Raw genomic sequence first — 56998 nt, forward strand, 5'->3', positions numbered from 1 at the left:
AGAGAAAAGGTTTAAGAGAAAAGGTTTAAGAGAAAAGGTTTAAGAGAAAAGGTTTAAGAGAAAAGGTTTGCGTCCCCTTTTTCGTGCAAAGCTCTCAATAAATATGAATGGCCTAATTTTAGATGATAACCAGGCCTGGTATGAAGCGAAAGTCTTTTAAGTTATAGGTAAAAAGTGGCAATTTGCGAGTCAAGCAAGTTGCGGCGATGAGTGCATCGGGTATATCAAGGGTATGACTTTTTGCATAACTTGTAATTAAGGCGGTAGCTTGTTCGCTAGTGACTTGGTCAATATGAATAATCTGAAACTTTTCAATAAACGCTTGAAGCTGTTGCAGTTCCTTTTTATCAAGTGCGCCATAAAGCAGTTCCATTGCCGTTATGCTGCTAATGGCGAAACCTGTATTAAATTGCTTTAACTTATCCAGTGTTTGAGGGTTATTTTTTAAAATCTCGATGAGCACATTGGTGTCGAGGCAAATCATTTCCAAGCCTTTTCACGCAAGGATTCTTGACTAATATCACGGTCTTGCCAAAGGCCTGCAAATTCAGAAAAATCAGGCGCATCTTTGGGCTGCTTTGCCTTAGCTAAATCTTTGGCAACGACATCACGAATATAGCCAGAAATCGATGTGTTCGCTTGTTTGGCTTGTTGTTTGAGTTCTTCAAAAAAAGCCTCTTCAAAGTAAATTTGGGTTCGATGCATCACTCACCTCTTTATATTGATATACATTATAAATATACATCATGACTTATCCTGTGGCAAGTAAGGGCTTATGCAAACTAGCGATAACCAGGCCGGGTGGTTGACTCAGTGATTTATCTCTTTTTAAAAATTAAATCCCAAACCCCATGCCCTAATCTATGGCCGCGTTGTTCGAATTTGGTTAGGGGACGGTAGTCGGGGCGTGGGGTGAATTGGCCTTCTCCGGCGGCGTTGGTGTAGTCGGGTGCGGCGCTCATGACTTCCATCATGTGTTCGGCGTAATCTTCCCAATCAGTCGCCATATGAAATTCGCCGCCAGCTACTAAATGTTCTGCTAGTTTGGCGACAAAAGCTGGTTGTACAATACGTCGTTTTTTGTGGCGTGCTTTGTGCCACGGGTCGGGAAAAAATAGATACACGCCGCTTAAGCTATTCTGCGGAATTTGTTTTTCTAATATCTCGACCGCATCGTGATTAAAAATCCGAATATTGGTCAGGTTCTTTTCTTCAATCAACTTACATAACGCACCGACCCCTGGACGATGCACTTCGATACCAATGTAGTTATTCTGTGGATTGTCTTGCGCCATTTGCGCCAAGCTGCTGCCCATGCCAAAACCGATTTCGACATAGGTTGGGGCTTTACGACCAAATATTTGTGCTAAATCCAATAATCCGGCATCGGCTTCAAGTCCGTATTGTGGCCAAATTCGGTCGATGGCGGCTTGTTGACCTTTCGACATGCGCCCTTGGCGTAATACAAAACTTTTGATGCGGTGGCGTAGGGTATTTTCGGTTGAGTCGGCTTGTTCGCTCATGGCGTAATCTCTCAGCGGGCGTTGAAAAGTCTGCTAGTATAACCGACTTCGTGGACGCTTTACAGGAGAGGGGTTTGAGCTTTGCAGCACGTTTATTAGCTTGGTTTGATGTGCATGGCCGTCACGATTTGCCTTGGCAGCATCCGCGTTCGCCTTATCAGGTTTGGGTGTCGGAAATTATGTTGCAGCAAACCCAGGTGCAGACGGTGATTCCATACTTCGAACGTTTTATGCAGCGCTTTCCTGATATTAAGGCGTTGGCGTTGGCAGAGCAGGATGAGGTTTTGGCGCATTGGGCTGGGCTGGGTTATTACGCACGTGGACGAAATTTGCACAAAGCGGCTCAGATTATTGACACCCAGCATGGCGGCGAGTTTCCTGATGAATTTGAGGCGATTATAGCGTTGCCGGGAATTGGACGTTCGACCGCTGGGGCGATTTTGTCGCAGGCATTTGAGCAACGTTATGCGATTTTGGATGGCAATGTAAAGCGTGTGTTAACGCGTTATGCGGCGATTGAAGGTTGGCCGGGCCATAAAAAGCTCGAAACTAAATTATGGCAATTAGCCGAAGACTTAACCCCGCCAACCCGTTTTGCCGATTACACTCAGGCGATTATGGATTTAGGCGCGACCTTATGCAAAAGAACCAGGCCCGGTTGTGATCAATGCCCGCTTAAACAGGATTGCCAAGCTTATCAAGCCGGGCGCGCCGCCGAGTTCCCTTATTCTAAGCCTAAAAACCCCAAACCCATTCGCCAGGCCTGGTTTTTATTATTGTTAAACACGGATGGAAAAATCGCTTTGATACAACGCCCAAACAGCGGTATTTGGGGCGGTTTGTATAGTTTGCCGGAGTTTGATTCTTTCGATGCGTTAAGCTTGGCTGGGGTGGATTTGAATAGTCTGGTAAAATGGTCGGGTATTCGGCACAGTTTTAGTCATTATCATTTAGATATGATGCCAGTGTGTGCGTTAAGTGCGCCGACTGTGGCCGAACCAAGCGAACCTTATAATTGGTTAACGATAGAAGAGGCTTTAAAAGTCGGGCTTCCGGCACCGATTAAAACCTTATTACAACGTGCATTAAATCAAACAGATGTAGAAACAAAACCTTTTGGAGGTATCTATGACAAGACAAGTACATTGCGCAAAATTTAACGAAGATATGGAAGGCTTGGACTTTTCGCCTTTTCCGGGTGAGCTGGGTAAACGTGTTTACGAGAGCGTTTCTAAAGAAGCTTGGAAACAATGGTTAAGCCAACAGACGATTTTGATAAATGAATACCGTTTATCCAGTTTAGATCCGAAAGCGCGGTCGTTTCTGCAAGAAGAGATGCAAAAGTTCTTATTTGGTGATGAGGATATTGACATGCCGGACGAATTTAAGCCGGTTTAAGCCTTTATATGCAGCAAAATTAGAATTTTTAGGCAATAGAGTTTGTTATAATGAATTCCAATTGTCTGTTTTTGTAGTTAATAAATGTCTAAATTGATCGATATCTTTGTTGGGCGTCAGCCAGTCTTTAATGGTCAACTGCAACTATTTGCTTATGAATTGCTTTTTCGCACCAATAGTGAAGACAATCATGCCGTAATTGTCGGCGGTGATAGCGCGTCCGCCCAGGTCATGCTGAATACCTTTGGTGACATAGGTATTAAAGACGTGGCAGGTGATCATAAAGTATTTATTAACTTCACCGAAGGCTTGCTGCTACGCGAATATCAACCCTTCTTCCCTAAAAGTCAGGTTATTATTGAGATCCTAGAGGATGTTAATGTAACGCCGACTCTGCTTAAAGCTATTCAAAAACTGCGTGATAAAGGCTATACCATCGCCTTAGATGACTATGTGTTTAACCCCAAACTTGAACCGCTGGAAGCCTTAGCCGATATTATAAAAGTTGATATTCTCGAAGTTGGTCCCAAACAAATGTTGGAGCACGTGCAGCGTTTGAAGGACAAGGGTGTGCGTTTACTCGCCGAAAGGGTCGAAACCCGCGAACAGTACGATTTTTGTAAAAAAATTGGCTTTGATTATTTCCAAGGTTACTTTTTTGCCAAGCCGGTGATTATTAAAGGTCAGCGTTTACCGACTAACAAAGCCAGTGTATTAGAGCTGTTATCGAACGTTTACGATCCCAATGTGGATATGGTAAAACTCAGTCATATCATTGCAAAAGATGTATCGTTAAGCCAAAAACTACTGCGATTTTTAGCCCAAGATGGCGTGGCTGGTAAGACAAAAATCACCTCGATTCACGATGCGGTATTACGTTTTGGTTTAGAGCGTTTAAAGAGTTGGGCGGGCATGTTGGTTTTGTCGGGTATGGACGATAAACCGGATGAGTTATTTCATACCTCTTTAACCCGCGCTAAGTTTTGTGAACTGGTGGCTGAACGTTTAAAAGACGCACCAAAAGAGCTGTATTTTACAGTTGGATTGTTTTCAACTTTAGACGCGGTAATGGATTTAGACTTGCCCAGCTTGTTGGGCAAGTTGAGTTTAGATGAGTTAATTGTAGCGGCATTGATGGGTGAAGAAAATCCACCAGGCCTGGTGCTAAAAGCCGCCAGAAGTTTAGAGCAAGGTTCGACCCGTTTTAAATTGCCGGGTGATTTGACGCCGACTGAATTATCGAACCTTTATTTGCAAGCAATGCAGTATACGCAAAGCGTGAACTTGTTGCCTTTATAAGCTTTAATAAGAAGGCTTTATTTGATTTCATGTACAAAAAAACCACCGTGAAGGTGGTTTTTTTGTTGTTAGCGTATGCGTTTATTAAACGTGGTATTTAGGGCTTAACTCAACCACGGCTTCAATAAAGGCACCGGCATGTTCCGGTTTCACTTCTGGGTGAATACCGTGACCTAGGTTAAAGATATGGCCTGAACCTTGGCCATACTTTTCTAAAATATACTCGACTTCTTGGCGAATACGTTCAGGTGATGCATATAACATGCTTGGGTCCATGTTGCCTTGAATCGCGACGCGATCACCAACACGACGACGAGCATCATCAATATCGGTTGTCCAATCCAAACCAAGTGCATCCGCACCGGTATCGGCCATAGCCTCTAGCCATTGGCCGCCACCTTTGGTGAATAGAATAACCGGCACTTTAACGCCGTTATGTTCACGTTTTAAGCCGTCAACAATCTTCGCCATGTAGTTTAGTGAGAATTCTTTATAGTCACGTGGCGTTAATACGCCGCCCCAAGTGTCAAAAATTTGCACAGCTTGCGCGCCGGCTTCAATTTGGGCGTTTAGGTATTCAATTACCGAGTCAGCCAATATATCCAAAATATGGTGCAAGGTTGCTGGCTGGTCGTACATCATAGCTTTAATGATGGAAAAGGTTTTGCTTGAGCTGCCTTCAACCATATAGGTGGCCAAGGTCCAAGGACTGCCAGAGAAACCAATTAAAGGCACGCGACCGTTTAGGGCTTTACGAATCGTACTGACCGCGTTCATGACATAACCCAAATCTGAGCCCATATCCGGTACATAAAGTTTTTTAGCATCCGCCATTGAGCGGATAGGTTTGTCAAAGACGGGGCCTTCGCCCGTCGCAAAACGTAATCCTAGCCCCATCGCATCCGGAATGGTTAAGATGTCTGAAAACAAAATCGCTGCATCAAGAGGAAAACGCTCTAACGGTTGCAAGGTGACCTCACAAGCGAACTCTGCATTACGGCACAAATCCATAAACGAACCAGCTTGTGCACGGGTCGCGCGATATTCTGGTAGGTAGCGACCCGCTTGGCGCATCATCCATACAGGCGTGCGGTCAACAGGCTGGCGCATTAAAGCGCGTAAGAAACGGTCGTTTTGTAATGCAGACATGAAAAGAACCTTTGTGAAAACAAAAACCGTATTCTACCGACAAAGCACGAGGCTGTCATCTTTGCTGTTGTGTTAGGTGAGGGTTTGCCAACCACCAGGCCTGGTGGTTGAGTTATTTATGCGATTAAGGTTGATATGGATTAAGTTTGTCGATCATGTTGGGATGGGAAATCACCACGTACATCGCGCCTTGGTAGGCAAAGCCATAACCACGCACTTCGATAGTTTGGCCTTTTAAGGCTTCTACGTCACGATAATTAAAGTTCGGCCAATCTTCACGTTTAACCCTAATACCGGTGGTGTCTAGGTTAATAATGATGTTGTTACGGCTTTGCGATACCTGTCGAACTTCACCACGGATAATACGAAACCCTAAATCGACATCCGAAAGCTGACTGCTCAGGGCGACCGGAAACTTGAGTTCGGGTTGATTCACACTTAAACGCCAAATACCACGGTTAGCCTGTCGGGCGCGTTGTTCGGCACGGAAATAGCATTCTTGGTATTTTAAATTGGGTGGATTGGTTTCCACCATGCCTAAGCCATTTTCTAGCAACAGTTCATTAACATTGCGGCCATCTTCTAAAAATAAATGCGCCACCACTCGACCAAAGCCATCCATTCGCTGTTGGTCAAACTCTATTCCAATTTTGCGGTCGTTATTGGCCAAGATACGATTTAGGAAAGTAAGTGATTCGCGTGATAATGGTCGCGGCGGGTCTGTTCGTTTGCTGAGATCACCCATTTCAGGGGCATAAACACCGGCCATAATATATTGGCGACTGCCAACGATGACGACATTTCCGGCTTGGGCAATGCGGGCCTTTTCCCAGTTGTCGATATTAGTTGGCCCACAATTTTGTGCATGTACCGAACTCAACCACAGGGTGCTTAAAAGAAATAGAAGGCTAAAAAGGCTGGAGTGTTTTTTCATGATGGGTTCATTCTAAAACAAGCGACGCCTAACCGCAATCGAATGCCGTGTTGGGCGCAAACAAAAAAGCCACATAAAAATGTGGCTTTAAAGACGCGTTTGACCGCGATAGGTAAAAACCTGATCTTACTTGCGAAGTGAACCGTATTTTTGACGGAACTTCTCAACACGACCTTCGGTGTCAACCAGTGTCTGCTTACCAGTATAAAACGGGTGAGAAGCACTTGATACTTCAACACGAACCAGCGGATAGTCTTTACCGTCTAGAGTGATTGTATCGCCAGAAGTTTTCATGGTTGAACGAGTCATAAATGTCTCACCAGTTGAGATGTCCTGGAAGACGACTTCGTTATATTCTGGATGAATGTCTGCTTTCATAATGACGGTCCAAATTAATAGGGGTTAAAATTTAAAGACGAGATTTTAACAGAGAAAAAGTTAAAATCAAGTCATGTTTCTGATTTATCTAATAAACTAGCGTTTCATCGACTCAAATAAAGCCGTGTTGGTTTTGCTCACTTTCATTTGATCAATCAGGGTTTCAATGGCTTCAACTTCGTTCATGCTGTGCAAGAAGCGACGTAGAATCCAAATGTTCTGAAGTTCTTCCGGTGTGGTTAGGAGTTCTTCTTTACGTGTGCCGGACTTGGTAATGTTAATCGCAGGGAAAGTACGTTTTTCAGCAATATGGCGCGACAAATGAAGCTCCATGTTACCCGTGCCTTTAAATTCTTCGAAAATAACTTCGTCCATTTTAGAACCAGTATCAACCAATGCCGTTGCAATAATGGTTAATGAACCACCTTCTTCAATGTTACGCGCCGCACCAAAGAAACGTTTTGGACGATGTAATGCATTTGCATCCACACCACCGGTTAAAATTTTGCCAGAGGCCGGAACCACAGTGTTATAAGCACGCGCTAAACGTGTAATTGAGTCCAGCAAAATCACCACGTCGGTTTTGTGTTCGACTAGGCGTTTGGCTTTTTCAATCACCATTTCAGCAACTTGTACGTGACGGGCGGCCGGTTCATCAAAGGTGGACGCAATCACTTCACCTTTAACGGTACGCTGCATTTCAGTTACTTCTTCCGGACGTTCATCAATCAATAACACGATTAAATAACACTCCGGATAATTTTCGGCAATCGATTGCGCCAAACCTTGCAGAATAACGGTTTTACCCGATTTAGGCGGCGCGACGATTAAGCCACGTTGGCCTTTACCAATTGGTGAGGCCATATCGATAATACGTGGGGTAATGTCTTCGGTACTACCGTTACCAATTTCCATACGCATACGGCTGTCGGCATGCAAAGGCGTGAGGTTTTCAAAGGCAATTTTTTTGCGCGCGACTTCCGGGTCTTCAAAGTTGACGCGATCCACTTTGAGCAGGGCAAAATAACGTTCGCCTTCTTTAGGTGGACGAATTTTGCCTTGAACCGTATCACCAGTGCGTAAGCCAAAACGGCGAATTTGGCTAGGTGAGACGTAAAGGTCATCTGGGCCAGCCAAATAAGAGCCATCTCCAGAACGCAGGAAGCCGAAGCCATCCGGCAGAATTTCAAGTACGCCTTCACCAAAAATATCTTCACCTTTTTGCGCGTGGCCTTTTAATATGGCGAAGATAATATCTTGTTTACGCTGACGAGCAAGATTGCTATCCAACCCCATTTCGCTAACGAGTTCGATAAGTGAAGCGGCTGATTGTTTTTTTAAGTCGTTTAGATTCATAGTGCTTTTTGGTGTTTAATTATTTAATGAATGGCCTGTTAAGGCGGGTTTGAAATTCTGATTGGGAACGTTGACTGGAGTGATACGCGCTGAAGTTGCGTTCAGCGCGCGAAACGAGTTTACAGATTGTTATCCAAGAAAGTGCAAAGCTGTGATTTAGACAGTGCACCTACTTGAGTAGAGTCTACTTCGCCGTTTTTGAACAACATAAGTGTTGGAATACCGCGCACACCAAATTGTGGTGGCGTTGATGGGTTTTCATCAATGTTCAATTTTACGATTTTAAGTTTACCATCGTAATCGCCAGCCACTTCATCAAGAATTGGCGCGATCATTTTGCAAGGACCACACCATTCGGCCCAAAAATCGACCAAAACAGGTAGTTCAGACTTTAAAACTTCGGCTTCGAAGTTGGCATCAGATGTCGCAATAATTTTGTTACTCATAGGTAACTCCTTATAATTTTATTTTTTTGGTACGAATAACCATTCTGAATGTGATCAGTGTGTGAGGGGATTCGTACGGAAAGTGTTCATTGAAACGAAGAGCAGTGGTTTTTCACTATTTTTTAGCTACTCTATTCACACTGTGATTCGGGGGCTATATTGTGCCCTGACAAAACATTTTGACAATTATTACACTAGGTATGTAGGATTTGCAAGTTAATTTTTCAATTTGGTCTAATTTTTAATGCATTTTCCCTTTTGGTCATTTTTATCGTAGCATAACGCACCGATAGGTTTTGCAGCACAAGAACACACAATCGAGGTGCTCAATCCTGTCAATCCACGCACATTATTAGGTTAAAGCAATCAACGCCCATGGATATTACATTTATATTAAACGACTTAAACGATGCGCAACGTGAAGCGGTAACTTTAGAAGAACGCCACGCGTTAATTTTGGCCGGTGCGGGCAGTGGTAAAACACGCGTATTGGTGCATCGCATCGCTTGGTTAACCGAAGTGATGAAATTGTCGCCGTTTAATATTCTAGCCGTCACCTTTACTAATAAAGCCGCACGTGAGATGCGGGGCCGAATGGAACAGTTAATTGGTCACCAAGCCCAGGGCGTGACCATGGGAACCTTCCACGGTATTGCTTATCGCTTATTACGCCAGCATTATGAAGCCGCCGGCTTACCGCAAAGTTTTCAAATTTTAGATTCGGATGATCAAAAGCGTTTAGTTAAACGTTTATTAAAGGCGATGGAGCTGGATGAAACTCAGTGGCCGGTCAAACAAGTGCAAGCTTATATTAATGGTGAAAAAGAAGAAGGGCGTCGTCCGCATCATATTGACCCGGGTCACAATCCGTTTGTAAAAAAAATGCTGCAAATTTACCAAGCTTACGAACAACAGTGTCAAAAAGCAGGCCTGGTGGATTTCGCCGAGCTGTTGTTGCGTGCGCATGAACTCTGGCTGAAACGCCCTGAGATTCTGAGTTTTTATCAAGCACGTTATAAACACATCTTGGTGGACGAGTTCCAAGATACCAATAGCTTGCAGTATGCCTGGTTGCGTGTGTTGGCGGGCGCCACGGGCAAGTTGTTTGTGGTGGGTGACGATGACCAGTCTATTTATGGTTGGCGTGGCGCAAAAATCGAAAACATTCGATTGTTTGAGCAGGAGTTTGCCGATGTTAAAACCGTGCGTTTGGAACAAAATTATCGTTCCACCGGGCGTATTCTGAAAGCCGCCAACCATATTATTGCGTTTAACACCGAACGTATGGGCAAAGAGCTTTGGAGCGCGGGCGAAGATGGCGACCCTATTCGTATCTATGAATCTTTTAACGAATATGACGAAGCCAACTATGTGATCAGCCAAGCCAAAGCGTGGGTTGAGCAGGGTGGCGAGCGTTCTGATGTCGCGATCTTGTATCGTTCCAACGCACAATCGCGCGTGTTTGAGCAGGCGTTGATTCAAGCCGAAATGCCTTATCGAATTTATGGCGGTTTGCGGTTTTATGATCGTGCTGAAGTCAAAGACGTATTGGCTTATTTGCGTTTATTGGTAAACCGCGATGACGATGCGTCGTTTGAACGGGTTTATAACCAACCCACGCGTGGCTTAGGCGAAAAAACCATGCAAACCGTGCGTGACTTAGCACGTGATTTGGGTTTGTCTTTATGGGATGCGGCCAAGGTTCAATTGGAATCCGGTTTAACTGCACGCGCGAAAGGAGCATTGAGTGGCTTTTTGGATTTAGTCGAGCAGTTGCAAATAGATACCCAAGGTAAAAGTTTACAAGATCAAGTAATGATGGTGATTTCACGTTCTGGGCTGCAAACGCATTTTGAAAAAGACCGCTCAGAACAAGGCCAAGCCCGGGTCGAAAACTTGGATGAACTGATTAATGCGGCCAGTGGCTTTGATAAAGCCCCGCCCGCCGAGAAAAACCCCAATCCCGATGATTTAGACGCGGCGATTAGCGATAATCCATTATTAAACTTTTTAGCTCAAGCAACCTTGGAAGCCGGAGATAATCAGGCCGAAGCTTGGGAGTCGGCGATACAGCTAATGACCTTACATTCGGCCAAGGGTTTGGAGTTTCCACTGGTCTTTATGGTCGGGCTGGAAGAAGGTTTGTTCCCGTCTAAACCCTCGTTTGACGATCCGCTTCGGCTTGAAGAAGAACGTCGCCTAGCTTATGTCGGCATTACGCGTGCTGAACAAAAGCTGGTAATGACTTATGCTTTGCGCCGACGTTTGCACGGTACAGAAATTTACGCCGGGCCATCGCGTTTTCTAAAAGAGTTGCCGGAGGATTGTTTGGATTGGGTGCGGATGACTGGCCAAGTACAAACCGCGCGTGATTGGGCGTCGTCGAGTAGCCAAAAAACTCAGCATAACGAAGCTGGTTTTGTGATGGGGCAGCGTGTGTTTCATCAAAAATTTGGTGAAGGCACCGTATTGGCGACCGAAGGCTCGGGTGATCATGCACGTATTCAGGTTAATTTTAAACACGCGGGCTCTAAGTGGTTGGTTAAGGCTTACGCCAACTTGGAGACGGTTTAAAACGGGTGCAATTGAACGCGAGATTAAAGTGCCACTTTGCGAGAGAAGGCTTCAAAACTGACTAGCACAAATGGATTGGTTTGATAACCTAGTTGCAGTGGTGCATGCACGCCGGGTGTAATCGATAAAAATAGCCAGTTATCATAAAATTGGTTACGCCAGCTAAACTGCAAATAAGTATCAAGTTGGCTGAAATTTTGTTCTGGTGTCCAGTCCCATAAACGCCCTAGGCGGTAACTGAGGCGGTTGTTGCTATCCCGGTTATGTCGCCATTCAAACACCTGTGCCACCTGCCATGCAGGCAATTCATCGTACTTAAACACATTCGAAGTGGCCCGCAAATAATGCTTGTCATCATACTGATACGCTAAGTTTAACGTGCCTTCTTTACCTGTTCCCTCAATATGACGCCAAAATAATTCCGGCTCAAAGGTTACAAACCAAGCAGGGTTAATCGCCCATTCAAATCTCAATTTAGCCGTGCTATAAGGGTTTAATTGCCCACCGCTCAGGCGTGTGCCAGTGCGGACTTTAAAACCGACCACATCCGACACTCGATAGATGGCACTCAAACCTAATAAGGTTTCTTGCTCGGCGTCTAACTGGCTTAGTTCGCTCGACTGGGCGCTCCGTTCATCCGGCCCAGCAAAGGACTCGATATATAGATTCCAACGTTTTTGGGTTTTGGGTAAGTGGGCGATCAATTTAAATGTCAGTTGGTTTTGTTGCGCTAGATGCAGTGAGCTTTGATGGCTGAGCGTGGTTTTGATCAGCGATTTGCCTTCGGGCACGTCGGATTCGGGCGTAAAAAACCGATCAATACTGTTGGCATAACGATCAACGTAATTGGTTAACCAGGCCATGCTGTCTTTAATGGTTGCCAACTCAAAATTCAATTCAAATTTTTCCCCATTATCGCGGGATGTTTCCATGCTAGGCGAGCCGGCTTGAGCCGTTGCCGAATAAGCTAGCGCCCAAAATAAAAAACTTAAGCTCAGCCAAAGCCATGTTCTGAAGTTTTTGTGGGTCGGCATGGTCGGTTCTCAGAAAAGATAACAGGGTATATTTTATCCTCTAAGATATTTTTCTGCGCGCTAATTGGGATTTGCAGTGGCTTTATGGTTTAATAAAAACAACGCATTAGGAGAGTTAGCATGGTTTCCTGGCTGATTTCAACCGACTTAGATGGCACTTTGTTAAATCATAAAACCTATGACTACACCGGGATTGTTGCGTTATTGGCGAAGTTAGAAATGCAGGCAGTGCCAGTGATTTTGAACTCCAGTAAAACCCTAGCCGAGCTCACAAAGTGGCGTCAAACCCTGCATTTAAAATGGCCAGTGATTGGTGAAAATGGCGGGGTTATTCAAGTAGATCAGTCGCCACCGATGTTAATCGGCCGACCAATTAACGAAATAAGGGCGTTTTTAAACCGCTGGCGAGACCATCATGGCCAGCTGTTTGAAGGTTTTGGTGATTGGTCAGTCGAGCAGGTGATCAAGCATACCGGGCTAAGCCGAGAAGATGCTTTGAATGCTCAACAGCGTTTGGTTTCCGAACCGATTTTATGGTTGGCTGAACCACCAGGCCTGGTGCTATTGGAACAGGCTTTAGCACAGCAGGGTTTGCAGCTTCAAAAAGGTGGCCGTTTTTATCATGTGATGGCACAACATTCCAAGGCCAGCACGCTCAAAATTCTACTCAAAAACAGTGATCGCTATTTGGGCGATCAGACCGATTGGCATCTACTCGCATTAGGTGATGGCGAAAATGACCGCGCGATGCTCGAAATGGCCGAGGTTGCGGTGGTAATGCCGGATGCTAGTGGCCAATATTTAAGCCTAGATTCAAATAATCAAATCTATCAAGCCCAACAATCCGCCCCGCAAGGTTGGTTGGATGCGGTCAATCGGTGGGTATTAAAGGAGGCGGAATGAGCGATTTTTTCCAAAACGGCACAATCACAACTCTACACAATTTAACGCGGCGAGATTTGTCGGAGCTTGAGTGGGATTTGGTGAACTTCTCCCGTGAACGCCCCTTGGGTTTGGTGCTGCCTTCTTTATATAGTGAGCTTGAAGGCGAAGCCTTAACCCATATTCTGGACGAGCTGGAACGTGTGCCTTATTTATCCGAAATTGTGGTCGGTTTAGATCAAGCCGATCAAGCCCAGTTTGAACATGCCAAACACTTCTTTGCACGTTTACCTCAGCCACATAACATTCTGTGGAACGATGGCCCCCGATTGCAAAAAGTCATGCAACCACTTAAAAAGTTAAGCTTGGCGCCCACCGAACCGGGTAAAGGCAAAAATGTGTGGGGTTGTTTTGGTTATATCTTGGCCTCCGGTAAAACATCGGTGGTGGGATTGCACGACTGTGATGTGCTGACTTATAACCGTGAAATGTTGGCGAGGTTACTTTATCCGGTCGCCCACCCCACTTTTAACTTTGTGTTTTCGAAGGGCTATTACGCGCGTTATTCAGACGGACATATGAATGGACGCGTTGCGCGATTGCTCGTAACGCCGTTATTACGCAGCTTAGAAACCGTATTGGGACAGGATGATTTAATTACCTATTTAGATTCATTTCGTTATCCGTTAGCCGGTGAGTTTGCGCTGGAAGTGAATGCATTAAAAGATGTGCGAATCCCGAGTGATTGGGGATTGGAAATCGGAATTTTGGCTGAAATTCGACGTAACTATTCTAACCGCCGCGTGTGCCAAGTTGAGATTGCGGATCGTTACGATCACAAACATCAAAAAGTTTCGTTTAATGATGTTAATGCCGGTTTATCGCGCATGAGCCAAGATATTGCCAAGTCTTTGTACCGTAAGTTAGCCATCAGCGGCCATCAGTTTTCGCCGCAAACCATGCGCACGATCCGAGCGGTTTATCACCGTACCGCGCTGGATCAATTGGAGTCTTATGCGTTTGATGCCCAAATGAATGGTTTGTCGTTAGATCGTCACGAAGAGGAACGGGTGGTTGAGCTGTTTGCGGATAACTTATTAGTCGCCGGAAACGCTTTTATGGAAATGCACGACGATAAACCCTTTGTGGCCAATTGGAATCGGGTGATTAGTGCTTTCCCAGATATCTTAGAAGAACTTAAACACGCGGTAGAGCAGGATAACGCTTAAGGAGTTGAAGGTATGAGTCAGATGATATTTGAGCGCATTAAGCATCGTTTAGAAAAACTCTACCCGCTGGAATCGGCGAAAGATGCGTATCAAGAATTAAACCGACTGATTCAAATCTGCGGCGTCGAACCGGAGCTTGAAGTTGAACGCTGGAACCAAGAAGATGTGGTGTTAATTAGTTACGCCGACAGTATTATTGACAGCGAACAAGGCCATCAACCTTTGCAAGTGTTGCGTGAGTTTCTGCAAGAGTATGTCAAAGATGCGGTGAATACGATTCACCTGTTGCCGTTTTTTCCATTTAGTTCTGATGATGGCTTTTCGGTGATCGATTTTGTCAAAGTCGAGCCGGACTTTGGTGACTGGCCGGATATTCAGGCCATCAGTGCGGATTACCAACTCATGGTGGATTTGGTGATTAATCATATCTCGCGTGAGAGTTTATGGTTTACCGATTACAAAGCCGATGTGCCACCGTTTAATCGGTTTTTTATTGAAGTGGATGGCCGCGAAGATGTGACGATGGTGGTGCGTCCACGAAACTCGCCGTTATTGGTGCCGGCTTATACCCACCGTGGACGCAAAATGGTTTGGGCGACCTTTAGTGCCGATCAGATTGACTTAAACTTCGAAAATCCCGCTGTTTTGGTGAAAATGATTGAAGTCTTGTTGTTTTACGTTAAACAAAAAACCCATATTCTGCGTTTAGACGCAATTGCATTTTTATGGAAAAAACTCGGTACTAACTGCATTCATTTGCCCGAAACCCATGAGGTAGTGAAACTGATTCGTGATGTATTTGAATTGGTAAATCCGAACGGCATGGTTTTAACCGAAACCAACGTTCCGCACAACGAAAACCTATCCTACTTTGGGCAGCAAGACGAAGCGCATTTGGTGTATCAATTTAGTTTAGCGCCTTTGGTGTTACATGCTTTATACCGTGGCGATGGTGCTTATTTAACCCAATGGGCGCAACAACTTAAACCACCGGCGCAAGGCTGTAACTTTTTGAACTTTACGGCGTCGCATGATGGGATTGGTTTACGTCCGGTCGAAGGTATTTTGCCGCAGCGGGAAATTGAAGATTTGATCACCGGTATGCACCGTCAAGGTGGTTATATTTCGATGCGTACTCGGCCAGATGGTTCAGAGTCACCCTATGAAATCAACATCGCTTTGTTTAGTGCATTTCGTGAAACCGCCAACAGCCAAGGCCCGGATCAGTGGCAGGTGGATCGGTTTATTAATTCGCAATTAATTATGTTGAGTTTGCAGGGCATCCCAGCCATTTATATCCACAGTTTATTGGCCACTGAAAACGATCAAACCGGGGTAGAGCGCACCGGTAGAACCCGCAGCATCAATCGCAAAAAATGGGATAAAACCTATTTAAAAGCCTTGTTGGATGGTCAAAACACCGCCAACTCGCAAGTTTTAAACCGCTTAATTCATGTGTTGAAACGCCGCAAAAAACACAAAGCCTTTCATCCAGATACGTCACAAAAAGTGTTGGATTTAGGTACGGGGTTTTTTGCGGTTTGGCGCGGGTTAGGTGAATTAGATTTTCCATTATTATCAATTTTCAATTTAACCAGTGAGGTTAAAGAACTCGATATTCAGCATGAAATTGGATTCGAGAGTGCTGAAGGTTGGGTGAATATTTTAGATCACGAACATTATGAACCTCAGAATCAGCTGTTGGTTTTGCAGCCATACCAAGTATTGTGGTTAATGCCGGATAACGTTGATAACGTTAGCCCGTTATGGGCAATGAGCACCAGTTAAACACCAGGCCTGGTGGTTAAGTTAATGTAAATAAAGCTTTAACGCACTGTAGAGGGTCGATTTGAGCCAATGTTCGGTGTGATTCATGGCATCTGCTTCATCGGTTAAACGATGGATTAGACTAAACAACGCTATAAATTCCGGCATTTGCTCGGCGCTGATATCAAGCTGACCGCAAAGGCCGAGAATCGGTACATCATAACGTTGCGCCATTTCCGCTAGTTTCATGGGCAGTTTGCCGTGGCGAGTTTGTGCGTCCATGCGGCCTTCACCCGTAATCACTAAATCTACGCCTTGTTCAAAGGTTTGATGTAGTCCAATGGTTTCAGCGAGCAAATCAAAGCCACTAAAGGTTTGCGCATTCAAAATCCCCATAAATCCGCCGGCCATACCGCCCGCCGCACCAGCACCAGGCCTGGTGGTTATATTGTGGCCGGTTCGTTGTTCAATTAATTCGGCAAACTTGGTTAGGGCTTGTTCAAATTCGGCATGAGTTTGTGGCGTCACACCTTTTTGCGGACCGTAGACTGTGGTGGCGCCTTGCTCGCCAAGCAATGGGTTGGTGACATCGCAGGCCAGATGCCATTTGATATTTGATAAGTGTGCGGGAATATGCCCGATTTTGTCTAGTTTCAACAAGCCCTGAACGCCGGGCTTGATTGGTTGGTCTTTATCATCCGACAATTCAATTCCCAGCGCTTGCAAAGCCCCTGCGCCGCCATCGTTCGTGGCGCTGCCGCCTAGTCCTAATATGATAGTGCGAGCGCCCAGTTCGAGCGCGGCTTTAATCACCAGGCCGGTGCCATAGGTGCTGGCTTGCATCGGATCGCGTTCTTGTTTGCTGATTAGGGGTAAGCCGGAGGCTTGTGCCATTTCGATCATCGCGGTTTGACGGTCGGCTTGCCAACCAAACGTGGCTTGAATCGGGCGAGCTAGCGGATCAAGGCTGTCGACAACTCGACGTTCGGCTTGGCCAGATTCTGTAATCGCCGCCACAAAACCTTCGCCGCCATCAGACAAGGGGCGTTCAATCACTTCGATATCAGGCCAGTGGTGTTTGATAACTTGAGCACCGATGCGGCAAAATTCCACTGCCGTAAGCGAGCCTTTAAAGCTGTCGGGGGCGATTAGAATTCGGCGCATAGTAAAAACTCCGGTTACATGGTTTCGAGTTGCAGGGTAACGTGGTGTACCGCGTGGCGATCGTTAAGATAGGATTTAATTTCAAACAAGGTCGCGTCATTAATGTGTGCTAAATCGGTTTTGGCGTGTAATGTCATCATGACTTGTTGTTCTGCAATCGCCCATAAATGAATGTGGTGAATTTCTTCTAGGTAAGGGAAACGTTCAGCCAAGTCGTCTTTAATGGCCTGGATTTCGTAACCCGCTGGCACACCTTCTAATAAAATGGTGGCGGCCGAACGGGTCAGTTTGAAGGCATTATAAGCAATAATACTGGCGACCAGGATCGACAAAATCGGGTCGACAATGTTCCAGCCGGAAAAGTAGATAATAATCGCGGCGCTAATGACCGCAACCGACGCTAAGGTGTCGCCCATAAAGTGAAGTGTTGCGCCGCGCATGTTTAGGTTTTTTTGATCACCGCTGTGTAACATCACAAATACGGTTAAATTAATCCCTAAACCAATAATGGCGATCATAAACATTTCCGCGCCCATGACTTCTTGCGGGTTAAACATACGTTCAATCGCCATGGCGGTGATGCCGACCGAAATTAACAGCAAGGCGGCACCGTTTACAAATGCGGTTAGAATTTGGGCGCGCATATAACCAAACGTCATGCGTTCGGTGGCCGGTTTTTGCGCGATATGAAAACCCCACCAAGCAATCATTAAGGCGATTGAGTCGGTTAGCATGTGCATACCATCGGCAATCAGCGCGACCGAGTTGACCCAAAAGCCGCCAATAACTTCGACCAGCATATAGCTAAAGGTTAAAACGGCGGCAATGACTATTTTACGCTGATTTTTTGTATCAGGTTTGGCGCTATGGCTATGGTGCGGCGAGCTATGTGAGTGCATGCTAAAAGTCTCAAAAATTAAAAAATTGGCGATTAAATGAGTTTAATCCGGGTGGGTTCACGCTGGCGACGGTAAAAAACGAATAAGGCGCCAAATTTTGCACACCGTCCGAATTTAGGGTGATGATCCAGGCAATCGGGCGTGGCACAATGCCGCCGACTAAAAAGCGGTAGATTTCCGGTGGACTCAACTCGGATACAGACTTAAATATATTAACTTTTTCTAAAACCAATCATCATTTTACAACAATCTAACCGAAGTTAAACTTAGAGTGTTTTCGCCATCGCCCAAGCCTCAACCACCAGGCCTGGTTGGGCGTCTTGAAGACGGCTGGCGGCGGCTTGCATGGTTGCGCCAGTGGTAATGACATCGTCGAGTAATGCGACGCGGTCAAAATCTTTTAATAAGACCGCGTCGGCTTCAAAGGCTTGCTTAAGATTTTGACGACGTTGTTTGGCTTTAAGTTGGGTTTGACTCGGGGTGGCGAGCGGGCGTGTTAATGCCGAAACAATCGGAATATTTAGCATTGGGCTTAACATCCGCGCCAATTCATACGCCTGGTTATAGCCACGTTCGCGCAGTCGTGTGCTATGCAGTGGGATCGGAATGATGGCTTGAATCCCTTGGGTGTGTAATTGCGGGGCTAACAGTTCGGCAAACAGACGACTTAAATCCAGTCGTTGGTGATATTTAAATTGGGCCATTAAATCGCGAAATTCAGCTTGGTAAGTGAACGCCACTTGGGTGCGACTGAATTGGGGTGGCTTGGACAAACACTGACCACATAGCAAACCCTGCGGACTGGGCTCGGCACAACATGGACAAACGTCGGAGCCAATTTGCCACTGAGCTATAAAGCTCGGGTCTAAGTCGTGTTTTTTGGTCGTAACCGCCGTGATGACGCAGGTTGGCGGAAATAGCCATTTTTCAAGCCAATGCATTTTCCAAATCCTGGTTGAATAATCGTTATAATAACCGCTTATTCTAAACACGAGTCTCGAAATGAAATCTTTAGGACAAGTTCGTCACGATTGGACCTCGGCGGAAATTCACGCCATTATGAATCAACCCTTTAATGACTTAATGTTTCAAGCGCACACGGTTCACCGTATGAACTTTGAACCTAACGAAGTGCAAATTAGCAGCTTGGTTAATATTAAATCAGGCGGCTGTGCGGAAGACTGTTCGTATTGTTCACAAAGCTCGCGTTACGACACAGGTTTGGAAAAACAAAAAATGATGGCGGTACAAGAAGTATTGGATAAAGCCATGCAAGCCAAAGCCAAAGGCGCAACCCGTTTGTGTATGGGCGCGGCTTGGCGTAACCCGAATAAAAAAGACTTTCCGGTGGTATTGGAAATGGTCAAAGTGGTGCGCGATTTAGGCATGGAAACTTGTATGACCTTAGGCATGTTGGACGATGACCAGGTCGCGGCTTTAAAAGAAGCCGGCTTGGATTATTACAACCACAACCTGGATACTTCCGAAGCCTATTATTCAAAAGTGATTACCACCCGTTCTTTCCAAGACCGTTTGGATACCATTGACAAGGTACAAAAATCCGGTATCAACGTCTGCTCAGGCGGCATTATCGGTATGGGCGAACAGCATAAAGATCGCACCGAATTATTGCGCACCTTCGCTAATATGGATAATCATCCCGGCAGTGTACCGATTAACTTGTTAGTGCCAATCGAAGGCACCCCTTTGGCTGAAATGAAGGGTAAAACCGATGCGTTTGAGTTTATTCGTGTGATTGCGACCGCACGTATTTTAATGCCGCAATCTTATGTGCGTTTGTCCGCCGGTCGGATGGAATTAAACCAACAAGCCCAGGCCTGGTGCTTTTTTGCCGGCGCCAACTCGATTTTCTATGGCGATAAGTTATTAACCACCGACAATCCCGAAGCCGATCATGATGTGCAATTGTTTAAAAAGCTAGGTTTAAATATGCAAGCCCAGGCTAAAGCCCATCTTGCAGAAGAGTCGGCTTAAGTTTTGCCATGAAACCCACTATCGCAGATCGGTTTCAACCTAAGTTAGACGAACGCCAAGCGCAATCTCTTTATCGCCAACGCCCGTTGGCGTTTTCCCCACAACGTCCGCAAATGCAAATCAATGGTTTGCCGATGCTGAATTTTTGCTCGAATGATTATTTAGGCCTCGCCGCCGATCCGCGCATAAAGCAAGCCGTGTGTAATGACGATACAGCAGGCTGGGGATCCGGAGCGGCGCATCTGGTGACGGGTCATCATTTGCATCATCATTTATTGGAAGATGAATTGGCCGACTGGTTAGGCGTGGAGCGTGTGTTGTTATTTTCGACCGGTTATATGGCGAACCTGGCGGTGCAACAAACCCTGATGCAAAAAGGCGATCGAATACTCGGCGATAAACTGAATCACGCCTCGTTAATTGATGGCGCATTGGCCAGCGGCGCGGACTTTAAACGTTATTCGCATCTTGATTACCACGCCTTAGAAACCCGCTTGGAACAATCCGATGCGCCCAGCTTAATCGTCAGCGACAGTGTGTTTAGTATGGATGGCGATTTAGCCGATTTAGCCAAACTGCAACAGCTAGCAAATAAGCACCAGGCCTGGTTGTTTGTGGATGATGCGCATGGTTTAGGTGTTTTGGGTAAACAAGGTAAAGGCAGTTTTGATCACTTTAACCTGCCGATCGACGCCGATAACATCTTAGTTGGCACATTTGGCAAGGCGTTCGGTACATCGGGCGCATTTGTGGCCGGCTCGAGCGTGTTAATCGAAAGCTTAATTCAGTTTGCGCGACCGTTTATTTATACCACCGCCATGTCACCGATGAATGCCTTAGCGACACGTACCGCTTTAAAACTGTTGCGAGAAGGTGATGACTTACGTGATCAACTGCACGCTAACATTGCACAATTTAGAACCGGAGCGAAGGCGTTAGGTTTGAACTTAATGCCTTCGGTCAGCGCAATTCAGCCGATATTATTGGGTGATAGTGCAAAAGCCGTGGCCTGGAGTGAAGCACTTAAGCAAGCCGGTTTTTGGGTTTCAGCGATTCGCCCACCCACCGTGCCACAAGCACGCTTGCGAGTGACCTTAAGTGCCGCGCATTCTGACGCGCAAATTGAAGCACTCTTATCTGCACTCGCACACATAAAAAAAGCGGACATTTAATCCGCTTTTTTTAACCACCAGGCCTGGTGGTTACCAGGCAATAAATGCAAAGCCTGCGGCTTGAAGCTCCATTAAAGCGGCGGCACCAACTTCGGCGTATTCTGCAAATGGGCGCATGTCTTTATGTTCCCAGCCGATGGTGTGCATGGTGTTGCCGCAAGCAATCCAACGCACGTTGTAGTCTTTTGCAAAACTCTCAACGCGGTCATAAATTAAAGACGGGACTTCGCGCTTAGGTTCTTTGGCCAAAACGTGAATGCCTGGGCCTATTACCACTACCGCAATTTCAACATCATCGCCGTACTGACGAATCATCGCTTGAATCGAGTTAAGAATGCTGGCTTGATAAGCTTCATCGGCTTGGTTAAACATATATACCACTTTATGCGTGGCGGGGTCGCCTGGGAAACGGTCTTGGCTTGGGCCTTTAATTTCAGGCACCGTCTTAAGGTTGTCACTAGCGATGGTTGGGGCGCTAAAGCCTAGGCTGGCGATTAAGCTAATCGCAAATATTTGAAGAAAACGCATTACACAGCTCCTTACCTTAAACAAAGACACAAATACTTATGGCTATAAGTATAAAGAAAATAATGCAGGCTTGTTGACTTGAATCCGGAGAATTCGCATTGCTTACACGATTGGCTAGGGATTTTAGGCGAAAAAAAACCGCGAGGCTGAAAAGACAATCTCACGGTTCCGGCTGCTTAAACACAAGTGTTAGAGCAACAAATTAGGATTAAAGTGCTGTAACGTTTTCCGCTTGTAAGCCCTTATCACCTTCAGTAATGTTGAAAGTCACTGCTTGACCTTCAGCTAGGGTTCTACGGCCGTTGCCATTGATGGCACGGAAATGTACGAATACATCTGGACCATTTTCTTGTGCTAAAAAACCGAAACCTTTTTCATCGTTAAACCATTTAACGGTGCCTGTTACTATATCTGACATAACTACCTCAAAAAAAACAAATAAAACGCCATCAAACTTAATGACGCTTGATCATTGTATCACCATGTTTTTAAAAAAGTATTGTTATATATGAATTATTTATTAATCAGTTCGCGAAAATGAGTGCCTGACATGCAAAAAAGCGCCTTTTCTATGGCGTTGGCGTCACGCAATCGTTACAATCCTTACAACTTATTTTTTGAGCAAAATCATGAAATCCAGCATTAAATTGAATACCGAAACCTTTGGTCAAGGCAAATCGCTCTGCCTAATTCATGGCTGGGGCGCGCAAAATTCGGTTTGGCGAGAGTGGGCTCAAACCCATCTTGCGCCTCATTTTGAAGTTACATTAATTGAATTACCGGGTTTTGGTGGTAGTCCAAAAATTGAATTGCAAGCGGGTGAAGACCTCAACCAGGCCTGGTTGGATGCGGTGGCCGATGTATTGCCGACCAAAACGTATTTATTAGGCTGGTCACTGGGTGGTTTGATTGCACTACAATTGGCCGAACGTTATCCACAGCACATTAAATCTTTGATATGTTTGGCTTCTACGCCCAGTTTTGTGCAAACCGAGAATTGGAAATGGGGCGTTTCACCGGAATTAATGGGCGACTTTATTAAAACCTTGGGTCTAGATAGCTTGGCGCTTTTAAGTCGGTTTTGGAAATTACAGTTGCAAGGATCGGATGGTGCACGCCAACTGATCAAACATTTTACGACCCAGATGAAAAATCGACGGATGCCAAGTTTCATCGGGTTATTACAAGGTTTGGAGTTATTACGTGATATTGATATGCGCAAAAATTTAGCCTCAATCCAACAACCCACGTTATGGTTGCTAGGCGAAAACGATCCGTTAGTACCGCAAGAGATCGTCAAGCTTTTACCCGAAATGCAGCCGAATTCGCAAGTTGAAATTATTCAAGGCGCCGCGCATGTTCCGTTTTTTTCGCATCCTGAGCAAACCGCGCAAAAAGTGAATGCTTTTTTATTAGGCGGTACACATGGTTAATCGCCAACATTTACGACAACATTTCTCCAAAGCCGCCGCACGTTACGATGAAGCGGCGGTATTGCAAAAGCTGTCCGCGCAAAACCTGGACAATCGTTTAGATTTAATGGCGATGCAAGTAAACCAAGTATTAGATGTGGGCGCGGGCACTGGGTTTTTAACCGACAAATTGCTCGCGCGTTATCCCCATGCACAGATTAGCGCGTTGGATTTATCCCATAGCATGTTGCAACAAGCCAAGCGGCGTTTAATGCGCCCAATCTTTAACTGGTTGCCACCAAACTGGTCAACCCGTTTGGGTTGGTTAGCTTGTCCGGTGGCTTTAATTCAAGCCGATGCTTATGCTTTGCCGGTAGCCGATGCCAGTCAGGACTTGGTTGTTACCAACTTTATGTTGCAATGGTGCGACGATTTAGATGCGGTGTTGGCGGAATTTCGACGCGTATTGCGCCCGGAAGGTTTGTTAATGCTTACCAGCTTGGGGCCGGATACCTTAAAAGAACTCCGCCAGGCCTGGGTGTCGGTAGAAGGCGAAGCCGGGCATCAGCGTATGAATCATTTTATAGATATGCACGATTTAGGTGATGCGTTAATTCGCGCCGGCTTTGGTCAGCCAGTTATGGATGTGGAGCATTATACTTTAACGTATGATGAACCAATTGGTGTAATGCGCGACTTAAAAGCCATCGGTGCGACCAACGCGCAAGGCGAGCGCGCACAAGGTTTAACTGGCAAAACACGCTTTAAAGCCATGTTGGATGCGTATGAACTGGCGCGCAAACAGGGCAAAATTCCCGCTAGTTATGAAATTGTGCATGGCCACGCTTGGGCGGCTGAAGAAGTTATGAAAGGCCCGGGCCGCAATAAAGCCGGGGTTTATGAAATCACGTTAGACCAGTTTCAAAATCAATTAAAACCAGGGAGTTAAGTTTATGTATTTCGGATTAGTTTTATTGCACAAAATCGCGGTGTTATTAAGCATTGTTGGGTTTTTTGGCCGCGGTGTTGGGCATATTTTTAACCAAAACTGGGTCACCAAAAAGCCGGTTAAAATTCTGCCACACATTGTGGATACTTTATTATTGGTCTCAGCGATCGGGATAGTACTGGTCACCGGTTTTAGTTTCACCGATCCGTGGATTGTCGCCAAAATCTTAGGTTTAGTTGCTTATATTGGCTTAGGTTTAATGGCCTTCCGCTTCGCCAAAACCCGCGCCCAAAAAGCGATTTATTGGTTAATCGCCTTAGTTGTGTTGTTCTATATCGTTGCAGTAGCGGTACATAAGGTTGTTTGGCCGTTCTAATGCAAGCTATGTGGCGCAAGTGTGTAGCTTAGCGGCGGAATGGGCTTTGGTTTTTGAGTGCGAGTCTGAACCAGGCGATGGCAATTGGAATGCAGGCCAATGCTGGGATCAGTAGACTGGCACCATGCCAGTTGGCAAACATGATGATGCCGAAGATGCCGCCGACAAGAAAGGTCGAAACTAGCGTAATTAACAACCAGGCCTGCCAAGGCCAGCCCTGGCCTTTGATCATTCTAGCCATATAAACACCCAAGTCGGTGACGATGCCAGTGACGTGGGTTGTGCGCATTTGTAGGCCACGGTATTTAGCGGTGAGGGCGTTTTGTAGGCCGCAAGCAAAAGCAGTGGTAAATAAGGTCGCTAGGTGCATTTGGCTGGCGAGCCAGGCGCTAATAAACAGGCTAGCGGAAAGCAAGGTCATGCCGAGTGCAAACCGCCGATCTTGAGGGCTTTCTCGATCACCAATCACCAGGCCTGAAACCAGTGCGCCAAGTATAAATCCAATCAGCACTAATAAACCTTTAAAACCTAACGCCCAATCTGTGTGATACATGCTTTCACTTAAACGAGACATGATCCCGGTCATTTGGCTGACGGGTAAGCCAAATTCTAAGAATAAAATAGTGTTGATATAACCGGCTTGCATGGCCATAAAGCCACCCAATAGCATAAAATTTCGAATAGAAAAGGGGTTTGGGTTCATTATGTTGGATTTATGTTTTTTAAAGTAAAAGCGCCCATTAAAGGGCGCGTATAAAGAGAGAGTTGAGCGAGTGTTAGGCCGTTAATGTTATGTCTTGATTTAATATGGCTTTCATTTTTTTCATGGCTTGTTGTTCGATTTGGCGAATACGTTCCATCGAAACACCATGTTTTGCAGAGAGCTCTTTTAAACCGAGCTTGTTTTCACCTAACCAGCGCGATTGGATAATATCTAAGCTGCGTTCATCAAGTTGTTTCAGTGCGGCTTGCATGAGTTCAGTTTGACGCGATTCTTCAGTTTCGCGCACCCAGTGAGTTTCCGGATCAAGTTCATGACTCACCAGAATAGGTGAGTTATAACCACGTTCTTCTTCCTCATCCGAACTCATGTCGACTTGAATGTCTTTGCCGTATAAACGACTGTCCATTTCAAGCACGTCAGCACGAGTTACGCCAAGTTCTTCAGCGACACGGTCGGCATCTTTGTCAGTAAACCAAGCTAACGCATGTTTCGCACCGCGCAATTTAAAGAACAACTTACGCTGTGCTTTGGTGGTGGCGGTTTTGACAATGCGCCAGTTTTTAATCACAAACTCGTTAATTTCAGCGCGAATCCAATGCACCGCAAAGGTCATTAAACGCACTTTTTCTTCTGGATTAAAACGTTTAACAGCTTTCATTAAACCAATATTGCCTTCCTGGATTAAGTCGCTTAATGGCAAACCGTAGCCTTTATAGCTACGCGCCACCGATACCACATAACGTAGTGAAGACAAGATCAGTTGGCGAGCCGCTTCTAAGTCTTGTTGATAATACAAGCGCTCAGCTAATGCACGTTCTTCCTCGGCGTTTAATTGAGGAAGCGTACGAACTGTGCGCAAATAGCTATCTAGGTTTTTGCCAGGAGTTAGCTGTTGGATTGTAAGCGCAGTAGTTGTCATGTTTCACGACCTCTTCAGTTGTTTTTTCTATCCGTTTAAAATAACACTTGTGAACAAAAATAGCAAGTGTGTTTTGTATATGGCTTGTAATGATGCTGGCCGATATTGTGTAATTATTACAGTAGGTTGGATGTCAAAGTTAAAGCTAAATTTAGAGTAAATTGTGGATGGCGGCTTAGGTTTTTGTCGATGGGTTTAAGCGCGATTGCATGACTTGCTGAACTTCAGAAAGTTGCGCGCCTGTTAGCGAATAGGTTTGGGCAAATCCGGCGACATAATGGGCTTGCTGAGGTGTGAGTTTTAAGAGTTGGAAATCTTGCATGCTGGTGAGTAAAGACATCATTTGGGGGTGTTGTTGGCTAAATAACCCGATGATGTCTGCCCAAATATCAGTGTCACGCGGGATGGTTTCAGCGATTACTTTAAGCCTGACACGTTCGCGCGCAAATAAATTGTGGGTTTTGGATTCGTCTTCAATAAACAATAGCTCAGCTTGCGGGTGATTTTTAAGGTTTTGGGTGTGACTCGCCAGTTCCGAAATATAAATATAAAAGCAGGCCTGGTGCTGGATAACGGGTGCATAACTTACCTCTGGTTCACCATCGCTGGAAAGACTGCCAATCACAGCGGTTTGAAAGCTGGCGATAAACTGCTGAAATTGAAGCCATATGGTTTGCGGATCATTTTTGTTCATCACGTTACCTAAAGTTTAACGCGCCTCAACAGCTGCGCATTGATGGCGACGATAACGGTGCTGGCCGACATTAATACGGCGCCAACGGCGGGCGACAATAAAATACCCCAAGCGGCTAATGCACCGGCGGCAAGTGGAATAGCGGCGATATTGTAGCCAGCCGCCCACCACAAGTTTTGCAACATTTTACGATAAGTGGCTTTGGATAAGGTAATGATACGCGGAATGTCGCGTGGGTCGGAGCGCACTAATACGATATGACCGGCTTCGACTGCGACATCCGTGCCAGCGCCAATCGCAATGCCGATATCGGCGGTTGCTAAAGCAGGCGCATCGTTGACGCCATCTCCCACCATAGCCACCCTGCGACCACCTGTTTGAAGTTCCTTAATTTTGGAAGCTTTATCTTCCGGTAACACTTCGGAAAATACCAGGTCAATACCTAATTGTTTTGCCACTGCATCGGCAACGTTTTTCGCATCGCCGGTCAGCATCGCGACTTGAATGCCCAGTTTATGCAGCGTTTGAATCGCGGCTTTACTTTCTTCACGCACCGCATCGGCGACCGCAAATAACGCGATGGCTTGTTGTTTGTGTAGTAGATAAATGACCGCATGGCCTTGTTGTTCGGCTTTTTGGGCGGCTTGTTTTAAATCTTCGCCTAGTTCGGCCTTTTCTAATTCGAGTAGGTTGGCACCGCCCATTAAATAGGCTTCGCCATCAACCTGAGCAGAAACCCCTTTGCCAGTTAAAGATTGAAAGTTTTGTGCAGCAGGAAAGCTTAATTTATGATCTTTAGCAGTGCGAACAATACCTTGTGCAATCGGATGTTCGGATTCAGATTCAATGCTGGCGGCAATCTTTAGTGCTTGCTCATCTGATAAGCTGTGTGTGGCTTGACTGACCACTCGAAATTCGCCCAGTGTAAGGGTGCCGGTTTTATCAAATACAATGGTATCAAGGTTTCGTGCCTGTTCGAGACCACGTTGATCCCGCACTAATAAACCGTTGTTCGCACCCAAACTGGTGGAGATCGCAATCACTAAAGGCACGGCTAAACCTAATGCGTGTGGGCAAGCGATAACTAAAACCGTAACCACGCGTACAATCGAGAACTCGATGTCGGCACCGACAAACTGCCATGCGATCAAAGTAATGACACCGGCACTAATTGCGACGGCTGTTAAAGCGCGAGCGGCGCGATCCGCCAGGTGTTGGGCACCGGATTTGGATTGTTGTGCATCTTTAACCAAACGCATAATGCCGGATAATTTGGTTTTATCACCCGTTTGGGTGACTTCAAGCCGAAGTGAACCACGGCCATTAATTGTGCCGGCAATTAGGTTGTCACCAGGTTTTTTGCTTACCGGTTTTGATTCGCCAGTAATCATGGATTCGTTAACATCGCTCTGGCCTATTTTTAGCACGCCGTCGGCTGGAATACTGCCACCAGGCCTGACTAATAATAGGTCGCCCGTTTTGAGTTCACTCACCGCGACTTGTTGTTCTTGGTCGCCACTTATACGTGTGGCTTGGTCGGGTAATAACTTGGCTAGTTCTTGCAACGCACCTTGGGCTTGATTGATCGAGCGCATCTCAATCCAGTGACCTAATAACATAATAGTAACTAAGGTTGCCAGTTCCCACCAAAGGGCTTGCGCATCAATCCACCCCAGTTGCACCACCCAAGAAAATATAAACGCGACCCCGATGGCGAGTGAAATTAAGGTCATCATGCCGGGTAAACGCTCGCTTATTTCATGCCAAGCGCCTTTTAAAAATACCAGGCCGCCATAAAGAAAAATAGCCGTACCCAATACAGGAGCAATCCAGTCGGAACCCCAAAATTGTGGTGCATCGTAGCCAACTAGCGATTGAATATGACCCGACCAAAATACAATAGGCAAAGTCATTAAGAGTGATAACCAAAATCGGTCGCGAAACATTTCTGGGCTATGGCCAGCATGTTTGTCATGATGATGAGTATTTGAATGAGATGAGTGTTCTGAATGCGAATCATGACCATGATGTGTTGGATGAGTCATAAAAGCTTCCTTTTGTAAAAGGCCATGAATAGAATGCTTGTTTCATCATAATCATCTGGGTTGTAAAAGTCAAAAGACTAATTAATTGATTTGTAATGCATTATTAATGCTGTGATTAAGGGTGGCTCTGCTTGACGAACTGAATTGATGCCTGATTGGCTAAGAGTGGGTACAATGTTTGCATTTGTTGATTGGCGTAATTTAAATGCAAAACCGTTTATTAAATTCCCCTAGCCTAGCCTTGATTGGCCTGGTTAGTTTTCTCTTGGCTTTGAGCGTGTTGTCACTCCAAGTCGGCGCGATTGACTGGCGCTGGTCGGAGGTTTTGCATGCTTTGGTTTCCAGCGAGTCGGAGGCGCATTGGGTCGTATGGGAAATCCGTTTGCCACGCTTACTGGTGGCGATTGCGGTGGGCGCTGGTTTAGGAATGGCCGGAGCCGCGATGCAAGGCTTGTTTCGTAATCCATTAGCCGATCCAGGCCTGGTGGGAGTATCAAGTGGCGCGGCTTTGGCGGCGGTATTAGTGATTGTTTTTGGCCCGGCTTGGTGGTTGGATTGGGTGGGGTTAGGTTTAGCGATTCCGTTGGCGGCTTTTTTAGGTGGTCTTGCAGTGACTTGGTTAATTTATAGATTAGCGAGTTATCGCGGTACAACTGATGTTGCGTTAATGTTGTTGGCGGGGATTGCGATTAATGCCATGGCGGGAGCCGCGACGGGTTTACTGGCTTATTGGGCGAGTGATGAAGCGCTACGCAGCTTAACTTTCTGGGCGTTTGGTTCATTGGCGCATTCGAGTTGGCGTGAAGTCATGATGATTTGGTGGCCAATGTTGATGGTTTGGTTGATCCTGCCTTTATGGGCGAGCGATTTAAATCGTTATTTGATGGGTGAAGCCAGTGCACGGCATTTGGGTGTGCATGTGAAACGCTTAAAATTTGTCATTATCACCTTAGTCGCATTAGCGGTGGGCGCAAGTGTGGCGGTGGCCGGTGTGGTGGGATTTGTTGGTTTGATTGCGCCACATTTGGTGCGTTTGTTAGTCGGGCCGGATCATCGTTGGTTGTTGGTGTTAAGTGGTTTAATGGGCGCGTTGTTAGTCGTGACCGCCGACAGCTTGGCACGCAGTTTAATTGCACCGAGTGAATTACCGATTGGATTATTAATTGCGGCTTTGGGCGGTCCGTTCTTTTTATGGTTGTTGTTAAAACAGCGTCATCGGTTACACGTTTAAATCTATTCGAGTGGCTAGCGTCTAAAGCCGCTAAACCATTTCCACAGATTAAATAAACTCGCCAAACTGCTGCTGACATAGGTCATAGCGCAGGCGGTTAAAATATGGCGTGCGCGTTTCATATCTTTTTTATCCAGATATTCGCCTTCTTGCAATAACGGCAAGGCTCGTTTGTAGCTGGCATCAAACTCGACCGGCAGGGTGGATAAATGAATCAACACCGGAATGCCCATTGCAATAAAGCCAGCCGCAAAGGTCACCATGCCGATAACAGGCGTGTGCATTAGTGGGATTAAAACGGGCGTTGCCATTAAGGCAATCCCACTAAATTTTTGTAACCATTGCGAACGCTCCACCATTTGGGTGCGAGTTAATAGTGGTTCATAATGGGTTTTATGCTGAATCGCGTGGCCAATTTCATGGGCCGTCGTCACTATGGCGGTAAGCGAGTTACTGTGAAAGTTTTGACTGGATAAACGCACGACTTTATCGATCGGGTCATAATGATCACCGATTGCTGAACCGGAAGGGATTTCTTCAATTCGTACATCTTGAAGTGAATATTTACGGATTAAATGTTCTCCAAACTCATGTGCGCTGCCAGGTAAGCTTGGGTGTGGGTGACTGTGCTTTTTAAGAATAGCTTGTGTCCACCACTGAGGAACAAAGCTGATTATCGCCAACAAAACCAGACCAATAATTAAAACCGCCATAAGGGGTTAGCAGCCTTCATGTGTTAAATAACTGGCATAACGCCAAAGCGGCAAACCTGGTTGGGTTTGAATCGATAGTGGGGTTTGATTGTCTGACGGAAAAGAACAACGTAATAACCCGCTCACAGAGGGTGTAGCCGAGTCGGCATAGTCGAGTTGGACTTGTTGCGTCGGAAGTAAGTTAGCTTGGTTAGTGGCCCAGCCAGCGCTGCGCCAAAATAGTTGATTTGTTTTATGGCTGAGTTGTTTAATTGGCTGGCTTAAATCGAGTTTAGTAGCGGTTTGCCAATCTATTAAACCCGCTAAGCTGTAAGCAAAATCTTCTAAGCCAGCGGTGTCTGAAAACTGCCCTTGGTCATTAATAGCTCGGGGCGCTTCTTCGAGCAAAAGCAGTTGAATTAAGCGTTGTGCAAGTGCATGGCCAAGCAACGCATAATGCGGGCTTTTTGTGGTGGTATAAGCCTGAGCATAAGCACTCAGCAATAAGCCATTCCAGCCGATTAATTGTTTATCATCCGTCAAACCAGGGCGTATCGCTAAGTTTGACTGTATGTCTAACCAGGCCTGGTGGTTATCCAGTGGTTTGGGTAGCCAGCCATAATTTAGCAAAGGCGGGGCTTGATTAAGTGACCAGGCTTGCTGGACTATTTGATAAAGTTCTGGCGTTAAGGTTTGTTCGAGTTGTTGGCGAGTCCATAGGTAACGCCCGCCATCTAAGCCGTCTTCGTCAATGGCGGATTGGCTGGATTGAGCTAAGCCGGTGAGCGGGCTTAATAACTCGGTTTGTATATAGTTTAATGTGTTTTCTGCGGTTTCTAGAAAGTCGCTGCGTTGAAATCTCTGATAAGCCAGAAAATAAATTTCAGACAGTTGCGCATTGTCATATAACATTTTTTCGAAGTGGGGTTCTTGCCATGTTGGGTCAACGGTATAACGGAAAAAACCGTGATGTACATGATCATAAAGATGTTCGGTTTGCATCGCCTCTAACGTGATTTCTAGCCAATCCAGTAGACCACTTTCAAGGTCTTTTTGCATTAGCAGTGCTTTAAGCAATGGGCTGTTGGGGAATTTTTGGGTGGCATTTAAACCGCCACTGAAGTTGTCAACTTGGTCAGGCAGTTGTCTAATTAATTCAGGCTTAAGTTGTTCAAAACTGATGGGTTCGAGAGCGGATGTTTGATCGGCTTGGCTGAGTCGTTTAACCGTTCCAGCTTCGGTTTGCCAAAGTTGTTGAACGCGGTTAAGTCGATTGATTAAATCATCGCGCGGTAAATAAATGAAACTGGTAAAAGGGTAGCCGTCGGGGGTTAAAATCACATGCAAAGGCCAGCCCGCTTGCCCCGTCGCTCGGCGGGCAAACGCCAGTAGGTGGTCATCCAAGTCTGGTGAGAGTTCACGGTCAATTTTTACCGAGATAAAGTGCTGATTAAGTAAAGCCGCCACCTGAGGATCTTGATAGTTTTCTTGCTGCATGACATGACACCAATGGCAGGCAAAATATCCTGATGAAATTAGAATAAGTTTGTTTTGCTGTTTGGCTTGGTTGAGGGTGTCTTGTTGCCATAATTGCCAGTTGACGGGGTCGTCAGCATGCATCGCCAGATAAGCAGAAGGGTGGTTCGTTAAAGCACTGGCCTGTATCGGTAAAGGCAGCATAAAAATGAGCACAAACCCCCAACCACTTAGCCATGACGGACGTCTGGCTAAATGATTTAAAGTCGCCTTAAGGTTTGTCATCACCCTTTGGCTGGTTAGGATTTTCGCTATCTTTGGTTTGTTCATTTTGTTGACGCTTCTGTTGTTCTTTATTTAAAGCCGACATTTCAGCATCAATCTTATCAAACTCAGCGTCATAATCGAAGTCATCATTTACTTGATCAGCATAACGGTCGTCAAAACCTTCTTCGTCCATTTTTGAGCGTTGGGCTGAATGGCTATCCGCACTGGTTTCAGATGGTTCTTTATCTAACCCTTTGCGTTTGAGAATTAACGCACCGACCAATATACCAAGTTCGTAAAGTAACCAAACGGGTACCGCGAGTAAGGTTTGTGAAATAATGTCCGGTGGCGTGAGTAACATGCCTAGTACAAAAGCGCCGACAATTACGTAAGGGCGAGCATGTGACATTGATTTGGGTTTAACCATGCCAGTTAAAATCAATAACACCACTACTACGGGCACTTCAAAAGACAGGCCAAAGGCAAAGAACATTTTGATCACAAAATCGAGATAAAGTGAAATGTCGGTTGCGATCGTCACGCCTTCGGGTGCCGTTTGCGATAAAAATCCAAATACTAATGGAAATACCACATAGTAGGCAAACGCGCCGCCTGCATAAAATAAAAACGAGCTAAAGAACAGGATCGGGGCAACCAGCTGGCGTTCGTGTTTGTAGAGCGCTGGTGCAATAAATGTCCAGAACTGATAAAGCAAGTAGGGCATCGCGAGATAAATCGCTAAAATTAAGCTTAATTTAAATGGCGTTAAGAACGGAGAGGCCACGCCTACCGCAATCATGCTAGCGCCTTCGGGCATAAAGCGGGTTAAGGGCTCGGCAATGTAAACGTATAAATCATTTGCAAACGGGAAAAGCACTAAGAATAGCACTAATACCGCGATAACGGCTTTGGCCACCGCATTGCGAAGATCCAACAAATGTTGAACCAGCGTCATTTCTTGATCGTGGGGTGGGAGTGCGCTATTGCTCATGCCGGGCCAGTGTTGTTATACGTTAGATTTAGAAGCCGATTCGCTGGGATTGACCGTCTGAACAGAGTCCGTTGGGTTTTTCGCAGTTTTATCGCTTGGTGGGGTTTCGGTTTGATCTTGCGCGACGTCATTGGTAGAGTCCAATTGACGTTGGGCTTGTTCGATATCAGCTTGAGTAGGCTCAGGATTCGAGAAAGGACGCTGAAGCTCATCAAAGTTGATTTGATCTTGCACATCTTCAAAACCTTTATAAAGATCTTGTTTAATGTGATCAAATTCACGTTTGTGTTCTTGAACATCCACCGCATCTTGTAGCTCACGAACGGTTTCTCGTAGATTGGAATCGTCTTTGACTGAGTTGATGAAGTTTCGCATTTTGCGCAGGTATTCACCCGCTTTACGCGCCACTTCTGGCATGCGCTCAGGCCCCACCACCATTAAGGTGATGATGAGGATAATAATGATTTCGAGAAAACCGATATCAAACATGACTTAAACCTCAGGCGCGTTGCGCATTAAACCTTAGGTTTCGTTTCGTCAGAATTAGCGGGTTTCTTTTCGGTCGCCTGGCTGTCGTATACGTTGCCTTTTTTATCTTCCGACTCTTCTAACTTAAGTTCTTCAGCCTGTTGGGCTTTTTTCTCGTCTTCATCACTGACGGCTTTTTTGAAGCCTTTGATTGCGCCACCTAAGTCACTGCCCACGTTTTTCAAACGTTTTGCACCGAAAATAACCAAAACGATGGCGAGGATGATTAATAGTTGCCAGATGCTGATGCCCATAGTGTGCTCCATTTAAAACAGGGTTAATTGTCTGCTAAACCGCAAACGATAAATAATAGCAAAATAAACGTTTATTTACCAAGTAAATGTATGTGTAGGTGAAACACTTCTTGACCACCGGTTTCGCCAGTATGAATGTGAGTTTTGAAGCCATCCAAGTTTTGCGACTGCGCAATTTGTGGTAAAAGTAACATCATATGACCCATTAAGTCTTTATCTTCAGGCTTTAGGTCAAACAAGGTTGGAATAGGTTTTTTGGGAATAATCAACAAATGTACACGCGCTTTAGGGTTGATATCTTTGATGACAACACACTTGTCGTCTTCATAAACAAACTCGGCTGGCAGCTCTTTGTTGATAATGCGTGTGAATAATGTCGGTTCGGTAATCATTGGAGGATCTCTCTTGGGTGAAGTTTATTGTTCTCTCTGGGCCTTTTCGGCTAATCCAGACAGTCCAAATCGGCGTTGCAGTTCTTTTAGAACATCGGCACTCGATAAGTTTTGGTGTGCCAGCAACACAAGGCTGTGAAACCATAGGTCGGTGACTTCGTAAATTAAGTGGTCTTTATCGCCGTCTTTGGCCGCCATTACGGTTTCAATAGCTTCTTCGCCAAGCTTTTTCAAGATTTGATCTAGCCCTTTGGCGTATAAACTCGCCACATAGGAGCTATCGGCAGACTCAGCTTTACGAGCTTCAAGCAGTTGATCAAGTTGCGTTAAAATTTCACTCATAAACGCACCTCAATGCCTTGGTCTTGCATGGCTTGCTTGGCTTCTTGAATAGTATGCTCACCAAAATGGAAGATGCTGGCGGCTAATACGGCTTGTGCATGACCCTGTTGAATGCCGTCAACTAGGTCTTGTAACTTGCCGACGCCACCTGATGCGATGACGGGAATATTAACCGCATCCGCAATATGGCAAGTCAGATCGTTATCAAAACCAATTTTGGTGCCGTCTCGATCCATGCTGGTGACCAGTAATTCGCCAGCGCCAAAGTCTTGCATTTTCTTTGACCATTCAATCGCATCAATACCGGTTGGATTACGTCCGCCATGGGTAAATATTTCCCAGCGATTAGGTTCACCTTCAGCGCTGACCTTTTTAGCGTCAATCGCCACCACGATACATTGTGAGCCAAATAGGTCACTGGCCTGTTGAACAAACTCTGGGTTGTTGATTGCGGCGGTGTTGATCGAAACTTTGTCTGCACCGGCATTTAACATGCGGCGCACATCTTCAACGGTGCGAATGCCGCCACCTACGGTTAGCGGGATAAATACTTGGCTGGCAACCGCTTCTACCACATGCACCATGGTTTCACGGTCATCTGAGCTGGCGGTAATGTCTAGGAATGTGATTTCATCAGCACCTTGTAAATCATAGCGTTTCGCTACTTCTACCGGATCACCAGCATCACGGATATCCAAAAACTGCACGCCTTTTACGACCCGTCCATCTTTGACATCTAAGCAAGGAATAATGCGTTTAGCGAGTCCCATTAACGTGATCCTGCGATTTGTTGTGAAAGCTTGTCTGCGAGGGCTTGGCCTTCTGCAAAGTCCAAGCTACCTTCGTAAATTGCGCGACCAGTAATGGCCCCGGTGACACCATCGGCTTCAATTTTAGATAACGCATGAATGTCGTCTAAATTGGTGATCCCCCCCGATGCAATCACCGGAATACTGAGGGCTTGAGCAAGCGCTTGGGTCGCTTCAATATTAACGCCTTGCATCATGCCATCACGACCAATGTCGGTGTAAATAATCGCTTCAACCCCGTCGTTTTCAAATCTTTTGCCCAGATCAATGACTTGGTGTTCTGTAACTTCAGCCCAACCGTTAATCGCGACAAAGCCGTCTTTCGCATCTAGGCCAACCATAATGTGACCAGGGAATGCTTGACAAGCTTGAGCCACAAACTCAGGCGTGTGTACGGCTTGAGTGCCAATAATACAGTAGCTGACACCGGCTTTTAAATAAGCTTCGATGGTTTTAAGGTCACGAATGCCACCACCGATCTGGATCGGCAAGTCAGGATAAGCCTGGCTGACTTGCAACACCGCATCACCATTAACCGGCGTGCCTTCAAATGCACCATTAAGGTCGACCATATGCAGGCGACGTGCACCTTGGGTTACCCAGCGTTCGGCCATCGCTACAATGTCAGATGAGAAAACCGTCGCGTCCTCCATCACACCTTGTCTTAGGCGAACACATTGGCCGTCTTTTAAGTCAATTGCAGGAATAAGTAGCATAAATTTAGGTCCTTAGATTGAAACGCATTTGGGTTATGCGCCATTCCAGTTTAAGAAGTTTTTAAACAGCTGAAGTCCGGCATCCGCACTTTTTTCTGGATGAGCCTGAATCGCAAACAATTGATCCTGCGCGACGGCTGAAGCAAAGTCAGTAGCGTAGTGGGTCAGGCCGGTTATTTCAGTTTTTAATTTGGGTTGGATGTAATAACTGTGTACAAAATAAAAACGAGATTGATCTTCAATCTTATGCCATAAAGGGTGAGACTGAGTTTGTTGAATTTGGTTCCAGCCCATGTGCGGAATTTTTAGGTCGGGATTGGCTGTTTCATCAAACCGAATCACGTTGCCGGGGATGACATCTAAGCAATCAATGCCGTTGTTCTCTTCAGAATGCGACATTAAAACCTGTAGTCCCATGCAAATGCCTAGGAATGGTTTGGTTTTAGCGGCTTGTTTGATGGGGTCGATCATGCCCGTATTTTGTAAAGCTTGCATGCAGGCTTTGGCGGCACCTTGCCCTGGAAAAATTATGGCATCGGCGTCGGCCACATCTTGCGGGTTCTGGGTAACGAGAATTCGGGTTTGGCTATCGGCTACATGTTCTGCCGCTTTGGCGACTGAACGTAAATTGCCCATACCATAGTCAATAACAACGACCTGCTTTAGTGCCACTTACAAACTCCCCTTGGTTGAAGGCAATTGGCCTCCCATTCTTGGGTCATCACTTAAAGCCATGCGTAACGCACGGCCAAAGGCTTTAAAGATGGTTTCAGCTTGGTGGTGCGCGTTTTGACCACGGATATTGTCAATGTGCAGGGTTGCTTGTGCATGATTTACAAAGCCTTGAAAAAATTCTGCAACCAGCTCGGTTTCAAATTGACCAATTTGTGCGCGTGTGAAGTTAGCATTAAACACCAGGCCTGGTCGTCCTGATAAGTCAATCACTACACGAGACAAGGACTCATCTAGCGGCACATAGGCATGACCATAACGTGTGATACCTTTTTTATCGCCGACGGCTTGACGAATTGCTTGGCCTAACGCAATACCTATATCTTCAACCGTGTGGTGATCGTCAATATGGGTATCACCATTCGCTTGAATGTTGAGATCAATTAAGCCGTGACGCGCTATTTGGTCAAGCATATGTTCGAAAAAAGGCACACCAGTATTGAGTTTGGCTTCGCCAGTACCGTCTAGGTTGACGCTGATTTTAATTTGCGTTTCTAAAGTGTTGCGTTCAACTTGAGCTGTGCGCATTGCTTATCCCACCAAGCTTAAAAGAAAACTATGATACTGAAATTTGTTTAAATTTGCACTTAAAAGCGTTTTGGTCGATAAGACAATTATGTCGGACAAATGTAACTGCAGCACTGGCTTACGGACTTGTGAGTGCGAGAATTGTCGGGGTAAAAGCATTAGCAATAGCCGCGCTCAACGGGTCATAAATAATTTTTAGTTGTACCAGGGTGTGGATTTATTAGATAATTCGGCTGATTTTTATAGCCGTTCCTGAACTAGCCACAATGCGAAGTGCTAGCAAATCTTGACCTAAATTAAGTTTTCTGGCGATTTTAAGCAGCAATCACTCTATAAAGTCCTTATAATTGGGCGCTGAGGAGTTCTTGCACTGTTTGAGATGATTAAAACAAGGGCAGGCAGGAGCGAAACATTAAGACTAAAAGGGGAATCCACGTGGATACTACAATGACAAAACCACAATATGATGATGGGGTGGTCAAATATTTGACTGTTCTAGCTGTCGTGTTTTTGGTGCTGGGTACGCTTATGGGGACATTTGCGGCCTCTCAGCTAGCATGGCCAGCTTTGAATTTTGATATTGCTGAAATTACCTTTGCTCGTCTGCGTGTAATGCATACCAACACCGTTATTTTTGCGTTTGGTGGCATGACGTTGATGGCAACGGCGTTTTATACAGTTCAGAGAACCAATGGTATTAAGTTGTTTAGCAATAAACTAGCTTGGATTACAGCCGTTCTATTTACGGTCGGTTTATTATTGGGTGTGATCACTTTATCTATGGGGATGACTCAAGGTAAGGAATACCATGAGCTGATTTGGCCTTTGGATATCGCAGTAGCACTTGTGTGGGTGCTGTATACGTTTAACTTTGTTATGACGATTGCGTCACGTAACAAAGAAACTCATTCACACGTTTACGTTTCTAACTGGTTCTTCTTGGGTATGATGATCATGATCACTTACCTATATGTTGTAAACGGTTTAGCGATTCCAGTATCATTGTTTACCTCCTACTCTATTTTTAGTGGTGTTCAAGACGCTATGATTCAATGGTGGTGGGGTCACAACGCGGTAGGTTTCTTCCTAACAGCTGGTTTCCTTGGGATTATGTATTATTTTGTACCTAAGCAAGCCCAGCGCCCTGTTTACTCATATCGTTTATCGGTTATTCACTTCTGGGCTTTGATGTTTGGTTACGTATGGTTAGGTGCTCACCACCTTCAATATACCGCGTTACCTGACTGGACAGGTTCATTAGGTGCCGTTATTTCGTTAGCGATGATTATTCCTTCTTGGGGTGGTGCATTGAACGGTATGTTGACCTTATCAGGGGCTTGGGATCGTTTGCGTACAGACTATATTTTGCGCTTCCTAATTATGGCCTTGGCTTTCTATGCAATGGCCACGTTTGAAGGCCCAGTAATGGCGGCTAAGACAGTTAATGCATTGTCGCACTACACTGACTGGACCATTGGTCACGTTCACTCCGGTGCATTAGGTTGGGTTGCGATGGTGTCGATAGGTGCGATTTACCATATGGTAATGAAACTGTGGAAAACTGAGATGTATTCCATGCGTTTGATTAACTTCCACTTCTGGTTGGCGACGATTGGTACGGTTCTGTATATCGTTGCAATGTGGGTGTCAGGCATTATGCAGGGCTTGATGTGGCGTGCTTATGATGAGTACGGCATGTTAGCTTACACCTTTGCTGAGTCTGTGGCTGCGATGCATCCATACTATGTAATGCGTGCTGTCGGGGGTGTGTTGTTCACCTCTGGTGCGGTGGTGATGTTATATAACATCGTCATGACCATTAAGATGGCAAAAGCAAGACAAACCAGCACTGTGGCAGCGAATGCCTAGTTAGAAAAAGGGTGGGGCCATATATTGGCCTCACCAGTCTAAATTAATGAGTTGAGGAGCAGAAACTCATGGCAGATCAAACTCCAAAAAATTTCCAGGATCGTGTTGAACGCAATATATTTGCGATGATCTTGGCCACCGCTTTTGTGGTATCAATCGCGGGTATTGTTGAAATCGTACCGTTGTTTTATCTAAAGTCGACGGTTGATTACACAGAAAAAACCGATAAATACGGTAACGTTAAAAATGAGAAATTCCCTGAGCTAGTATGGGAGCGTACCTTTACGGAGCAAGATGGCAAAGTAGTATCAGACAAACGTCTTTACTACAAAAAAGCCGATGGAACGTGGGGATCAGACTGGAAACAAGGTGATGGGGTTCGTCCACATACACCTTTAGAGTTTGCAGGTCGTGATATCTATATTCGTGAAGGTTGTTATATTTGTCACTCACAAATGATTCGCCCTTTCCGTGATGAGCGTGAGCGTTATGGTCACTTCTCACTCGCAACCGAGTCTATGTATGATCGCCCGTTCCAATGGGGTTCAAAGCGTACAGGGCCAGACTTGGCACGTGTGGGTGGAAAGTACTCGGATGAATGGCATGTTATGCATTTATTAAGACCTCAGGATCTAGTGCCAGAGTCGGTGATGCCTGCTTACCCATGGCTAGCTGAGAATAGTGTAGATAACTATTTCTTTGGCTTAACACGTAACATGAAGGCTCGTATGACCGCATTACGTCGCGTGGGTGTCCCTTATACGGATGAAGAAATCGAATTAGCACAAGAGCATATCGAAGGCAAAACAGAAATGGATGCAATCGTAGCTTACATGCAGGTTCTAGGTACCATGGTTAAACTCGACGACAGTAAGGTTTATCGTGAGTAAAATTCAACAATACTTCAGCACGGACTGGTCCTCAATGACAGGCCATGACTGGGCTGGACTAATCGTAACAGTACTGGTGTTTGTCGGTTTAGCTGTTGCTTTTTGGTGGGCATTAAGACCCAGCAAACGTAAAGAGCTGGAAGAACAAAAATACAAAGTACTTGATGATGATTGATTATTCTGAGGAGAATAAGTATGGCACAACACAATCCATGGCCTGATGAAGGCAACACCGGCCACATTTGGGACGAAGACCTACGTGAACTGGATAATCCACCTCCATTATGGTGGATGCTGGCATTTTATGCTGGTTTGATAATGATCGTTTTTTATGCGGTTTATTATCCAACTGTTCCGTTAGTTGATTCACACACTAAAGGGGTAGCGGGTTGGACTCAGATTGAAGAGTATAAAGAAGACTTTGAAGTTCTGAATAAATGGCGTGAACGAACGTTTTCTTCACAAGAAGAAAAGCTAGCCAGTCTGGATGTAGCCGATATCATGAAAGATGATGAGTTACGCGCTTATGCGGTAGCGACCTCTAAAGTGTTATATGGTGACTACTGTATGGCTTGTCATGGTGCGGGTGGATCTGGTAATCCGAACTTCCCGGTATTAGCCGATGATGACTGGTTATGGGGAGGCTCCGTTAAGCAAATTGAAGCATCTCTTGAAAAAGGCCGTGTTGGTAACATGCCAGCGAAGGGCATGATGGGCAACTTAAATGATCAAGAAATTGAACAGGTTGCGGATTATGTCATCGGTTTAGCAACAGGTGAAAGTGAAAATGAAGCATATGCTGCAGGTAAAGCGATTTATAACGGTAAAGGTTTGTGCATGGCCTGTCATGGTCCATTAGGTAAGCCTGTTGCTCCAAATGGAGCCACCAACCTTACCGGTAGTGTGGAACGTTTTATGGGTGTACCGGGTAACTTACAAGCCGATCGTCGTGCATCGATTATTCACACCATTACATATGGTGTGAATGTTAAAAAAGACGGCGCTTACTTACCTGAAACACGTCGCGCTGAAATGCCTTCTTTTAAAGAGCGCTTACCTGATGCCGATGTCAATATTAAACGCCTAGCGGTTTATGTTCATGAATTAGGTGGCGGTCAGTAAGGCCATTATGACGCCTTTTATTTTGGGTGTCTCAATTGAATAGAGAGTTAATCCATGGCTAGGATTGTCTTAGTTGTGGATCTTCAGAATTGAGGAGAATGTTCATGAATGAATTAAACAATGACTGGGTTTTATGGGTTTCCCTTCTTGCCTTAGTTTTCAGTGTGATCGCTTTTGTCGCGTTCGGCTGGAAAGCTTTCAAAAGTATGGAAGGCAATGACGAAGACAAGTCTTAATTGCAGATAATTGATGTAAATAAAAATAGGCCTATATATAGGCCTATTTTTATTTATGGCAAATGATAAAATTTTTCAAGAGTTAAAATCAATCAAAGCGGTTAGAATAATCTACAATTTTCAGGTTAATCGTGTTGTTCCATCCTAAATTAAGAGAATGCTAATGTCAGGCTCAAAAAAAGAAGCTTACCGCCCAAAAATTCATACAGGTTCGTTACTTGATGATGTTCATGTCCAGTCTAAAACCCTAGATGATATCGGTGTCGAAATTTTACCATTACATACAGGCGGCACCGTGCATGCAAAACGGATTGGTGGAAGTTTTCGTACCTTTAAGTGGTTGGTCGCTTCTTTTTGGTTACTATTATTTGTAGGGCCCTACATACGCTGGGATGGTAGCCAAGCTATTTTATGGGACTTGGGGAATCGGCAGTTTCATATTTTTGCATTAACGGTATTGCCACAGGATATTTGGATGTTGGCGATGATCTTGCTGTTTTTTGCTTTGTTATTAGCGGCTTCAACCGCGATTGCAGGTCGCGTATGGTGTGGCTACTTTTGTTTCCATACAGTTTGGGTAGATGTATTTACCTGGTTAGAAGAAAAAATTGAAGGTAAGCCGGGCAAACGTATCAAACTAGATGCCGAGCCAATGAGCTTTACTAAGTTTAAGGTTAAGTTACCTAAGCATATAATTTGGCTGCTGATTGCCTTTATGACCGGCTTCAGCTTTGTGGCCTATTTTACCGATGCGTTTCAGCTCTGGGCGCGACTGTTGCATTTCCAGCTTGCGTATTATGAAACCATTATTATTTTGGTCCTTGCAGGCTTAACGTATTTAACGGCGGGTTTCATGCGCGAACAGGTCTGTATGGGTTTTTGCCCATACTCCCGTATTCAGGGCGCGATGACCGATACTGAGACGGTTATGCCAACTTATGATCGAGATCGTGGAGAACCACGCGGTCGTCAACGACGAGCTAAACCTGGTGAAGAAGTGCCGGTTTTGGGGGATTGTATAGATTGTCGAATGTGCGTGGATGTCTGTCCAACCGGCGTTGATATTCGTTTAGGTCAACAGTTTGGTTGCATTACTTGTGGTTTATGTATTGATGCCTGTGATGAAATCATGGAAAAGGTTAATAAACCTAAAGGCTTGATTCGTTACGCGGCTATTAATGAGTTTGCTGGAAAAATTTTGCCGCCAATTTGGCGTCGGCCTCGGGTGATTGTATACTCCTCTATCATGATATTTGCAGCGGCGGCACTGATTTGGGGTATGGCAAATATGGCGCCAATCAATGTTACGGTTCTAAAGGAGCGTGCACCACTTTATGTACAAATGAGTGATGGTAGTATTCAGAATAAATATGATGTCAAGGTGGTCAATAAAACCAATGAGTTTATGCAGGTCGAAGTTGAAGTGTTTGGCCATGATGATTTAATTTTTATGGCTGACCGAGTGGCGGAAGTGAGCCCAGGTAGTGTTGCCACTATAAGGTTGTTTGTTCGAATTCCTCGAAACAAACTAGACGAGAAATCTACGCCAATAGACGTGGTGGTTAAAGACTTAAACAACAAGGATAATAGTGACCGTTATCGCAGTGTATTTCATGGGCCTAAATAATAAAATTACGGTACCGTTTACAATCAATAGCTTTCTATATGGAAGGCCATAACCAAGTTAATCGACTGGTTTTAGGAGAAAGAATGCAAACACAAAAGAAAGACACTCGTGACTGGAGTGTGGCCTGGAAAAATCCATTGGTTATTTTCTGGGTGGCGATTATATTGGTCGTGTTGATGGTCAATTTTTTCATGGTCAGTATGGCCATCGTAACCAATCCAGGCCTGGTGATTGATGACTTCTACGAACGTGGCAAAAACCATGCCGCCGTATTGGCTGAACGTCAGAAGATGGAAAAGTTGGGGTGGCAGTTAAAGGTTGATATGCCAGATTTGGTCGAAGCAAAGTCTGAGCGAATTGCACTTGAGGTGTTAGACAAAGATAATGTGCACTTTGATGTCGATTCGGCCACTTTATATTACTATCGACCTTCAGACCGTAACTTGGATGGCTCGTTGGTGTTGGCTCAACTCGATACCACTGGAAATTATGCGGCTGATCTGAACTTGCCACTAAAAGGTAAATGGGATTTTATTATTGAAATAGTTAAAGGTGACAAGAAATACAGTATTGGGCAATCGTTTATGGTCAAAGACCCAGAATAACTAATGAGCCAATGCTACCATTGTGGTCAAGATGTTCCTCAGAATGAACGGATTGACAAGGTTATTAAGGGTCAAAGTCGATCTTTTTGTTGCCACGGTTGTGCTTCAGTCTGCGAGGTTATTCATAATTCAGGTCTAGAAAGTTTTTATAAACTTTCGCCAGATACACAGCGCCCGATTGCCCCTCTTCAACTAAATACGCAAACCTCCGATTTTTTTGATTATGATGAAGTCCAGTCTCAGTTTGTTAAAGAGCTGGGGCAAGTGCGTCAAATCACACTCATGTCGGATGCGATTCATTGCGCTGCTTGTATTTGGTTAATTGAACATAGTCTTGCGAAGGTAGATGGTGTTCTACATGCCAATGTAAATTTTACCAATAAGCAAATCAAAGTACGTTGGGACAATTCAAAAATTCAACTCTCGCAAATTCTTCAACGCCTTAACCAAGTTGGGTACGATGCTCGCCCATATAATGCAGAAGAAAGTGAACAAGCCTATCGAAAAGCCAACCGCGACTTACTTTATCGGCTAGGTTTTGCAGGCTTTGCCGTAATGAATGCAATGTGGTTTTCGGTTGCGCTATATACCGGTGCACGTGATGATGCGGAATACCGAACCTATTTTTATTTTGTATTATTCTTATTAGCCAGTGCGACATTGGTGTATTCCGCACAGCCTTTTTTTAAAGGTGCTTTACAAAGTCTTAAAGCCAAAACAGTGGGCATGGACGTCTCTATCAGCCTAGGTTTGCTTATTACCTATGGTTATTCCACCTGGGTAATGGTTCATCCAGATCAGATCGGTCAAGCCTTTTATGCGACCGTGATCGATCTTACTTTTCTATTATTAATCGGGCGTTATCTCGAGGCTATTTCTAAAAATAAAGCCTTGGATGCGACACGAAGATTAATGGACTTACAGCCAAAAATGGCACGTCAATTTATTGATGGTATGGAACAAGTAGTGCCGGTTCGCCTGCTAAAATCCGGTGATATGGTATGGGTCAAACCCGGCGATAAAATTCCGGTTGACGGTCAAGTTATGGACGGCGAAAGCCAGGTTAATGAGTCGATGCTGACTGGGGAATCAAGAGAGATTTTTAAGCAGTTAGGCCATAAAGTATCGGCGGGCACCATAAATTTAGATGGAACCTTGATGATTCAAGTCGAGGCAACGCTTGATGATACCCGTTTGGCGCGAATTATTCATTTAGTTGAAGATGCACAAGGTTCAAAAGCGACGATCCAATGTACGACTGAAAAAATCATGCCTTGGTTTGTAAGTGTAACCTTGGCGTTAGCCACCCTGGCATTTTTATTTTGGTGGTGGCAGGCAGATATTGAAACGGCGATTATGGCAGGCACGGCCGTTCTCATTATTACCTGTCCTTGTGCATTAGGTTTAGCTACACCTATGGCCATGGCCGTCGCGGCAGGCGTATCGGCAAAAAACGGTATATTGGTTAAAAATAGTGTAGTACTGGAAATGCTGAATGAGATTGATCATTTTGTCTTTGATAAAACAGGCACCCTGACAAAAGGTCAAATGCAATGGGTTGATGAGGTCTGGTCACCAGGCCTGGTGGTTGAGGAGTGGCTAGTCAAAATTGCTAAAATTGAACAAAAATCCGAGCACAGCTTAGCACGTGCCATTGTTAAAACCATGGAGGCCCGTCAGCCGGATTGGCAAAAAAACATATTGGTTATCGAGGATTTTAAGGCGGAACCAGGCCGTGGAGTGAGCGCCAAAATTGATCAAGACCTGGTTCGAATAGGCACTGGGGTTTGGTTAAAGAAATTTGATATTGAACTCCCAAATGAGATGCTATTGGCAGAACATGATCAAGCGCAACAAGGTCGCAGTAGTGTTTGGGTCGCGAATAATGAGAAAGTGATTGGTGTACTCTTTATTGAGGACGAATTACGTATGGATGCTAAGGACTTAATTGAACACTTACAAGCGCGCGGAAAACAAGTAACTCTGTTGAGTGGCGATAGACAATTAGTCGCACACGCGGTTGCAAACCAACTCGGCGGAATGAACGTGATTGCTGAAGTATTGCCTGAAGATAAAAGTCGGGTGATCGCCGATCTACAAAAGCAGGGCCAAAAAGTAGCAATGGTCGGGGATGGAATTAACGATGCTCCCGCATTAAGTCGAGCAAATGTTGGGTTTGCATTGGGAGCTGGAACCGATGTTTCAATGGATTCAGCAGACATAATTTTATTAAATAATGAGTTATTGGCCATTGATAAATCACTCGCTTTATCGGAGAGAACACTTAAAACGGTTAAGCAGAATATTAGCTTGTCGATTGCCTACAATATCATTATGGTTCCTTTAGCCATGGCGACACTGCTCACTCCACTTATGGCCTCTATTACGATGCCTTTAAGCGGTTTAGCCGTCATTTTAAATGCGATGCGTATTCGAAGTTTTTTTAACAAACCTATTAATTCCAAAGTTGGAAAGAGGTAAGCTGTGGAGATTATTTTTATCACCATTCCGCTGGTGTTGATTGTGGGCGGTTTAGTTGTAGCAATGTTTATTTGGATGGCTAAAAAAGGTCAGTTTGATGATTTAGATGGTGCTGCACATCGAATTTTATTGGATGATGAAGATCAAGGTTCAGAATTGGAAGCTATAAATCAAGATAAGGATAACAAGCTTGGTGCTAAAGAATCTAATCAAGCTGGAAAAAACAACGCGTGTTAAAGTTTGCGCCCGATATACCAAGCCTCGCGCATTAACCGATTGTCGGAAGATTTGATCCAACCTTCACCATAGACTTCGCAGTTTAAGCTTGGCCAATAAGCTTGATATTCACTAGGTTGAATATAAAAATCGGGATTACTTGGCCCAGCGGCTTGAGTTGGAGCCAGGAAGGTTTGATAAAACAACCATCCTTTGGGTTTTAAAGATTGTGCCAAATTGTCCATGATCGTGCGGTCGAGATAATGGCTTACCACAATCACATCGAATTGATTAGATACAAAATCCTGCACTGCAATGTCTTTACAGTGGGCCTGCAAATGGGTTAACCCTTGCAGCTTTGCCCAACGAGACACTAAATCCGTGGCCGTTTCAGAAATATCCCACGCCTGGGTGCTTAAACCGCAACGCGCTAAAAAACGCGCGTTACCGGCTAATCCACTGGCTAAATCTAATGCTTGGCCCCGCAAGGGCAAACAACGAATGTGTTGTTTTAATAGCCAGCAAGCTTCAGCAGGTGTCGATAGCTCAGCCGTTTGGTAGCGTTGATTCCACTTTTGGGCGCGGGTTTCTGGCATATTAAGCACGCCAGAAGGTACGGGTTAAAATCACCAATAAGGTGAATATTTCTAAACGACCTAACAGCATCGAAAAAGTCAAAATCCATTTCTGTGGATTACTGATGCCACCAAAATTGGCTGCCACTTCGCCTAACCCCGGCCCCAAGTTGTTAAGGGTCGCCGCTGTGGCTGAGAAGGCGGTTACCTGATCCATACCAAATGCCATCAAGGCTAATAAGATAATGGCAAAGGTGGCGACATAAAGCGCAAAGAAGCCCCATACGGAAGACATAACTCGTTCCGGAATCGCGCGACCGCTTAATTTAACTGGCATTAACGCATTCGGATGCATTAAACGTTGAATTTCACGAATACCTTGTTTAAATAACAGTAAGAAACGAATCACTTTCATGCCACCGCCAGTTGAGCCGGCACTGCCACCAATAAAGCTCATAAAGATCAACATTACTGGCAAAAAGCCTGGCCACATCGCAAAGTCTGCATTACTAAATCCAGATGTGGTTGCAATCGATACTGTCATAAATAAGCCATAACGGAAAGCTTCTGACAGTGTGCCATACACTGATTGAAAGTATAAATAGCTGGTACTGATGGCAATTCCGATCAACAAAACCATAACGTAAGTGCGGAACTCTGGGTCAAACAAATAGGGTTTGACTTCAAATGAGCGGAATGCACGGAAATGCAAAGCAAAATTGGCTCCGGCTAAAAACATAAAGAAGATCGCAATCGATTCAATAACCTGGCTGTCAAAATAACCGATACTGGCATCATGGGTAGAAAATCCACCAATTGCAACGGTAGAAAAACTGTGGCCTATTGCATCAAACCAACTCATGCCTGCAATCCAGTAAGCCATGGCACAAGCAATGGTTAACGCGACATAAATCAGCCAAAGCGTTTTGGCCGTTTCGGAGATACGCGGCGCCAATTTATTATCTTTCGCTGGGCCGGGCATTTCGGCGCGGTATAGCTGCATTCCACCAATACCTAATAAGGGCAAAATCGCGACGGCTAATACAATGATCCCCATGCCGCCTAACCATTGAAGCTGTTGGCGATACCACAAAATGGCATGCGGCATGGTATCTAAGCCACTTAATACAGTAGCACCAGTAGTGGTTAAGCCAGAAAAGGATTCAAAAATGGCATCACTGATCGAAATCGGTACGTCTTCTTCAAGCAAGAAGGGTAAAGCACCGACCATGCCCAGCGCAGTCCAGAACATCACGACAATAATAAAACCATCGCGTATTTTGAGTTCTCGGCGGTGTTTTCGATTCGGTAGCCATAAAGATAAACCGGTAATCTGGGTTAAAACCATAGCGGATAGAAAGGCGATGAGTGCACCGTCTTGATAAATTAGAGCGATCGCAATCGGCGGCAATAGACTTAAGCTATACACCATTAACAATAGGCCGAGAATTTTTATAATGATCTGAAATTGCATCTATTTATCCTAGCCAAGACCGGCGCGCTTCTGGCTCAAACAAATCATGAATCTCGGTAATGCGTGAGCGGTCGGTTAAGAATAAAATCACATGATCTTCGGCTTCAATCACCAGGTCTCTGTGTGCAAACAGTACCGCACCATCACGCACAATACAGCCGATGGTGATGTCTTTTGGCCAGTCAACGTCGATTAAACGCTTACCGACAATTTTGGAGGTGTTTTCACTGCCATGCACAATTACTTCCATCGCTTCCGCCGCGCCCCGTCGCAGAGTGAAAGCTTTAACAGTATCGCCTTGGCGCATGTAATGAAGTAGGTTGTTGGTCGTAATTCGGTCGGCAGAGATCGCAATGTCAATTGAGTTAAGGTGAATTAACTCGATATAGGATTGGTTGTTGACTAATGCAATCACACGTCGAACACCAAGCTTTTTAGCCAGCATAGACGAAATAATATTGGCTTCATCTTTATTGGTGACCGCCACAAACAAATCGATTTCGTCGATATTCTCTTCAATCAACAGGTCTTTATCGGCCACATCACCGTGGATAATAATGGCTTGATCTAATATCTCGGATATCTCACGCGCTCGCACAATGTTGTGATCAATGATTTTTACCTGATGTGAATGTTCAAGCTGTTTAGCCAGGCTAAAACCAATGTGTCCGCCACCAGCGATCATAATATTACGAGCTTTTTTCTGTTTTTCGCGGCGGAATTCTTCTACGATAATCGAAATATCGTGTGGCTCGGCAATAAAGAAAACTTCATCACCCACTCGGATTGGCTCATCGCCCGTTGGCATTACGACTTCGTCTTGACGATAGATCGCAACAATGCGGGTTTTAACTTTTGAGGGTAAGTGTTGTTTAAGTTCGCGGATTTTTTTGCCGACCAGTGGGCCGCCATTATGGGCACGCATTGCGACCAAACGCACTAAGCCACCCGCAAAGTCGACGACCTGGAGTGAACCAGGATAAGCAATCAATTGCAAGATGTAATCCGTCACCAGGTTTTCCGGGCTGATTAATAAATCAATGGGGATCGCATCTGGATTTTGATTACGATCAAACAACTCGGGATGCATTAAATAATCGTTACTACGAACCCGTGCTATTTTTGTCGTAGTTTTAAACATGATGTGCGCGATTTGGCAGGCGCAAATATTGGTCTCATCATTTTGAGCGGCCGCAATTAAAAGGTCTGCATATTCTAAGCCGGCCTGTACTAACACATTCGGGTGGGAAACATGGCCTTGAACGGTGCGGATATCAAGACGATCTTGCAGGCGCTGTAAGCTTGCATTGTCAAGGTCAACGACTGTGACATCGTTATCATCATTGGCTAACAATTCGGCTAGTGACGAGCCGACCTGGCCTGCTCCGAGAATAACAATATTCATAATTGATTTCCTTAAATGGGATCTTTTGGATCGATCTCTAGCACCTTGAGTTTGCGGTAGAGATGGGTACGTTCAATTCCAGAGCGTTTCGCGGTTTCTGAAACACTCCCGCAGGTTTCACGCAATAACTGCTTTAAATAAGCGGCTTCAAAACTCTCTTTAGCCGACTTTAAATTCATGGAGGTATCAATTGATGCGCTATTGTAGTATTGCTGCGAAGACTGGGTCAAGCTATGGCGGACTTCTTCTTCCGATACTTCTGGTGCGGTGCCTAGAATTAATAATCGCTGCACCAAATTTTGCAGTTCGCGCAAATTACCCGGCCAAGCGTATTGGCGTAATAAATTGAAAACTGGTTCAGAGAAGGTGCGATTAGGCAGGCCCTCTTGGAAAGTAAAGTGGTCTACAAAATGCCGGACCAGCTCAGGGATGTCTTCGTTGTGTTGACGCAAAGCTGGAACCACAATCGGCATGACATTGAGTCGTTTAAACACATCCTCACGGAACTCGCCGTTTTCGACGGCCAGTTCCAGGTCAACACGGGTGGTGCAAACTAAACGTATATCAATCGGATGTAGTTTTTCACTGCCTTGGCGACGGTAGGATTGATGAAAAATCAAATCCGCTAATCGGCTTTGGGCGTCTTCACTTAGTCGTTCAACGTTAGATAGCACCAGCGTACCGCTTTTAGCCTGTTCGATTTGACCAACCTGAGTGTTACGTTCTTCGGCTTTACCCAACCAGACGCCCAGTTGTTCTGAAAAATCTTTGGCGTGTATATTATAGATAGGCGCTTCTTTACGTGGGCTCATTTGATGCAAGGCGTTGGCAAAAAAATGTTTACCTGTACCGGCTTCACCGGTCAGTAGAATCGGCATGGTATATTTGGCTAAGCGTTCAATCGTACTGCGTTGTTCGCGTATTAACTTGCTTTTGCCGACAGGCATCACCAGGCCGGGTTGATTGCCTTTTAAACGTCGGTTTTCATGAGCGAGCCGATTGTGTTCTAACGCGCGTTCAGCCATCACAATCAGTTTAGCCAGCGACAAGGGTTTTTCCATAAAATCATAAGCCCCAAAGCGGGTGGCTTCGACTGCAGTTTCAATAGTGCCATGACCCGACATCATAATGACGGTGGTATGATCTAATAACTTTTCGGATTGCATTTCTTTAAGCAAAGATAAACCATCCACATCCGGCATCCAAATGTCTAGAAAAATGACATCCGGCACATTGTCTCGCCAAGCCGAACGTGCTTGCACACCATTCGCAGCGGTCATGACTTGGTAGCCTTCTTCGGCAAAAATTTCTTGCATTAGGTTACGAATATCTTTTTCATCATCAACGATGAGTAGTTTACCCGAGGCCGCTGAGTGATTATTTGAACTTGACGGTTTTTGCATCAGTGTCCATCCGCGTTAAGTTTTGAGAGTGTGATTACAAAGCAGGTACCCTCGTTATTACTGGCTTGTAATTCAATCTGTCCGTTGAGCTCTTCGACAATTTTTTTAACAATGGCTAACCCCAATCCGGTACCTTTGGGTTTGTCGGTGGCGTAGGGTTCGAAAATCCAGTTGACGGCTTGCTCTGGGATGCCGGGCCCATTATCAATTACTTGGATTGTAATCTTATCAGGCTGCGCTGCACAATCGGTGATAATTTGTACCTTCGCAACATCGGACTCCTCAGTGGCTTCAAGTGCGTTTTTAATCAGGTTATGAAACAGCTGCCGCAAACGAGACGCGTCCGCCAGAATAGCCGGGCATTCTGGATCAAACTTAAGTTCAATGATGCCGTCGTCATGTGGTGTCTGATACAAGGATACAATATCCAAAATCAGTTCATTTAAATCCAGCAGCTGCAGCTGCATTTCCGGCGTATGAGCATAATCGATAAAGGCTTGAACCAATGTTTGCATGGTATCGACCTGGTCGACAATGGTGCGTGTCATGCGCTCAAGAAAGGCCGCATCGTCGGGTTGAAGTTTATTAGTCAGCTTAAACTCTAGCCTTTCCGCGCTCAACTGAATCGGTGTCAGCGGGTTTTTAATTTCATGCGCTAAACGACGAGCCACATCACTCCAGGCGGCGTGTAACTGAGCTTGAACCAGTTCAGTAATATCATCCAGTACAATGACAAATCCGCCAATTTTTTGGTCGATGCTCGGCAAGGTTGAGCCATGCAACAGAATTATGCGTTGCTGGTTATGATGTTGAATCGTGACTTGCTCGCTCCAGGGCCGCGCATCCATTTGCATTAAATTCGAGTTTTCAAAGCGGGGCATCATGGCATCAAAAAAAGGCTTAAGGTGCGGGGTGTCGGCCTGATCCATAATGTCGCAAAACCGCTCACCCACTAGCGGTTGCAAATTAATGCCGAGTATCTGACTGGCCTTATCGTTAATGGTGCGCAAACGTCGATTCATATCCAGTGTGACCACGCCATTGGTTAGGTTGCGGATCACGGCCTGGAAATACAAACGCTGTACTTCGGTTTGTTGATGGTTAATTTTTATATCATTACGAGCCTTCGCGACCTGGCCGATCATGTCGTTAAAAGACTGAATTAAGGTACCAAATTCATCATCTCGATCCACCTGCATTTTGGTGCTGTAATCACCTTGTGCTACGCGCTGTGTACCCTGGGCCAAATATCGAATCGGTCGGGTTAAATTTTGGGCGGCTTGCACCATAAACAATAAGGCACTGACTAAAGTCAGCAATAACACCATGGATAAGATTAAGGTAAAACTGGTTTTTAACGGTGCACGTAAATAGTTTAGTTCGTGATACTGGCTTTGGGCCAAACGCACCGACTGCGCATAGCGCGTGATGTTTTCAGGGATATTAAAAATAACCTGCAATGGAAGCACTTGGTTTGAAAATGGGTTAAATACCGGAATTAATATTCGGACAATTTGTTGGTTGGTGGGGCTGAGTGTTTCGACGGCGGCGTAGCTATGACGTTGGCGCAGCTGCTGAAATAAGTTGTCACCCGGTTGATTCGGCAGGCTTTGATCACCAAAACTATTGCTATAGGCAATTAACTGACCGTTAGATTGATACAGGGCGACTTCTTGTGCGCCCAGTTTATTGCGCAACTGGCTTACTGAATAGGCCGGGCGTTGAGCTAAAAAAGGCCGTAAGGATTCTTCGGCACGCAGGGTGGCATTTAAACTATCGCGTGTTAAATTATCTAGATTGGCGCGCACCAGTGCACTAGCATCACTGAGAGCTTGTTCGGTTCGGACATCAAACCACTGATCAATGCTTTGGTGTACCAAGCTGACCGAAAAATAAAACAAAGTCATAATCGGGAAGGCCAGTAACAGCGTCAGGGTGCTGGTAATTTTAACCGTGGTGCGGATGCCGGATACATTTTGTTTATACTGACGATAGAGCTTAAGTAGGGTACGAATCAACAAGGTTAACAGGATAAGTGTGCCTATCATGCTAAAGGCCAGTAAGCCAATATAGTACTCAACAAACTCGGGAGCGTTTTGTAGGATTTGGTGCATAATGAACAACGAGCTCAGTAATAGCCCGGTCACAATGGCCAACCAACCATACTGTTTCAGAAATAAGCGTGTTTTCACATTCATCGGCGCCGTCCTGTTTGCACATCAAGCTCAAACCATTCACTTTTAAAGCGCCAATCCGCATCCAGCAAGGCTTGTGTAAACATGGGAGCCGGTAAGCTCCAATAGTTCAAACGAAAACGCAGTTTTAGTTTATAACGCAAACCTGAATGCAGTTGGTTTAAGCTGGTAATCGGGAAGTTTTGGATTTCGCCCAGCGTCGCTAAGGCCGGTTCTAATTGGCTAAAGTACAGGATGTTTTGATTACGCAAATTATGAAGTTTGTAGCGCCGATCATAATGCGAATAGGACAGCTCGGTGGTGTAATCGATTCGGGTTTGCTGACTGTTATAGGGAAAAATAAAGATCTGGTCGCGGCGGGTTAATTCGATTTGCGTAATAAACTGGATAGGAATTTCATGCTGGATGGCCTCCACTACTTTTTCAGATAATTGGATGTGGGCTTTGGCATCCATGTAAAGCGTGCTTTCAAACTGTTTATCGACTAATTCTAGCAGGGTTATTTGTGACCAAGCCGGTTGAGCGGCCAGCATGAATAAGATACTCACTAAGCCACCTAGGCATTTCATGCCGTAATATCCGCTTTGTGGAGTAAGGCATAATAAAAGCCATCCATGCCCTCTTCACCAGGTAGGATTTGTTTACCAATCTCGCCTTGCCCCCAGTCGCCAGCCATGGATTGCAATTGAGCATCGTTTTGGCGCTGCAAAAAGGCCGCAATTTGCTGTGTATTTTCTTGCGGTAACACCGAACAGGTGGCATAAAGCAATTGGCCGCCAGGTTTCAGTGTTTGCCAAAGTTGATCTAATAAATGCGCTTGAATCACGACCAAGGCCTCAATATCTTCTGGACGACGGTGATGTTTGATATCTGGATGGCGCCGAATAATACCGGTCGCCGAGCAGGGCGCATCCAGCAATATCTGATCGAAGGGTTGGCCGTCCCACCAGGTTTCAATATCGCCCGCATCGGCCACTTTCGTGTGCACATCAAGCTGAAGGCGCGCCAAGTTTTCCTGCAAACGTGGCAACCGATCGGCTTGTTTTTCAAGGGCCAACAACCAGGCCTGGTTATCACAAAATTCAAGTAAATGTCCGGTTTTACCGCCGGGGGCAGCACAGGCATCTAACAGGCGCATGCCCGCTTGTGGCTGTAAAATCAACGCAGCTTGTTGCGCGGCGATATCTTGCACACTAAAACCACCCTGTTCAAAACTCGGTAATTGGCTGATATCTACCGGACTGGTTAAAGCAATACCGACTGGGCTAAGAGGGTGCGCATGAGCTGAAACCCCGACTTCGTTTAGTTGGCTTAAAAAGACATCACGTGTTTGCACACGTTGGTTCACTCGTAAAGTTAACGGAGCCGTTTGATTGTTTTGTTGCAAAATTTGTTCATATTGATCTGGGTAAGCCTGTTTTAAATTCTTAACTAGCCAGGCTGGGTGGGAGGTTTGCATGCCAATGTCATTAGGTAGCTTGGATAAAATGGCTTCTCTGTCACGTAGAAATGTACGTAAAACGCCGTTTAATAGACCACGAGCCCAAGGCTTTTTGAGCTTCTGACTTAAATTCACGGTTTCTGATACTGCCGCATGATCGGGCGTATCCAGATACAAAAGCTGATAAAGCGCGAGCAGAATTAAGCTGTTAATGTCTTCGTCTTTGGCTTTGAGTGGTTTGGCTAATAATTGATCACGCACCGCAACTAAACGCTGGTACCAGCGCAAGCAGCCAAACACCAGGTTTTGGGTAAAAGCTCGATCGCGCCGATCGGAAATAGCCTGTAAGGCATTCGGCAAAGCTTGGCTAAGTGATTGACCCTGGTGAGTCACATTTAACAACGCATTAAGAGCAGCACGACGTGGATTCATAAGGACCTAAAATTAAATAAGCGTTTTGCCGATGACATTGCGCGCTTGGCAAAAGTCATAGGCCGACATAGGTTTTTTACCCGCCGGTTGCAACTGCGTAATACGCACCAAGCCTTCGCCCGCCATTACGTCCACACCGAGTTTTTCTAATAAAATCATTTCGCCGGGTTTGTCGTGTTTGGGACCGTCTAAGGCTTGTGCTTGTAAAATACGCAAAGGCTGGCCGTCAAAATGCGTGAAGGCCATCGGCCAAGGATTAAATGCATGAATTCGACGTACGATGTGCTGGGCGGATAAAGACCAATCAATTTCGGCTTCGGCTTTAGTCAGCTTGGCGGCATAGCAGGCCTGGTGGTCTTGCTGTGCTTCTGGGTTAAGCTGAATAAGTTTTGCCAGTGTGTCTAATAAAGCTTGTGCGCCCATCGGAGCTAGGCGGTCATGCAGTGTGTGGGCCGTATCATTCGGTCGAATATCGGTTTCGAGCTTATACAACATAGCACCCGTATCTAAGCCGGCATCCATTTGCATAATGGTAATGCCAGTTTGTTGATCCCCGGCTTCAATCGCGCGTTGAATCGGCGCCGCACCACGCCAGCGAGGTAACAAGGAGGCGTGAATGTTTAGACAGCCTAGCTTGGGTGTGTCTAGCACCGTTTGCGGTAGAATCAAGCCATAAGCCACCACCACCATAATATCCGCATTTAACGCGGCCAACTCAGTTTGGGCTTCGGGTGTTTTAAGGCTTTCGGGTTGAAATACAGGCAGATTGTGTGCGAGCGCGAGTTGTTTGACTGGGCTGGGCGTGAGTTTTCGACCACGACCCGCTGGACGGTCAGGTTGGGTATAAACCCCGACCACTTGATGCGCTGAATCCAATAAGGCTTGCAAAGGCGCGACCGAAAACTCTGGTGTACCAGCAAAAATAATTCGATAACTCATAAGCGCTCCTTTCAAGTGATGCCGTATTTAAACGTTTGTGTTGGCTTCGGCTTGCAGTTTTTTGTATTTTTGCAAAATACGAGTACGTTTTAGGCCGGACAAGTGGTCTACAAACAGTTTACCATTTAAGTGGTCAATTTCATGCTGTATGCAGATGGCCATTAAATCGAAGGCTTCCATTTCAATCATTTGTCCATCACGATCCATCGCGCGTACCAAAATATCGCTTGGCCGATCCACGTGTGCATAAATTCCGGGCAAAGATAAACAGCCTTCTTCCCAAG

Annotated in this window: 60 protein-coding genes (1 of these 60 cut by a window edge); 22 read left to right on the forward strand and 38 right to left on the reverse strand. The window is 45.4% G+C overall.

Annotated elements, in window-relative coordinates; translation table 11 throughout:
* Positions 1–118: 118 nt before the first annotated feature.
* From IBX48_RS01620 to trmB, 3 genes are all read right to left on the reverse strand, one after another.
* The gene (locus tag IBX48_RS01620; protein ID WP_296830003.1) at positions 119–484 is read right to left on the reverse strand and encodes a type II toxin-antitoxin system VapC family toxin; all 366 of its coding nucleotides are present in this window, start codon (positions 482–484) and stop codon (positions 119–121) included.
* Positions 481–705 (reverse strand): hypothetical protein, encoded by a 225-nt coding sequence (locus tag IBX48_RS01625; protein WP_296830005.1) that lies wholly within the window; start codon positions 703–705, stop codon positions 481–483. Before IBX48_RS01625 ends, IBX48_RS01620 begins: the two co-directional genes overlap by 4 nt.
* A gap of 113 nt (positions 706–818) precedes the next feature.
* On the reverse strand, positions 819–1523 hold the full coding sequence (gene trmB / locus IBX48_RS01630) for a tRNA (guanosine(46)-N7)-methyltransferase TrmB (protein ID WP_296830007.1): 705 nt from the start codon (positions 1521–1523) through the stop codon (positions 819–821).
* 74 nt (positions 1524–1597) lie between these two features.
* Here trmB and mutY point away from each other — a divergent pair, with 74 nt between their 5' ends.
* The 3 genes from mutY to IBX48_RS01645 all read left to right on the forward strand — a co-directional run bounded on the left by mutY (position 1598) and on the right by IBX48_RS01645 (position 4220).
* Entirely contained in the window at positions 1598–2683 is a 1086-nt protein-coding gene (gene mutY, locus IBX48_RS01635; protein ID WP_296830009.1) for an A/G-specific adenine glycosylase, read from the forward strand.
* The gene (locus tag IBX48_RS01640) at positions 2652–2921 is read left to right on the forward strand and encodes an oxidative damage protection protein (RefSeq protein ID WP_296830012.1); all 270 of its coding nucleotides are present in this window, start codon (positions 2652–2654) and stop codon (positions 2919–2921) included. The genes mutY and IBX48_RS01640 overlap by 32 nt, the downstream gene beginning before the upstream one ends.
* A gap of 84 nt (positions 2922–3005) precedes the next feature.
* Positions 3006–4220 (forward strand): EAL domain-containing protein, encoded by a 1215-nt coding sequence (locus tag IBX48_RS01645; protein ID WP_296830014.1) that lies wholly within the window; start codon positions 3006–3008, stop codon positions 4218–4220.
* A gap of 84 nt (positions 4221–4304) precedes the next feature.
* On the opposite strand, the gene hemE is transcribed toward IBX48_RS01645, so the two are convergent.
* The 5 genes from hemE to trxA form a co-directional block, all read right to left on the reverse strand.
* The gene (gene hemE / locus IBX48_RS01650) at positions 4305–5369 is read right to left on the reverse strand and encodes a uroporphyrinogen decarboxylase (protein ID WP_296830016.1); all 1065 of its coding nucleotides are present in this window, start codon (positions 5367–5369) and stop codon (positions 4305–4307) included.
* A 124-nt stretch (positions 5370–5493) separates the two neighbouring features.
* The gene (locus IBX48_RS01655; protein ID WP_296830018.1) at positions 5494–6249 is read right to left on the reverse strand and encodes a thermonuclease family protein; all 756 of its coding nucleotides are present in this window, start codon (positions 6247–6249) and stop codon (positions 5494–5496) included.
* Positions 6250–6429: 180 nt separating this feature from the next.
* Positions 6430–6681, reverse strand: coding sequence for a type B 50S ribosomal protein L31 (locus IBX48_RS01660; RefSeq protein WP_029933337.1), 252 nt, complete (start codon positions 6679–6681; stop codon positions 6430–6432).
* Between the two features lie 96 nt (positions 6682–6777).
* A complete protein-coding gene (rho, locus tag IBX48_RS01665) occupies positions 6778–8037 on the reverse strand; it encodes a transcription termination factor Rho (RefSeq protein WP_296830022.1) in 1260 nt (419 codons plus the stop codon).
* A gap of 119 nt (positions 8038–8156) precedes the next feature.
* The gene (gene trxA / locus IBX48_RS01670) at positions 8157–8483 is read right to left on the reverse strand and encodes a thioredoxin TrxA (RefSeq protein WP_296830024.1); all 327 of its coding nucleotides are present in this window, start codon (positions 8481–8483) and stop codon (positions 8157–8159) included.
* Positions 8484–8858: 375 nt separating this feature from the next.
* Between trxA and uvrD the strand changes: the two genes are divergently transcribed.
* The gene (uvrD, locus tag IBX48_RS01675) at positions 8859–11057 is read left to right on the forward strand and encodes a DNA helicase II (protein WP_296830026.1); all 2199 of its coding nucleotides are present in this window, start codon (positions 8859–8861) and stop codon (positions 11055–11057) included.
* 23 nt (positions 11058–11080) lie between these two features.
* Here the strand turns inward: uvrD and IBX48_RS01680 are convergent, their stop codons facing one another.
* On the reverse strand, positions 11081–11989 hold the full coding sequence (locus tag IBX48_RS01680) for a hypothetical protein (protein WP_296830028.1): 909 nt from the start codon (positions 11987–11989) through the stop codon (positions 11081–11083).
* Between the two features lie 222 nt (positions 11990–12211).
* Here IBX48_RS01680 and IBX48_RS01685 point away from each other — a divergent pair, with 222 nt between their 5' ends.
* The 3 genes from IBX48_RS01685 to IBX48_RS01695 are packed head-to-tail and all read left to right on the forward strand — an operon-like array spanning position 12212 to position 15990.
* A complete protein-coding gene (locus IBX48_RS01685) occupies positions 12212–12994 on the forward strand; it encodes an HAD-IIB family hydrolase (RefSeq protein WP_296830030.1) in 783 nt (260 codons plus the stop codon).
* Positions 12991–14202, forward strand: coding sequence for a glycosyl transferase (locus IBX48_RS01690; protein ID WP_296830033.1), 1212 nt, complete (start codon positions 12991–12993; stop codon positions 14200–14202). The genes IBX48_RS01685 and IBX48_RS01690 overlap by 4 nt, the downstream gene beginning before the upstream one ends.
* A gap of 12 nt (positions 14203–14214) precedes the next feature.
* Entirely contained in the window at positions 14215–15990 is a 1776-nt protein-coding gene (locus IBX48_RS01695) for a sugar phosphorylase (protein WP_296830035.1), read from the forward strand.
* Positions 15991–16011: 21 nt separating this feature from the next.
* On the opposite strand, the gene IBX48_RS01700 is transcribed toward IBX48_RS01695, so the two are convergent.
* The 3 genes from IBX48_RS01700 to IBX48_RS01710 form a co-directional block, all read right to left on the reverse strand.
* Positions 16012–17133, reverse strand: a complete 1122-nt coding sequence (locus IBX48_RS01700) for a glycerate kinase (protein WP_296830037.1) — start codon at positions 17131–17133, stop codon at positions 16012–16014.
* Positions 17134–17147: 14 nt separating this feature from the next.
* Entirely contained in the window at positions 17148–18032 is an 885-nt protein-coding gene (locus tag IBX48_RS01705; protein ID WP_296830039.1) for a cation diffusion facilitator family transporter, read from the reverse strand.
* 266 nt (positions 18033–18298) lie between these two features.
* On the reverse strand, positions 18299–18973 hold the full coding sequence (locus IBX48_RS01710; protein WP_296830041.1) for a ComF family protein: 675 nt from the start codon (positions 18971–18973) through the stop codon (positions 18299–18301).
* A 61-nt stretch (positions 18974–19034) separates the two neighbouring features.
* Between IBX48_RS01710 and bioB the strand changes: the two genes are divergently transcribed.
* Both bioB and bioF read left to right on the forward strand, forming a co-directional pair.
* Complete coding sequence (gene bioB / locus IBX48_RS01715) at positions 19035–20027, forward strand: biotin synthase BioB (RefSeq protein WP_296830043.1); 993 nt, start codon at positions 19035–19037, stop codon at positions 20025–20027.
* An 8-nt stretch (positions 20028–20035) separates the two neighbouring features.
* Positions 20036–21199, forward strand: a complete 1164-nt coding sequence (bioF, locus tag IBX48_RS01720) for an 8-amino-7-oxononanoate synthase (protein WP_296830045.1) — start codon at positions 20036–20038, stop codon at positions 21197–21199.
* 30 nt (positions 21200–21229) lie between these two features.
* Here bioF and IBX48_RS01725 read toward each other — a convergent pair whose 3' ends face one another.
* Both IBX48_RS01725 and IBX48_RS01730 read right to left on the reverse strand, forming a co-directional pair.
* A complete protein-coding gene (locus IBX48_RS01725) occupies positions 21230–21727 on the reverse strand; it encodes a DsrE family protein (protein WP_296830047.1) in 498 nt (165 codons plus the stop codon).
* 208 nt (positions 21728–21935) lie between these two features.
* Positions 21936–22145 (reverse strand): cold shock domain-containing protein, encoded by a 210-nt coding sequence (locus IBX48_RS01730; RefSeq protein WP_296830049.1) that lies wholly within the window; start codon positions 22143–22145, stop codon positions 21936–21938.
* A 211-nt stretch (positions 22146–22356) separates the two neighbouring features.
* Here IBX48_RS01730 and bioH point away from each other — a divergent pair, with 211 nt between their 5' ends.
* From bioH to IBX48_RS01745, 3 genes are read left to right on the forward strand one after another with little or no spacing between them, the layout of a single operon-like run.
* Positions 22357–23160, forward strand: a complete 804-nt coding sequence (gene bioH / locus IBX48_RS01735; RefSeq protein ID WP_296830051.1) for a pimeloyl-ACP methyl ester esterase BioH — start codon at positions 22357–22359, stop codon at positions 23158–23160.
* On the forward strand, positions 23153–24088 hold the full coding sequence (gene bioC, locus IBX48_RS01740) for a malonyl-ACP O-methyltransferase BioC (protein WP_296830053.1): 936 nt from the start codon (positions 23153–23155) through the stop codon (positions 24086–24088). Before bioH ends, bioC begins: the two co-directional genes overlap by 8 nt.
* Before the next feature lie 4 nt (positions 24089–24092).
* A complete protein-coding gene (locus IBX48_RS01745; RefSeq protein WP_296830055.1) occupies positions 24093–24464 on the forward strand; it encodes a SirB2 family protein in 372 nt (123 codons plus the stop codon).
* 28 nt (positions 24465–24492) lie between these two features.
* Here IBX48_RS01745 and IBX48_RS01750 read toward each other — a convergent pair whose 3' ends face one another.
* From IBX48_RS01750 to IBX48_RS01765, 4 genes are all read right to left on the reverse strand, one after another.
* Complete coding sequence (locus tag IBX48_RS01750; RefSeq protein ID WP_296830058.1) at positions 24493–25116, reverse strand: YoaK family protein; 624 nt, start codon at positions 25114–25116, stop codon at positions 24493–24495.
* Between the two features lie 124 nt (positions 25117–25240).
* Positions 25241–26107: an RNA polymerase sigma factor RpoH gene (gene rpoH, locus IBX48_RS01755; protein ID WP_296830060.1), complete on the reverse strand. Its 867-nt coding sequence runs from the start codon at positions 26105–26107 to the stop codon at positions 25241–25243.
* Positions 26108–26282: 175 nt separating this feature from the next.
* Positions 26283–26801 carry a pyridoxamine 5'-phosphate oxidase family protein gene (locus tag IBX48_RS01760; RefSeq protein WP_296830062.1) on the reverse strand — a complete coding sequence of 173 codons (519 nt, stop codon included), beginning with the start codon at positions 26799–26801 and terminating at the stop codon, positions 26283–26285.
* A gap of 8 nt (positions 26802–26809) precedes the next feature.
* Complete coding sequence (locus tag IBX48_RS01765) at positions 26810–28846, reverse strand: copper-translocating P-type ATPase (protein WP_296830063.1); 2037 nt, start codon at positions 28844–28846, stop codon at positions 26810–26812.
* A gap of 205 nt (positions 28847–29051) precedes the next feature.
* Here IBX48_RS01765 and IBX48_RS01770 point away from each other — a divergent pair, with 205 nt between their 5' ends.
* Positions 29052–30077, forward strand: a complete 1026-nt coding sequence (locus IBX48_RS01770) for an iron ABC transporter permease (RefSeq protein WP_296830064.1) — start codon at positions 29052–29054, stop codon at positions 30075–30077.
* 14 nt (positions 30078–30091) lie between these two features.
* On the opposite strand, the gene IBX48_RS01775 is transcribed toward IBX48_RS01770, so the two are convergent.
* The 11 genes from IBX48_RS01775 to hisB all read right to left on the reverse strand — a co-directional run bounded on the left by IBX48_RS01775 (position 30092) and on the right by hisB (position 37804).
* The gene (locus IBX48_RS01775; RefSeq protein WP_296830065.1) at positions 30092–30790 is read right to left on the reverse strand and encodes a zinc metallopeptidase; all 699 of its coding nucleotides are present in this window, start codon (positions 30788–30790) and stop codon (positions 30092–30094) included.
* A 6-nt stretch (positions 30791–30796) separates the two neighbouring features.
* Positions 30797–32530, reverse strand: a complete 1734-nt coding sequence (locus IBX48_RS01780) for a DUF255 domain-containing protein (protein ID WP_296830068.1) — start codon at positions 32528–32530, stop codon at positions 30797–30799.
* Positions 32517–33503: a twin-arginine translocase subunit TatC gene (gene tatC, locus IBX48_RS01785; RefSeq protein WP_296830069.1), complete on the reverse strand. Its 987-nt coding sequence runs from the start codon at positions 33501–33503 to the stop codon at positions 32517–32519. The genes IBX48_RS01780 and tatC overlap by 14 nt, the downstream gene beginning before the upstream one ends.
* 15 nt (positions 33504–33518) lie before the next feature.
* Positions 33519–33992 carry a Sec-independent protein translocase protein TatB gene (gene tatB / locus IBX48_RS01790; protein ID WP_296830071.1) on the reverse strand — a complete coding sequence of 158 codons (474 nt, stop codon included), beginning with the start codon at positions 33990–33992 and terminating at the stop codon, positions 33519–33521.
* 26 nt (positions 33993–34018) lie between these two features.
* Positions 34019–34285: a Sec-independent protein translocase subunit TatA gene (locus IBX48_RS01795; protein WP_296830073.1), complete on the reverse strand. Its 267-nt coding sequence runs from the start codon at positions 34283–34285 to the stop codon at positions 34019–34021.
* Positions 34286–34356: 71 nt separating this feature from the next.
* A complete protein-coding gene (locus IBX48_RS01800; RefSeq protein WP_296830075.1) occupies positions 34357–34677 on the reverse strand; it encodes a histidine triad nucleotide-binding protein in 321 nt (106 codons plus the stop codon).
* 24 nt (positions 34678–34701) lie between these two features.
* Entirely contained in the window at positions 34702–35019 is a 318-nt protein-coding gene (locus IBX48_RS01805) for a phosphoribosyl-ATP diphosphatase (RefSeq protein ID WP_296830076.1), read from the reverse strand.
* Positions 35016–35789: an imidazole glycerol phosphate synthase subunit HisF gene (hisF, locus tag IBX48_RS01810; protein WP_296830078.1), complete on the reverse strand. Its 774-nt coding sequence runs from the start codon at positions 35787–35789 to the stop codon at positions 35016–35018. The genes IBX48_RS01805 and hisF overlap by 4 nt, the downstream gene beginning before the upstream one ends.
* Positions 35789–36544, reverse strand: a complete 756-nt coding sequence (hisA, locus tag IBX48_RS01815) for a 1-(5-phosphoribosyl)-5-[(5-phosphoribosylamino)methylideneamino]imidazole-4-carboxamide isomerase (RefSeq protein ID WP_296830080.1) — start codon at positions 36542–36544, stop codon at positions 35789–35791. The genes hisF and hisA overlap by 1 nt, the downstream gene beginning before the upstream one ends.
* Before the next feature lie 33 nt (positions 36545–36577).
* Positions 36578–37216, reverse strand: coding sequence for an imidazole glycerol phosphate synthase subunit HisH (hisH, locus tag IBX48_RS01820; RefSeq protein ID WP_296830082.1), 639 nt, complete (start codon positions 37214–37216; stop codon positions 36578–36580).
* A complete protein-coding gene (gene hisB, locus IBX48_RS01825; RefSeq protein WP_296830085.1) occupies positions 37217–37804 on the reverse strand; it encodes an imidazoleglycerol-phosphate dehydratase HisB in 588 nt (195 codons plus the stop codon).
* A 447-nt stretch (positions 37805–38251) separates the two neighbouring features.
* Between hisB and ccoN the strand changes: the two genes are divergently transcribed.
* The 9 genes from ccoN to ccoS all read left to right on the forward strand — a co-directional run bounded on the left by ccoN (position 38252) and on the right by ccoS (position 46871).
* Positions 38252–39673 (forward strand): cytochrome-c oxidase, cbb3-type subunit I, encoded by a 1422-nt coding sequence (gene ccoN, locus IBX48_RS01830; protein ID WP_296830087.1) that lies wholly within the window; start codon positions 38252–38254, stop codon positions 39671–39673.
* Positions 39674–39741: 68 nt separating this feature from the next.
* Positions 39742–40563, forward strand: a complete 822-nt coding sequence (ccoO, locus tag IBX48_RS01835) for a cytochrome-c oxidase, cbb3-type subunit II (RefSeq protein ID WP_296830088.1) — start codon at positions 39742–39744, stop codon at positions 40561–40563.
* Entirely contained in the window at positions 40556–40738 is a 183-nt protein-coding gene (locus IBX48_RS01840; RefSeq protein WP_038125953.1) for a cbb3-type cytochrome c oxidase subunit 3, read from the forward strand. The genes ccoO and IBX48_RS01840 overlap by 8 nt, the downstream gene beginning before the upstream one ends.
* Positions 40739–40758: 20 nt before the next feature.
* Positions 40759–41685: a cytochrome-c oxidase, cbb3-type subunit III gene (gene ccoP / locus IBX48_RS01845; RefSeq protein ID WP_296830091.1), complete on the forward strand. Its 927-nt coding sequence runs from the start codon at positions 40759–40761 to the stop codon at positions 41683–41685.
* 104 nt (positions 41686–41789) lie between these two features.
* A complete protein-coding gene (locus tag IBX48_RS01850) occupies positions 41790–41921 on the forward strand; it encodes a hypothetical protein (protein WP_296830093.1) in 132 nt (43 codons plus the stop codon).
* 163 nt (positions 41922–42084) lie between these two features.
* Positions 42085–43548, forward strand: a complete 1464-nt coding sequence (gene ccoG, locus IBX48_RS01855; RefSeq protein ID WP_296830095.1) for a cytochrome c oxidase accessory protein CcoG — start codon at positions 42085–42087, stop codon at positions 43546–43548.
* An 83-nt stretch (positions 43549–43631) separates the two neighbouring features.
* Positions 43632–44153: a FixH family protein gene (locus tag IBX48_RS01860; RefSeq protein ID WP_296830097.1), complete on the forward strand. Its 522-nt coding sequence runs from the start codon at positions 43632–43634 to the stop codon at positions 44151–44153.
* Positions 44154–44156: 3 nt separating this feature from the next.
* Positions 44157–46634 (forward strand): heavy metal translocating P-type ATPase, encoded by a 2478-nt coding sequence (locus tag IBX48_RS01865; RefSeq protein WP_296830099.1) that lies wholly within the window; start codon positions 44157–44159, stop codon positions 46632–46634.
* Between the two features lie 3 nt (positions 46635–46637).
* Entirely contained in the window at positions 46638–46871 is a 234-nt protein-coding gene (gene ccoS / locus IBX48_RS01870; protein ID WP_296830101.1) for a cbb3-type cytochrome oxidase assembly protein CcoS, read from the forward strand.
* Here the strand turns inward: ccoS and IBX48_RS01875 are convergent.
* The 9 genes in view from IBX48_RS01875 to def are tightly spaced (at most 27 nt apart) and all read right to left on the reverse strand, a layout consistent with a single transcriptional unit that may run on beyond the window.
* Positions 46868–47446 (reverse strand): class I SAM-dependent methyltransferase, encoded by a 579-nt coding sequence (locus tag IBX48_RS01875; RefSeq protein WP_296830103.1) that lies wholly within the window; start codon positions 47444–47446, stop codon positions 46868–46870. The genes ccoS and IBX48_RS01875 overlap by 4 nt on opposite strands.
* Position 47447: 1 nt before the next feature.
* Positions 47448–48899 (reverse strand): TrkH family potassium uptake protein, encoded by a 1452-nt coding sequence (locus tag IBX48_RS01880; protein ID WP_296830104.1) that lies wholly within the window; start codon positions 48897–48899, stop codon positions 47448–47450.
* Positions 48900–48903: 4 nt separating this feature from the next.
* Entirely contained in the window at positions 48904–50304 is a 1401-nt protein-coding gene (trkA, locus tag IBX48_RS01885; protein WP_296830106.1) for a Trk system potassium transporter TrkA, read from the reverse strand.
* An 11-nt stretch (positions 50305–50315) separates the two neighbouring features.
* On the reverse strand, positions 50316–51707 hold the full coding sequence (locus tag IBX48_RS01890; RefSeq protein ID WP_296830108.1) for a sigma-54 dependent transcriptional regulator: 1392 nt from the start codon (positions 51705–51707) through the stop codon (positions 50316–50318).
* Entirely contained in the window at positions 51707–53905 is a 2199-nt protein-coding gene (locus IBX48_RS01895) for an ATP-binding protein (protein WP_296830110.1), read from the reverse strand. Before IBX48_RS01895 ends, IBX48_RS01890 begins: the two co-directional genes overlap by 1 nt.
* The gene (locus IBX48_RS01900) at positions 53902–54450 is read right to left on the reverse strand and encodes a DUF4390 domain-containing protein (RefSeq protein WP_296830112.1); all 549 of its coding nucleotides are present in this window, start codon (positions 54448–54450) and stop codon (positions 53902–53904) included. The genes IBX48_RS01895 and IBX48_RS01900 overlap by 4 nt, the downstream gene beginning before the upstream one ends.
* 17 nt (positions 54451–54467) lie before the next feature.
* Positions 54468–55775, reverse strand: coding sequence for a 16S rRNA (cytosine(967)-C(5))-methyltransferase RsmB (gene rsmB / locus IBX48_RS01905; protein WP_296830113.1), 1308 nt, complete (start codon positions 55773–55775; stop codon positions 54468–54470).
* 12 nt (positions 55776–55787) lie between these two features.
* Positions 55788–56714: a methionyl-tRNA formyltransferase gene (fmt, locus tag IBX48_RS01910; protein WP_296830115.1), complete on the reverse strand. Its 927-nt coding sequence runs from the start codon at positions 56712–56714 to the stop codon at positions 55788–55790.
* Between the two features lie 27 nt (positions 56715–56741).
* On the reverse strand, positions 56742–56998 hold the 3' portion of the coding sequence (gene def / locus IBX48_RS01915; RefSeq protein WP_296830117.1) for a peptide deformylase. Its footprint extends 256 nt past the window's final position; only the last 257 of its 513 coding nucleotides appear in the window; the start codon falls outside the window, past its right edge; its stop codon occupies positions 56742–56744.

This window comes from Thiomicrospira sp., assembly GCF_014859555.1.
GTDB lineage: Bacteria > Pseudomonadota > Gammaproteobacteria > Thiomicrospirales > Thiomicrospiraceae > Thiomicrospira.

Bases quoted from the DNA above. Each gene is read 5' to 3' on its own strand.
- IBX48_RS01620 (WP_296830003.1), bottom strand. From the start codon at position 484: ATGATTTGCCTCGACACCAATGTGCTCATCGAGATTTTAAAAAATAAC.
- IBX48_RS01625 (WP_296830005.1), bottom strand. From the start codon at position 705: ATGCATCGAACCCAAATTTACTTTGAAGAGGCTTTTTTTGAAGAACTC.
- trmB (WP_296830007.1), bottom strand. From the start codon at position 1,523: ATGAGCGAACAAGCCGACTCAACCGAAAATACCCTACGCCACCGCATC.
- IBX48_RS01640 (WP_296830012.1), top strand. From the start codon at position 2,652: ATGACAAGACAAGTACATTGCGCAAAATTTAACGAAGATATGGAAGGC.
- IBX48_RS01645 (WP_296830014.1), top strand. From the start codon at position 3,006: ATGTCTAAATTGATCGATATCTTTGTTGGGCGTCAGCCAGTCTTTAAT.
- hemE (WP_296830016.1), bottom strand. From the start codon at position 5,369: ATGTCTGCATTACAAAACGACCGTTTCTTACGCGCTTTAATGCGCCAG.
- IBX48_RS01660 (WP_029933337.1), bottom strand. From the start codon at position 6,681: ATGAAAGCAGACATTCATCCAGAATATAACGAAGTCGTCTTCCAGGAC.
- rho (WP_296830022.1), bottom strand. From the start codon at position 8,037: ATGAATCTAAACGACTTAAAAAAACAATCAGCCGCTTCACTTATCGAA.
- trxA (WP_296830024.1), bottom strand. From the start codon at position 8,483: ATGAGTAACAAAATTATTGCGACATCTGATGCCAACTTCGAAGCCGAA.
- uvrD (WP_296830026.1), top strand. From the start codon at position 8,859: ATGGATATTACATTTATATTAAACGACTTAAACGATGCGCAACGTGAA.
- IBX48_RS01680 (WP_296830028.1), bottom strand. From the start codon at position 11,989: ATGGAAACATCCCGCGATAATGGGGAAAAATTTGAATTGAATTTTGAG.
- IBX48_RS01685 (WP_296830030.1), top strand. From the start codon at position 12,212: ATGGTTTCCTGGCTGATTTCAACCGACTTAGATGGCACTTTGTTAAAT.
- IBX48_RS01690 (WP_296830033.1), top strand. From the start codon at position 12,991: ATGAGCGATTTTTTCCAAAACGGCACAATCACAACTCTACACAATTTA.
- IBX48_RS01695 (WP_296830035.1), top strand. From the start codon at position 14,215: ATGAGTCAGATGATATTTGAGCGCATTAAGCATCGTTTAGAAAAACTC.
- IBX48_RS01700 (WP_296830037.1), bottom strand. From the start codon at position 17,133: ATGCGCCGAATTCTAATCGCCCCCGACAGCTTTAAAGGCTCGCTTACG.
- IBX48_RS01705 (WP_296830039.1), bottom strand. From the start codon at position 18,032: ATGCACTCACATAGCTCGCCGCACCATAGCCATAGCGCCAAACCTGAT.
- IBX48_RS01710 (WP_296830041.1), bottom strand. From the start codon at position 18,973: ATGCATTGGCTTGAAAAATGGCTATTTCCGCCAACCTGCGTCATCACG.
- bioB (WP_296830043.1), top strand. From the start codon at position 19,035: ATGAAATCTTTAGGACAAGTTCGTCACGATTGGACCTCGGCGGAAATT.
- bioF (WP_296830045.1), top strand. From the start codon at position 20,036: ATGAAACCCACTATCGCAGATCGGTTTCAACCTAAGTTAGACGAACGC.
- IBX48_RS01725 (WP_296830047.1), bottom strand. From the start codon at position 21,727: ATGCGTTTTCTTCAAATATTTGCGATTAGCTTAATCGCCAGCCTAGGC.
- IBX48_RS01730 (WP_296830049.1), bottom strand. From the start codon at position 22,145: ATGTCAGATATAGTAACAGGCACCGTTAAATGGTTTAACGATGAAAAA.
- bioH (WP_296830051.1), top strand. From the start codon at position 22,357: ATGAAATCCAGCATTAAATTGAATACCGAAACCTTTGGTCAAGGCAAA.
- bioC (WP_296830053.1), top strand. From the start codon at position 23,153: ATGGTTAATCGCCAACATTTACGACAACATTTCTCCAAAGCCGCCGCA.
- IBX48_RS01745 (WP_296830055.1), top strand. From the start codon at position 24,093: ATGTATTTCGGATTAGTTTTATTGCACAAAATCGCGGTGTTATTAAGC.
- IBX48_RS01750 (WP_296830058.1), bottom strand. From the start codon at position 25,116: ATGGCCATGCAAGCCGGTTATATCAACACTATTTTATTCTTAGAATTT.
- rpoH (WP_296830060.1), bottom strand. From the start codon at position 26,107: ATGACAACTACTGCGCTTACAATCCAACAGCTAACTCCTGGCAAAAAC.
- IBX48_RS01760 (WP_296830062.1), bottom strand. From the start codon at position 26,801: ATGAACAAAAATGATCCGCAAACCATATGGCTTCAATTTCAGCAGTTT.
- IBX48_RS01765 (WP_296830063.1), bottom strand. From the start codon at position 28,846: ATGACTCATCCAACACATCATGGTCATGATTCGCATTCAGAACACTCA.
- IBX48_RS01770 (WP_296830064.1), top strand. From the start codon at position 29,052: ATGCAAAACCGTTTATTAAATTCCCCTAGCCTAGCCTTGATTGGCCTG.
- IBX48_RS01775 (WP_296830065.1), bottom strand. From the start codon at position 30,790: ATGGCGGTTTTAATTATTGGTCTGGTTTTGTTGGCGATAATCAGCTTT.
- IBX48_RS01780 (WP_296830068.1), bottom strand. From the start codon at position 32,530: ATGACAAACCTTAAGGCGACTTTAAATCATTTAGCCAGACGTCCGTCA.
- tatC (WP_296830069.1), bottom strand. From the start codon at position 33,503: ATGAGCAATAGCGCACTCCCACCCCACGATCAAGAAATGACGCTGGTT.
- tatB (WP_296830071.1), bottom strand. From the start codon at position 33,992: ATGTTTGATATCGGTTTTCTCGAAATCATTATTATCCTCATCATCACC.
- IBX48_RS01795 (WP_296830073.1), bottom strand. From the start codon at position 34,285: ATGGGCATCAGCATCTGGCAACTATTAATCATCCTCGCCATCGTTTTG.
- IBX48_RS01800 (WP_296830075.1), bottom strand. From the start codon at position 34,677: ATGATTACCGAACCGACATTATTCACACGCATTATCAACAAAGAGCTG.
- IBX48_RS01805 (WP_296830076.1), bottom strand. From the start codon at position 35,019: ATGAGTGAAATTTTAACGCAACTTGATCAACTGCTTGAAGCTCGTAAA.
- hisF (WP_296830078.1), bottom strand. From the start codon at position 35,789: ATGGGACTCGCTAAACGCATTATTCCTTGCTTAGATGTCAAAGATGGA.
- hisA (WP_296830080.1), bottom strand. From the start codon at position 36,544: ATGCTACTTATTCCTGCAATTGACTTAAAAGACGGCCAATGTGTTCGC.
- hisB (WP_296830085.1), bottom strand. From the start codon at position 37,804: ATGCGCACAGCTCAAGTTGAACGCAACACTTTAGAAACGCAAATTAAA.
- ccoN (WP_296830087.1), top strand. From the start codon at position 38,252: ATGACAAAACCACAATATGATGATGGGGTGGTCAAATATTTGACTGTT.
- ccoO (WP_296830088.1), top strand. From the start codon at position 39,742: ATGGCAGATCAAACTCCAAAAAATTTCCAGGATCGTGTTGAACGCAAT.
- ccoP (WP_296830091.1), top strand. From the start codon at position 40,759: ATGGCACAACACAATCCATGGCCTGATGAAGGCAACACCGGCCACATT.
- IBX48_RS01850 (WP_296830093.1), top strand. From the start codon at position 41,790: ATGAATGAATTAAACAATGACTGGGTTTTATGGGTTTCCCTTCTTGCC.
- ccoG (WP_296830095.1), top strand. From the start codon at position 42,085: ATGTCAGGCTCAAAAAAAGAAGCTTACCGCCCAAAAATTCATACAGGT.
- IBX48_RS01860 (WP_296830097.1), top strand. From the start codon at position 43,632: ATGCAAACACAAAAGAAAGACACTCGTGACTGGAGTGTGGCCTGGAAA.
- IBX48_RS01865 (WP_296830099.1), top strand. From the start codon at position 44,157: ATGAGCCAATGCTACCATTGTGGTCAAGATGTTCCTCAGAATGAACGG.
- IBX48_RS01875 (WP_296830103.1), bottom strand. From the start codon at position 47,446: ATGCCAGAAACCCGCGCCCAAAAGTGGAATCAACGCTACCAAACGGCT.
- IBX48_RS01880 (WP_296830104.1), bottom strand. From the start codon at position 48,899: ATGCAATTTCAGATCATTATAAAAATTCTCGGCCTATTGTTAATGGTG.
- trkA (WP_296830106.1), bottom strand. From the start codon at position 50,304: ATGAATATTGTTATTCTCGGAGCAGGCCAGGTCGGCTCGTCACTAGCC.
- IBX48_RS01890 (WP_296830108.1), bottom strand. From the start codon at position 51,707: ATGCAAAAACCGTCAAGTTCAAATAATCACTCAGCGGCCTCGGGTAAA.
- IBX48_RS01895 (WP_296830110.1), bottom strand. From the start codon at position 53,905: ATGAATGTGAAAACACGCTTATTTCTGAAACAGTATGGTTGGTTGGCC.
- rsmB (WP_296830113.1), bottom strand. From the start codon at position 55,775: ATGAATCCACGTCGTGCTGCTCTTAATGCGTTGTTAAATGTGACTCAC.
- fmt (WP_296830115.1), bottom strand. From the start codon at position 56,714: ATGAGTTATCGAATTATTTTTGCTGGTACACCAGAGTTTTCGGTCGCG.